The organism is Rhizobium sp. RAF56 (genome assembly GCF_052113965.1).
GTDB lineage: Bacteria > Pseudomonadota > Alphaproteobacteria > Rhizobiales > Rhizobiaceae > Rhizobium.
Genome location: NZ_JBFRDU010000002.1, coordinates 167,004 through 223,753, shown reverse-complemented (window position 1 = coordinate 223,753; position 56,750 = coordinate 167,004). Strand labels below are relative to the sequence as shown.

Genomic DNA, 56,750 nt, shown 5'->3' with positions numbered 1-56,750 from the left:
GGATGGAAATGGGCGAGAAGCACGATCAGCGCATCGCCGACGCGCCCAAGTTGCTTGCCGTAGCTTGCGACATCGGTGAGCACTTGCTCCTCGACCGCAGGTGCGCTCGACTGGCCGAGATTGATGTTGACGACACCGAACTGGCTGCCGATCGGGCTGAGGAACGCCGTCCACGGATTTATGGACTGAACGACGTCACCTGACAAAGGCATCTTGAATGTCGGCATTCCCACATCCTTCCGTTTTTGGCGGTGCAGCGAATTCCACGCGAGCGGGAGCCATCAAGGCCGGCGCCGATCCGTACTTGGCACGCACTGCGCGTGCGGCGATATCCTATGCTAGAAGTGGCGGCCGGAATAGGCAACCGGCGCTGGCATCTCCGCGAGCCCGAAGGAGGATCGCTTCACGCTTTTCCTTCGATCGCTTCAGATCTCGTGCTTGCGAATATTGTGCAGCACGCGGTGCAGCGTCGAGATGAAGACGCGATACTCGCTTTCCTCGACGCCATCGAACATCTGCAGGAAAAGGTCGTACATGGTCGGCCAGATTTGCTCGAAAGCGGCGCGGCCTTCCTCGGTGATGGACACGTCGCGGACGCGCATGTCCTCCGGCCGCGGCTGGCGGCGGATGTAGCCCTGCTCTTCGAGCGAATCCAGGGTGCGGCTCATCGTCGACTGCTCGGTGACGGCAAAGACGGAGAGCTCGTTGATGGTGACGGACGTGGATACGGCAAGGACCGCAAGCGCGCGCATCTTGGCGGTCGTGATGTCGTGCCCCTTGAGCTCCTCGGCCATATTCGCGTTCCAGCGAGCCGTGATCCTGTTCATGAGGTATGGGGCGAAATGATTGAGCCCGATTTCGCCCATGGCCGGCCGCGTCTCATAGCCGTCCTGCTTTCGCCTCAGCACCGTACCCGAAAAACGCTCCGCCATGGATTCTCCTGGTTTGTCCCTATGTCAGGGAGGATGCGAGTAGGAACCCCGATCCACCGCCGAGGCCCGGGCCGGGATGGGCCGAGGCGCCGATGTGGTACAGTCCCGAAATGTGGGTGCGGTGGTTAACAGAAGACTTGAAGGGGCGCCACAGGAAAAACTGGTCGATCCCGCAGAAGCCGCCGTAGGGGTCTCCGCCGACGAGGTTCATGTTCATGCTCTCGAGATCGGCGGGCGAATAGGCGCGGCGCTTGAGCTTGATCGCATCGAAATTCTCGATATGGCGTGACAGCAACGCCTCGATACGATCGGCGTAGCGCTCGCGCACCGTCTCGTTCCAGCGTCCATCGGCCGGTGTTTCGATCTCGCCGGCGGCGTCGCCCTTGAGAAAGCGGGGCGCTTCGGGAAGTTGCAGCCAGAGGATCGACTTGCCCTCGGGCGCCCGGCTCGGATCGAAAGAGGCAGGCTGGCCGACGCAGACGGATGGCTCGGCCGGCAGCAGGCCGCGCTCGCATTCGTTGCTGGCGCGCGACACGCCGTCGAGACCCGGCGTCAGATGCAGGAGTGCAACCTTTCCAAGTTCGGGGTTGGCTTTCCAGCGCGGCGGCTCGGAAAGCGCATAGTGGATTTGCATGTTGCCCTTGCCGTAGCGATAGCGGGCAACGCCGTCCTTCACCGCTTCCGGAAGGGGGGCGGGCCAATCCTGCGTGAGGCGGCCGTAGAGCTGGTTCGGCGTCGTCGAGCAAATGACGCCGCTCTTGGCGCGCAATGTCTCGCCGCTCGTAAGTCGCACGCCGTCGGCGCGATTGCCGGGGCCTGGAATGATGCGTTCGACGTCGGCACCGGTGCGTATCTTCCCGCCCTGATCGGCGATCAGCCGCTCGAAGGCGGCGGTAAGCGAAGCCGCGCCGCCCTTGGCGATAGGGCAGCCGGCAAGCTCGATGGCAAAGCCGATGACCTTCAGCATCTCGGCCGAGTAGGCGCTCTCCGGGCCGAGGCCGCAATGCAGCACCCAGGGCGCCCAGAGCGCCTGAATGTCTTCCGATTTATAGTTGTTTTCGAGATAGCCGCGAGCTGGCGCCAGAGCCTCGCCGAACCAGGCGGCAAGGCCGCGCAGTCCACGGCCCCAGCTCTGTTTCGCAACCGTTTTCAGCGTCGTGCCTGACCAGAGGGCGCCGCCGAGCAGCGCAAACAGGAATGGCGCATCCGCGCCGAGCCTGTCCATATCACGCGAGTAGGCCTGGCCATCGCCTGGGGACAGCGCCTCGAACGTCGCGACGTTGCGGCTGCGGTCCTTGGAGAAGATGACATTCGCGCCGTTCGGCCGCAGCACGCCGGTCGGCAGGTCGGCATGGGCGAATTCCAGCCCGCGCGCCTCCAGATCCTTGCCGAGCGCGCCATAGGCGGGCGACGTCAGGAACAGCACCATGGTCGTCGCCATGACGTCGTGGCGGAAGCCGGGTTCGGTGATCTCTTCAGTGCGCAGGCAGCCGCCGATGCGGTCGCTGCGTTCAAGCACGAGGACCTTGCGGCCCTTCTTGCCCAGCATGGCGGCGGCGACCAGCGCGTTGATGCCGCTGCCCACGATAATATAGTCATAGTCGCTCATACGCGGCGGCTCGTTCCCCTGCAGCGCTTGCTCCCGATTGAGAGGGTTATGCGCTGGCCCCAAGAAAAAAGGCCGGGCGCCTCGCGGCGACCGGCCCCGTAAAATCACTTCGCGATGAGCGCCAGCGCGCGGACCGGCGAGCCGGTGCCCTTGACGAACTTCAGCGGTGCCGCGATCAGCACGGCGCCCTTGGCGGGCAGCTGGTCGAGGTTGCTGAGGCTTGCAAGGCCGTAACGGTTGTTCTTGTGCATCAGGTTATGCGCCGGGAAGGGCGGGTTCATGCCGCCGGCCGAACCGGCGTCGGTGCCGATCGTCTCCTGGCCCCAGCCGATGATGCCCTTGTCGACGAGATACTGGATCGCCTCGGCGGTCGGGCCGGGCGAATGCGGACCGTTCTCGTCGGCATTGAGGAAGGTCTCGGTCGAACCGTTGCGCTTGTACCAATCGGTGCGCAAGAGAACCCAGGTTCCGGCTTCGATCTCGCCGTGCTCGGCTTCCCATTCCTTGATGCTGTCGACGGTCAGAAGGTAATCGGCGTCGGCAGCGGATTCCTTCGAACGGTCGATGACGTTTACCGGCGCCACGAAGTTCTGCGGCGGGATGGTGTCGGTCGTGTTGTTCGGGTTGTCCTTACCGGTGATCCAGTGACAGGGCGCATCGAAGTGCGTGCCGGTGTGCTCGCCCAGTTCCAGCCAGTTCCAGGCCCAGAACGGACCGTCGTTGTCGTATTGCGAGATCGTGTGGACCTTGACCGACGGCGTGTTCTTGCCGAACTGCGGCGGCAGGTAGAGCACCGGCGTATCAGGCCCGAGAGGGGCGGTCAGGTCGACGACCTTGATGGAGCCCGAGACGAGGGCGGTGGCGAGGCTCGCGAGAGTGTTCGAAGTCATTGTCATGTTCCCCTTGACGAAAGGCCAGGCCGCCGGATGTGGCATTCGCACTGCTCGGCGAGCACTCGGCGACGTCTGGATGGGAGGGAGCCTATGTCACGGAATATGAATTTGCAAGTATCTGCGCCGGCTCTAACGTCGAGGAAAATCACCCCCTTCTGATGGTCTCCCGAGCCCCGATTGATACGGGAGGCGCATCGGTTGCCGCCGTCTCGGCCGTTGCCGCAACCATTGTAACGCACAGGGATTTTTATCGCCCACCCTTGAAGGGGGCGTGTCAAAATGTATGCATATGCGCATAAAAATTGAAACGAGGGGAGCATGTGGGCATGAGCTATGACGCGGTGGTTGTAGGCGCCGGCCACAATGGTCTGGCAGCGGCCGTGCATCTGGCGGCAAAGGGCTGGAAGGTCGCCGTCGTCGAAGGCAAGGCGGAGCCGGGCGGGGCGGTCAAGACCCGCGAAGTGACGCTTCCCGGCTTCCGTCACGACCTGTGCGCCATGAACCTCTCGATGTTTGCAGGGTCGGCCTTCTTCCGCCACTACAAGGAAGACCTGATCGCCAACGGTCTCAGTTTCGTGCCGGCGCAGGATTGCTTTGCCAGCGTCTTCCGCGACGGCACCTATCTCGGCGTCAGCACCGATCTGGAAAAGACGACGGGCGCCATTGCGGCAATCTCGCCCGAGGACGCCGCCGCCTGGCGAGCGATGCTTTCCGAATTCGGTTCCGACGCGCCGCATATCTTCGGTCTTCTCGGTTCCCCGATGCCGTCCTGGCAGGCCGCCAAGGTGGTCTGGAAGGCGTGGCGCGAGAAGGGAACCGGCTGGCTCTACGACACGGCACGGCTTCTGCTTGCTTCGCCGCGCGACTTTCTCGATCAGCGCTTCCGCAGCGCCAAGCTGAAGGCGATGATGGCGGCCTGGGGGCTGCATCTCGACTTTTCGCCCGACGTTGCCGGCGGCGCTCTGTTTCCCTATCTCGAATCCATGGCGAACCAGGCCTTCGGCATGGTGATCGGCCAAGGTGGCGCCGATACGATCATCAGGGCGATGACGGGGACGCTTGCCGCCTATGAGGGTGAGTTGCTGTTGGGCGCACCGGTGGAGAAAATCCTCACCGCAGACGGCAAGGCGACGGGTGTCGTGCTTGCCGACGGACGGCGATTGGAGGCGAAGCGTGCGGTGATCGCCAACGTCAACCCGAAGAACCTTTTCGGCCACTTGCTCGATCATGATCCGAAACGGGAGGATTTTGACCGCAAGATCGAGAACTTTCGTGCCGGACCCGGTACGATGATGATCCATCTGGCGCTGAACGGCCTGCCCGATTGGGCCGCTGGAAGCGAGGTGAAGAAATTCGCCTATGTGCACATCGCGCCGGACTACGAGATGATGTCGCGGGTTTATGCGGAAGCGGCGGGCGGCCTGTTGCCGGTCGAGCCGGTGCTGGTGGTCGGTCAGCCGACGGCGCTCGATCCGTCGCGGGCGCCGAGCGGGCGGCATGTGCTCTGGGTTCAGGTGCGCGTTCTGCCCGCCGACATCAGCGGCGACGCGGCCGGAGAAATCGCAGCCTTCCACTGGGACGATGCGAAGGACGCCTATGCCGAACGCGTCCTCGATATCCTCGAGCGCTATGCGCCTGGCCTCAGAGGAAAGATCCTCGGGCGAGCGGTATTTTCCCCTCTCGACCTCGAACGCGAAAATCCCAACCTTATTGGCGGCGACAATCTGTCGGGCAGTCACCACCTCGACCAGAACTTTCTGTTCCGCCCGGTCGCCGGCTATTCGCGCTACAAGACGCCGGTCGGTTCACTCTATCTCTGCGGCGCCTCGACCTGGCCGGGGGCCGGAACGGGAGCCGGCTCCGGCTTCATGCTGGCAAAGATGCTTGCCGGATAGGGCGGTCCTGGATGGATGCGCGTGAAACCTTTGACATTTCAAATATTGCTCCGTAGACCTTTCTCATAGGGATTTGCGAAGAGTGATTTGCGCAATGGCAGATGCGGACGTCGGAACGGTTGATCTCGAAATCATCGTTCAGGGTACACAGGAAGGCAAGAAGCAGGAGCTCCGGCTCTGGCTCAGAATGCTGTCGACGACGAAGCTCCTCTCGCAGGAGGTGCGGCGGCGTCTGCGCAACGAATTCGGGGCGACCTTGCCGCAATTCGACCTGCTGGCGCAGCTCTACCGCGAGCGTGACGGGCTGCGGCTCGGCGAGCTTTCAAAGCGCACAATGGTGACCAACGGCAACGTTACGGGCCTTGTCGAGCGACTGGAAAGCGACGGCCTCGTCCTGCGCGTGACGCCGGACGGCGACCGCCGCGTGACGGTCGCAAAGCTGACTTCAAAGGGTGAGGAGCTGTTCAGCGCCATGGCTGCGGCCCACGAGGGCTGGGTGCGCGACATGATGGCGGACGTCGATCCGTCGATCATCTCGGAGCTGTGGGCTGACATCGGGAAAGTCAAGAATTCCGTCAGCAATCACCTGTCCGGCTCCGACTGAGCCTGCGGGCCCGAAGGCATCATTCGCCAGCGTGCCTGTCCCAGCCTTCCGCGCCAAATGTGTCAATGAGCAATCAATTAGGCTAGCAAAGGCGGTCACCGCCTTCGCCAAACATATAGCCATCATACAGTCGATCAATTTCTGGAATAGCCGCAAAAAACACGGATATTCGCGCAAAAGTCGAGTGGGTTCGACCTTACTTGGTCTTTTCTTTCTTGAACCGCACTTCCAGCATATTGACGAGGCGGACCATCGGCCAGAGCAGGATGATGTAGACCAGTGCCGCGCCGATCAGCGGCGAGGGGTTGGCATAGAGCGACTGTGCGTCCTGCGCCTCCTTGAGGAGTTCCGGCAGCGCCACCGTCGAGGCAAGCGACGTATCCTTGAACATCGACACGCAGTTGCTGGTCATCGGCGGGATGACGATGCGGATCGCCTGCGGCAGCACCACTTTGTAAAGCGTCACGATGAACGGAAGCCCAAGGGCTGCCGCGGCTTCGAACTGGCCGCGCGCCACGCTTTCGATGCCGGAACGGAAGACTTCGGCGGAATAGGCGGCCATCACGATCGAGAAGGCCATCACGGCCGACGTCCAGGACGTCAACCGAAGGCCGACGAAAGGCAGCGCATAATAGATCAGGATCAGAACGACCAGAACCGGCGTAGCGCGCAGGATATCGATATAAAAGATGGCAAGCAGGCGGAACGGCTTCGGCGCATAGAGCCGGACCAGGCTGATGAGAAGCCCGATGGCAATGCCGATGACGATACTCATCAAGCCAAGCAGCAGCGTATTGATGAGACCGCGCAGCAGGGCGGGGAGCGCCGACAGCAAGACGTCAGCATTAAAGAAGGTTTCGACGAGAGACATGGGCATTCCCACCGGTACGTGAGGAGAAGGGTAGGCGGTCAAGGACATGCCGGCCTGAACCCGGCCGGCATGTCGATGTCAACAAGATGATCGTTTGATCACGCCTTGGGGATGGCTTTTTCGACCGCAGTGGAGGAATCGGCGGGTGCTTCGGCGCCGAACCACTTGACGTGGATCTTCTGCAGCGTGCCGTCTTTCTTCATCGCGGTGATGGCGTCGTTGATCTTTGGCAGCATCGGGGAGTCCTTCGTCATCATCAGGCCGTACTGTTCGCCGGTCTTGATGCGTTCGCGCACTTCCAGGCCCTTCATCTTCTTGAAGGCGTACTGCATGCCCGGTACGTCGCTGATCACGGCGTCGACGCGGCCGGCGGTCAGGTCGAGCAGCACGTCCTGCTGGGTATTGTAACCCTTGATATCGCTGAAGCCCTTGGCGTCCTTCTGTTCCTTCGCCCACTTTTCGCCGGTGGAGCCGGAGAGAACGCCGACGATCTTGCCCTTCAGGTCGTCGAGGCCCTTGATCGAGCTGGCGGTCGTGGTCGCGACGCCCATGTCGGAATCGTAGTAGGGCTGCGTGAAGGACTGCGACTTCAGGCGCTCGGGCGTAATGGTGATCGAGGAGATCGCGGCATCGATGCGCTTGGAGCTGGTGGCGGCGAAGAGCGCCTGGAAGCCGTAGTCGGCGATCTCGGGCGTCAGGCCGGCGCGCTTGGCGGCCTCGGTGACGATATCGACCTCAAACCCTTCGAATACGCCGGTATCGGCCTTGTATTCGAACGGCGGGTTGCTCGGGTAGGAGCCGACATTCAACGTGTCGGCGGCATAGGCACCGGATGCGCCGCCGGCGATGCCGACGACGGCCGCCAAGGCCAATAGGTTACGACGGGTAAAATTCATTTCGTTGGTCTCCCTCTGGTTTTAACCCGCAGGCGTCACCGGCTGCGGGGGCATTGCCGGACTGCTTCTGGCAGCCCGTCATTTCATGGCGTCGACCATCCGGTCGAGCGCGGTTCGCACCTGTTCGATGTCGCGGAATACGCACATGCGCAGGAAGGCGCGCGAAGAATCGCCGAAGAGATATCCGGGCGCAAGACCGACGCGCGCCTTTTCGAGAATGCGTGCACATGCGGCCCTCGCATCCGCCTCTCCCTCGAGAGCGAAGAAGGCATACATGCCGCCGCGCGGCTTTTCCGGCAGGATCATGCCCGGGATCTGCGGCAGCTTGTCGTAGGCGAGGTCGAGGCCGGCCTTCACCTTGCCGCGGATCTCCTCGATCAGCGGCTCGCCGTCGCGGATCGCCGCCAGGGCCGCGGCCTGAACCATGCCCGGCGTCCCGCTGTTGATGTACTGGGTCATGGCGGCAAGCTGGTCGGCAACGCCCGACGGATGCGTCAGCCAGCCGATGCGCCAGCCCGTCATCGCCCAGGCCTTGGAGAAGCTGTTGATCGAGATGACGCGATCGTTGTCCTCGGCGATCTGCAGGATGGACGGGGCAACCGGGCCGTCGAAATAGAGACGACCGTAGACCTCGTCCGAAATGATCCAGATGCCGGTGCGGCGGCTGAAATCGAGCAGCGCCTGCATTTCCTCGCGCGTGGCGGTCCAGCCCGTCGGGTTCGACGGCGTGGACAGGAAGATGGCGCGGGTGCGCGCATCGCAGCGGGCAAACAACTTGTCGAGGTCAAGCCGGAAATCGGTGTCGAAATCGAGAAAGTGCGGGCGCGGCTCGCCGCCGATCAGATGGATGGCGTTGTGAATGTTCGGCCATTGCGGCGCGACGTAGACGACGTTGGTGCCGACGTCCACGAGCATTTCCAACGCCATGTACAGCGCCTGCATGCCGCTCGGCGCCACCGTCGTGCGCTCGATCGGGATCGGCCGGCCATGCAGCCGCGACTGATAATCCGAAAGCGCTTCGTTGAGGGGGCCGTAGCCGCGCATGTTCGGAATGTAGAAGGTCATTCCCTCGTCCAGCGCCTGCTTGGCTGCCTCGCGGATGAAGGCGGGGGTCACCATGTCGCCCTCGCCGTACCACAGCGGAATGACGCCGCCGAGTTCGCGGGCGCGCATGGCGAGCGCTGCGATATTTTCGGTGTGGAGATCGCGGATCTGGGCACGAATGCCGTCAAATGCGTGGCGTGCGCCGAGGACCGGCTTAGCGCTATCGGAGGATTGAGCGGTCAATGAATTTTTCCTTGGAAATCGGATTGGCTGGAGCTTCGCCCCAAAGGCGACTGCACTCGGTGAACAACCCTCACTTTTAGGGGATCGTTATACAAAATACCGCGCATTTCAAGGGGAAATTTTAAGCTTAAAGGTATTGCTCTCCAGGGCCAGGTAAGCTGGATTCTATTTGCGCTCAGTCCCGCCGGTTTGCGCCATCGACTTGCGTGCCTGCGCCATTTCGGCAGCGACGGCGGCGCCGAGGAACATCGTGTCGCTGGCGAGAATGAAGAAGCTGATGCCGGTCGCCGACCAGTCGGCGATATCGGCCGTCGAGGCACGGAAGAGACCGACGGTGCGCCCTGCTTCAAGCCCGGCGCGGGTAATGTCGCCGATTGCCTTGTCGAGTGTTGCCTTGCCATCCGGTCCGAAGGCTCCGATCGAGACGGAAAGGTCGCCGGGACCGATGAACAGCACGTCGATGCCGTCGACGGCGGCAATCTCGGCAACATTCGCAAGTCCCTCGGCCGTCTCGATCTGGATGGCGAGCAGGATCTCGTCGTTCGCCTTGGTGAGATAGTCGGGGATGCGATAGCCGTAAGCCGCCGCGCGGCCCGGCCCGACGCCCCTTTCGCCGACCGGCGGATAGCGCGTCGCCATGACGGCCGCGCGCGCCTGTGCGGCATTCGAAACCCGCGGCACGAGGACCCCTTTCGCGCCCGCATCGAGTACGGCGGCGATCGCCTCGGGCGTCTGGCCCGGCACGCGCACCATGGCCGGCACGCGATGAAGGTCGGCGGCGCGGATCAGGTCCTCGATGCGCTCGCGTCCGATCTGCGAATGCTCCCAGTCGATACAGAGGAAATCAGGCTGCGCCTGCGCCGCAACCTCGATCGCCACGGGGTGCGGAATGGCCGAAAACATCCCGACGACCCGCTGACGATCGATGCAGTTCTTGCGAAAATGGCTCAACGCGTCTCCTCCGGATGCTGCAATCGCAGTTCTCGTGCAGATCGAAACATATCGCCGCCGATGGCGCAACCTGTTTTAGGCTTGAAATAATTTACCGGCGTCGTAGCGTATCAACCGATGGCAAGGAGGAACCGCCCATGACGAAACCGCATCCGCTGAAAGGCCCCAACCGCTTGAAACTGGGCGTCTTTTCCGCCAATGCCGATGGCGGGCTTGCCATAACCGATGTACCGGAACGCTGGACTGCAGGGTGGCAGGACAATCTCACCGCCGCCCAGATCGCCGATCGCGCCGGTCTTGAATTTTTTCTGCCGATCGCCCGCTGGCGCGGTTTCGGCGGCAAGAACCGCGTGCGCGAATGGTCGTTCGAGACATTCACCTGGGCGGCCGGCCTGGCGGCAGCGACCGAGAAGATCGGCCTTTTCATGACGGTTCATGTGCCGTTGGTGCATCCGCTCTACGCGGCAAAGGCGTTGGCGACGGTCGATCACATCAGCCAGGGCCGGGCGGGGCTGAACATCGTCTGCGGTTGGAACCCCAAGGAATTCGGCATGTTCGGCGTACCGCTCGTCGAAAAGGGCTACGACCAGGCGGCGGAGTGGCTGGAGATCGTCGAGCGGGCCTATGGTCCCGAGCAGCCCTTCGACTATGCGGGAGCCTACTATACGCTGAAGGAGGCGGTGAGCCGGCCGGCAAGCCTGCAGGCGCCGCGGCCGGTGACGATGAACGCCGCCTTCGGCGGCCCCGGCCGGGACTTCGCCGCGGCAAGCTGTGACTACCTCTTCACCACCTTCACCGAGATCGCGGAAGCTGGAAAGCATGTCGTGGACATCCGCGAACGGGCGCAGAAGAACGGACGCGACGTCGGTGTCTACACGGTCTGCCACGTCATCTGCCGCGAGACGCAGGCCGAAGCGGAGGACTATTATACCCGCTATGCGGTGACAATGGCAGATCACGAGGCCGTCGACGCCCATATGGCCGGCAAGAAGGAATTCTCCCAGTCGCACGACCGCGAAGCCTATGAACGCTACCGTCAGCGCTTCGCCGGCGGGGCGGGCAGCTATCCCCTCGTCGGAACGCCGCAGAAGATCGCCGAGGAGATGATGGCGATCGCCGCTCAAGGCTACGCCGGCATCGCGCTTTCCTTCGTCAACTATACGCAGGAGCTTCCCTTCTTCTGCGACCGGGTTCTCCCGATCTTGAAGCGGGCGGGCTACCGCGTTTGAGGGTGCGGTGAATAGACCGTCTATTCTCCGCATCTTTTGCGGAGAATATTTTGACTTTGCGGATAATAGACCGCATATTCTCCGCATGGAGTGCGGAGAATGATCTTTATCCATCATCGGCCGGATTGGCCTTCATTCCGATGGGACAGCGACGTTCTATCGACGCACCTCAGCGCGACCCGATATCGCCAGGGCCGGTTGATCGGTCGCATGGGTTCGCTAGGGTTTCCCATGCGCACGGAGGCCGTCATGCAAGCACTGACGGACGATGTGCTCAAGAGCAGCGAGATCGAGGGGGAGTTGCTAGACCGCCAGCAGGTCCGCTCCTCCATCGCGCGCCGGTTGGGAGTGGAGATAGCGGGCCTGGTTCACTCCGACCGGCAGGTTGATGGATCCGTCGAAATGATGCTCGATGCGACGCAGCGGTTTGAAGCACCGCTCAATGCGGAACGTCTGTTTGCCTGGCATGCATCACTATTTCCAACTGGACGCAGCGGTATGACGCGCATTCTCGTCGGGTCGTGGCGTGACGACCGCACTGGGCCGATGCAGGTGATCTCCGGCCCCATTGGACGGGAAAAGGTCCATTTCGAGGCGCCGGAGGCAAGCCGTGTTGAAGCCGAGATGCGGGCCTTCATCGATTGGTTCAACGCGACCGATACGATTGACGGCATCATCAAGGCTGCGCTCGCGCATCTCTGGCTTGTGACGATCCATCCGTTCGAAGATGGCAACGGCCGCATTGCCCGGGCAATCGCCGACATGGCGCTGGCGCGCTCGGAGGCAACGCCGCAGCGTTTCTACAGCATGTCGTCGCAAATCCGAAACGAGAGAAAGGTCTATTACGACCTCTTGGAGAAGACCCAGAAAGGCGATCTCGACGTGACGGAATGGCTGGACTGGTTTCTCGCATGTCTCGATCGCGCTTTTGAGGGCGCGGAGGCTACTCTCTCATCGGTTTCGATGAAGGCTCGTTTCTGGGGGAAACACGCGTCAATGCCGTTCAATGCGAGACAGCGCAGCATGCTCAACAAGTTGCTAGACGGCTTCGAGGGAAAGCTCACCACCTCGAAATGGGCAAAGATCGAGAAATGCTCGCAGGATACCGCGTTGCGCGACATCGAAGCACTGGTCACCGAGGGCATTCTGGTCCGCGAAGCGGCGGGCGGGCGAAGCACGAGCTATGCTCTGGTGTGGCAGTCGGAAGATAGGTGAGGGTGCTTCCGTCGCGGAGGATACACCGGCGGCTGCGCCGCTTCCCAGCGCCGCAGCTATGCGGGTGCAGTGGCGGGAGATGTTCGGGCGCCCGCCACTGCTCATCGTGCGGCTTACCGATGCCGCGCGATGATGTCTCCAAGCACCTTGTCGAAGCGGGCCGCTTCTTCGAGTTTGTTGTAGTGGACCATGGAAATGCGCAGCGCGCCTTCTTCCATGGTGAGGCCCAGGCGCTTCATCAGCCGCGGTGCGAACATGTGGCCGTCGCGCAAGCCGATGCGGGCTTCTCCCATTTCCTGGGCGATGGTCTGCGGCTTGATGCCGGGAATGTTGAAGCAGATCGTCGGTACGCGCTTTTCCATCTGCGTTTCGTCTGAAACGCCGTAGATGACAGCGCCATGGCGCTTGAGAATGGCGATAAGCTCGCGCGACAGCGTCGTTTCATACTCGCGGATCGTGCTCATGGCAGCAACGAGCGCCTCGCGGCGGGAATGCTCGCCGGCCGGCAGGAAACGGCGGCCGAGCGCTTCGAGATATTTTACCGCGGCGTTCATGCCGGCGACGTTCTCATAGGTGAAGGTGCCGACTTCGATCTTGTAGGGCGGCACGTCGGGAATGAAGTCTTCCTTGAAGGTCGGCAGCTTGACGAGCGCGTCGTAGCGACCCCAGAGGAAGCCCATGTGCGGCGAGAAATTCTTGTAGCCGGAGCAGACCAGATAGTCGCAATCCCAGGCCCTAACGTCGATCAGGCCATGCGGGCCGTAGTGAACGCAGTCGAGGAAAACTTCGGCGCCGGCGGCATGCGCCAGCTTGCCGACCGCCTCGACGTCGACGATGGTGCCGATCGAGTGAGCGGTGACGGTGCAGGCGACGAGACGGGTGCGGTCGTTCAGGAGCGGCTTCAGGTCTTCGACATGCAGCGTGCCGTCTTCGCGCATGCGCCACCAGACGACCTTGGCGCCATCGGCCTCGAGCGCCAGCCAGGTGGCGATATTGGCGTCATGGTCCATGTCGGTGACGACGATCTCGTTACGCTCGGACAGCAGCTTGGCGATGCCGAGACTGACGAGGCGGATGAACGAGGTGGCATTCAGGCCGAAGGAGATTTCCTCGGGACGATAGGCGTTGACGAGAAGCGCCACGCTCTCGCGGGCTTCGTCAAGGTTGCGATCCACGCCCTGGCTGTGCTGGTATTTCGCCATGCGCTGGACGTTGTAGTCGATCAGGTGGTTGGCGACTGCGTCGACGACAGCCTGGGGCACCTGCGCGCCGCCGGCATTATCGAGGAAGATGAAGTCGCCGGCCTTCTGAAGCGCCGGGAACATTGCGCGGATTTCGTCGACGGGAAAGCTGTTCTGGCCGGTGAAATCCGACTTGGTCAGGGGAGCGCTCATGAGAAGTGCCTCTTACTAAGGGTCGAGAAAGGAAATCGCGCCCGGCTTTCAGGCCGCGACATCTGATGTGTTGATCATTTGATCACAAGATATTTTAGAGTTCAAGCAGTTTCTCGTCGCCCGCTTTTTCAATCGATCAGATGCTGCGTCCGGTCGGCAAGCGTGATGCGGGTCGGCAGCTTGAAGCGGTCGATGGCGCCCTGCAACGTCAGGCGCAGATCCTTAAGGAACGTGGCGTCGGTGAAATACCAGGAATGGGTCTGCGAGACATCATGTCCGGTCCCGTATTGCGCCAGATAGTGCTGAGAACAATCGACGTTGGTCCCCTTATCCGGAGCATCCGCAGGCAGGCCGACGCGACCGACGCGCGCGGCAAGGCCGAGGCGTTTGAGATTGGAGACCTGAAGTGCTGCATCGTAGCCGCTCCAATAGTTCGTCAGCCGGTAGCAATGGCGAAAGAGGCTTTCGGTTTCCGAATTCGACTTCGAAAATTTCGCAGCGCTGGCGTCGCCGGCAAGCAAGACCATCTGGTTGGCCGTCCAGGTCGCGGAAGCCGCGCGGCTGTTGGTGTCGGCGTGATCGAAGGCCTCGCGAATGAGGAAAGCGCCCATCGAATGGCCGATGACGTGAATGCGGATGTCGCAGTCGATCTGCAGCGCCTGCACGAAGGGCAATATCGCAGCGTTGACGAGCTGGATCGCAGTTTTCTTTACATGATCGAGATCGGCGAGATAGGCAATCGTCGTGCCCTCGCTCGGCCAGTCGAAGCTGACCACCTCGCAGGCGTATCCATCCTGATTGATCCCGGCCTGGAGCTGCGCCTGGCGCGCCGAGACGGAGGCGACGGTGTTGTTGAAGCCATGGACGAAGAAGGCGAGGTCGCCGGTCGGTATCTGCTTGCCGTCGTGATCGCGAAGGGGAAAGGATGCGATGACTTCCCTGACCCATTGCGTGCGCGCTATGGCGTCGCTGGGGTTCGGCAAGCGCCCGTCCGGCACCCGCAGGTATCGGACCGCGCCGAGATCGACTTCGTTGGTGAACTGCCCGCCGGAAACCTTGCGCAGCGTGATGTAGTAGTGAACCATCCCCGTATCCCCTCGGCGTTCAGGCTGCCTGCCTCATTCCATAGCATGAATGGGAAACAGTTGCGCCTGCCGATTGCCGGGAGGGGCGGGATTAGCGCCGCGAAGCCAAAGCCGAGCCCTTGCCGCGGGGTTCTTCTTCTCCGGCGGGGCAGTAGTCGCGCAGGATATCATGGGTCCGGCGGATGTCATTGATCACGCCGTCGCGGGCGCGGACAAAGTCGCCGGCCTTCAAGGCCTCGATGATGGGCAAATGCAGATCGGCGGGGTCGATCTCACCGCTGCGCATGCGTGGTTCGACCGAGGCCGAAAGCATGCGCATATAGGGGCCAAAGCGCAGCCACAGCGTCTCGATCAGCTGCAGCAGCACCTCGGAGCCGGATGCGCTGTAGATGGTGAAATGAAACTGCTGGTTCCGCGCCATCAGCTCATAGACATTGCTGTTGCGGCCGATCGAATGCTGCTCTTCGGCGATCCGATCCAACGTCGCGATATCGCTTGTCGTCAGACGCGGCGCGCCGAGCTCGGTTGCTAGGCCCTCGACCGCGATGCGGGCGCGGCAGAGATCGTCGAGGCGTGCGATCGTCACCGCGGGAATGCGCGCCGAGCCGTTCGGCGCCACTTCGAGCGCGTTTTCCGCCGCAAGCCGCCGCAGCGCCTCGCGCACCGGCATGTTGCTGGTGCCGAAGGTTTCGGCGAGCGAGGCGATTGTCAGCGTCTGGCCCGGATCGAAGTTTCCGGCCATCAGGGCATTGCGGAGCTGCTGATACACGCCCTCCTGGATCGTCGTTCGGGAGGATACCGGTTCCAGGGCGATGCGCACGTTGACGTCCTTCTTGCTTATGGGGATTGCTTCCCCGGCTCTATCTTAGAGCGAAGGGTATGCGGAGGGAACCGTTCCGACGCCATGATTCTTGGGGACGATATCTTGTGGCGCGCACAGAGATCAAAGCTCCCCCCCTCCCACGCGCCCTGGCTTGCGAGTTTGCCTGCTTTTGGCTGCTTCAGGCGCGGATGATTTCATTTCGGCAGTCATCAGTCATGCGTCTCCGACTTTGGAGGTTACCAGGAGCTTCGCCAGCCAGTCGACGAAGACGCGGACCTTGTTGCTGAGATGCCGGTTCGGCGGATAGACGATATGCAGCGGCATCGGTGGGCGGTTCCAGTCGGCAAGCACTTTCACAAGCTTTCCTTCCGCCAGCGCGTCGCGGACCATGAAGGTCGGCGCCTGAACGATGCCGAGGCCGCTGATGGTCGCCGAGACATAGCTTCGGCCGTCGTTGACGGAAAGCACGTAGCGCGGGTTGATCTCCAACGCTTCGTTGCCGCGGGTGAATTCGAACGGCATGGTCTTGCCGGTCTGGGCGCGGAAATAGCTGACCGCGTAGTGATCCGTCTCCAGGTCCTCGGGACGCTCGGGCATGCCGAATTTCTCGATGTAGAACGGAGCGGCACAGGTTACGAACGGCACCTCGGCGACGCGTCGCGCGATCAGCGACAGGTCGCTCGGCGTGCCGGCTCGCAGCGCGCAGTCGACGTTTTCGGCCAGATAGTCGACCAGTCGATCGCCGACGCCGAGATCGATGCGGATATCCGGATAACGCTTGTGGAAGTCGCCAAGCGCGGGGATAACGAGGTCGTCGGCGAAGGCGCCGCCCATTTCGACTCGCAAGCGCCCGCTCGGCAAGCTCTGCGAACTGCTGACGCTGCCGTCGAGCTCGTCGATCTCCGACAGGATCTGGACAGCGCGTTCGTAGTAAAGCGCGCCGTCGGTCGTCACCATCACGCGTCGCGTGGTGCGGTTGAGCAGCTTGGTGTGCAGATGCGCCTCAAGCGACTGGATGAGCGTCGTCACCGTCGCCTTGGGCATGGAGAGCGTGGTCGCCGCTCGGGTGAAATTGCCCGTTTCCACCACGCGGGCAAATGCCCGCATCGCTGAAAGCTGGTCCATCTTCTAGGAACCCCTGATCGATCAGAATAGTGCCATTGTTCGGCCGTCTGAATAGTCTGATCGAATATAGGCTACTTATTCTCAAAACGGAATAACCATATGTTGGCTTCAAGTGATGGGAGCACTCGCGGCCGAACTGCCGCTCGATGTGCTCGAAAAAGGAGTGCGCAATGACCGCGCAGTGGAAGGATGTCGTCCTGGACGGCATCGCCGAAGGCCCGGTGACGGTGAGGGTTTGTCACCGTGATGTCGACAAGAAAACCGCACCGTTGGTGCTCTATCTGCATGGTGGCGCCTTTCTCGACAAGGCGGAAGAGCTTGAAATGCCGGTTGCCCGCTGTCTTGCGGATGCCGGCGCGATCGTGGTGACGCCGGACGAGCGTGGGCCGGATCGCAGTGCTTTTCCGAAGGCGCTGGAATCGGCCTTTGCGATCCTCGCTTATCTGAGCCGCAAGCGCACGCTGCTCGGCGCGAAGAAATCGCTGCTTTTCGTCGCCGGCGAGGAAGCGGGCGGCAACCTGGCGGCAGGCGTTGCGCTCAAAGCGCGCGACCAGATGCCGGGCATGCTGGACGGTCAGATTCTGATCTCCCCGCTGCTTGATCCGTTCATGGGGACGAAGTCCTTTCGACGGGCGGAAGAGAGCGGCATGCGGGAACGCTGGGTCGACGGATGGAACCGCTATCTCGGCTTCCTCGGCGGAGTGTGTCACCCCTACGCCGCGCCGCGTTTCTGTTCGCGGCTTGGCGGCGTGGCGCCGGCGATGATCCTGACGGCCCAGGACGACCCGCTGCGCGATGAAAGTACGGGATACGGCGACCGCCTGAAAGAGGCGGGTGTCTCGGTCAATCAGCAAATCCTCCCCGCCGGGATGGGTTGGTCGACGATCTACGGCGGGCATTCCGGCGACAAGCCGCTCTGGCAGGAGAAGGTTGGCCAGATTTTTGAGGCTTTCGTCGAGGACATGCGGGCTCGGCCCGAATAATTTGACGCAATGATTTTCACGGCACCGGATCCCAAGACGGTGCCGGACATGGAGAGAAAAGATGAAGTCCAACGACAAGCGCTGGGCCCTGTGGGGTGCCGGCATCGGTGTAGCTGCGTCCTTAGCGGGCGCCGCGTTCTATCTTGAATTGCCGCGCCTGGCGGTCGCCGGTGAGCCTGCGGCCGCCGCGGCAGTCGTAGCCGTACCGGTGACGGTTGCAATCGTCGAGTCGCGCGATGTCAAGACCTGGCAGGAGTTTTCCGGCCGCCTCGAGGCAATCGACCGCGTCGAGGTTCGGCCGCGCGTGGCCGGCGCCATTCAATCGGTGCACTTCCGCGAAGGCGCGCTCGTCAAGCAAGGCGACCTCCTCGTAACCATCGACCCCGCTCCCTATGCGGCGGCAGTCGCGCAGGCGCAGGCGCAGGTCGGAGCGGCGGAAGCCAGACTAGATCTGGCCAAGGTCGAACTCGACCGCGGCCATAGGCTCTCGGACAACCGCACGATTTCCCAGAGCGATCTCGACCAGCGAGCCGGCGCCTTCAGCGAGGCGAACGCCAACCTGAAGGCCGCGCAGGCGGCATTGCAGACGGCGCAGCTGAACCTCGATTACACCGAGGTTCATGCCCCCATCGCCGGGCGTGTCGGCAAGCTGGAGGTGACGGTCGGCAATCTCGTCGCCGCCGGTTCGGCTTCGCCTGCGCTGACGACGCTGGTTTCGGTCAATCCGATCTACGCCGGCTTCAATGCCAGCGAGCAGGTGGTGACCAAGGCTCTCAGCGAAATTGCCTCTGACGATGGCGCCAACCCGCCGGTCGAACAGATCCCGGTGGAGATCGGGACAAGCAATGACGAGGGCACGCCGATCGTCGGGCGCCTCCAGCTCATCGGCAACCAGGTGGACGCTGCAAGCGGCACCATCGGCGTCCGCGCGGTGTTCGACAATCCCGGCGGTCGATTGATCCCAGGGCAATTCGTGCGGGTGCGCATGGGCGAACCGAAGGCGGAAAACCGGCTGACGATCAGCGAGCGCGCGATCGGCACCGACCAGGACAAGAAGTTCGTCTTGGTTGTCGGCGCGGATAACAAGGCCGCCTATCGTCAAATCGTGCTCGGCGGTGCTGCCGACGGCATGCGGATCGTGGAATCCGGCCTCAACGCCGGCGACCGCATCATCGTCAACGGCCTCCAGCGTGTGCGGCCGGGCGCCCTAGTCGATCCGCAGCCGGAACAGAAGGTCGCTGCCGCAAAGTAGCGGTTCATGGCCGGAGACCACGGTTTCCGGCCAACGCTTTTCCCGATCTGTGGAATGCCGCCGGTACTGCCGTGCGGCGCCAAGAACCTTATGTCGCCTGGAAAGGGCTCTGACATGAACTTTTCCCGTTTCTTCATCGACCGCCCGGTCTTCGCCGGGGTTTTGTCGATCCTCATTCTGGTGGCTGGTTTGATCGGTCTCAAGCTGCTGCCGATCTCCGAATATCCGGAGGTCGTGCCGCCGTCGATCGTCGTGCGCGCCATTTATCCCGGCGCCAACCCGAGCGTCATCGCCGAGACCGTGGCGACCCCGCTCGAAGAGCAGATCAACGGCGTCGAGGGCATGCTTTACATGTCCAGCCAGGCGACGTCCGATGGTGTGCTCACCGTGACCGTCACCTTCAAGCTCGGCACCGATCCGGACAAGGCACAGCAGCTGGTGCAGAACCGTGTCAGCCAGGCCGAGCCGCGCCTGCCGGTGGAAGTGCGCACGCTCGGCATCACGACGGTCAAGAGCTCGCCCAATTTCATCATGGTCGTCAACCTGATCTCTACCGACGGCAACTCCGACATCACCTATCTTCGCAACTATGCGACCTTGAACATCAAGGACAGGCTCGCCCGCATCGAGGGCGTCGGACAGGTGCAGGTCTTCGGCGCCGGCGACTATTCCATGCGCGTCTGGATCGATCCGCAGAAGGCGGCCGAGCATAATCTCGCCGCCAGCGATATCAGCAACGCGATCAGCTCGCAGAACGTCCAGGCCGCCGCCGGCATCATCGGCGCGTCGCCAAGCAAGCCCGGCGTCGATCTGCAGCTGAATGTGAACGCTCAAGGCCGTCTGCGCACGCCCGAGGAATTCGGCAACATCATCGTCAAGGCCGGCGCCAATGGCGAGATCACCCGCCTTCGCGACGTCGCCCGCATCGAGCTCGGCGCTGCCGACTATACCTTGCGCTCGCTGCTCGACGGCAAGCCCGCCGTTGCCGTCGCGGTGCTTCAGGCTCCAGGTTCGAACGCCATCGAAATCGCAGACCAGGTCCGCGCGACGATGGACGAGCTGCAGCTCGCCATGCCGGCGGGCGTCAAGTACGACATCGTCTACGACACCACGAAGTTCGTGCGCGCCTCGATCGAGAAGGTCATCGACACGCTGCTCGAAGCCGTGGCGCTCGTCGTCCTCGTCGTCATCCTGTTCCTGCAGACCTGGCGTGCCTCGATCATTCCGCTGATCGCGGTTCCGGTGTCGATCATCGGCACGTTCGCGGTCATGTATGCCTTCGGCTTTTCGATCAATGCGCTCAGTCTCTTCGGGCTGGTGCTGGCGATCGGTATCGTCGTCGACGATGCGATCGTGGTTGTCGAAAACGTCGAACGCAACATCGAGAACGGGCTCAGTCCGCGGGCCGCGACCTACAAGGCCATGAAGGAAGTCTCCGGCCCGATCATCGCGATCGCGTTGGTGCTGGTTGCGGTGTTCGTGCCGCTCGCCTTCATTTCTGGCCTTTCCGGCCAGTTCTATCGGCAGTTCGCGCTGACGATCGCGATCTCAACCGTCATTTCCGCCCTCAACTCGCTGACGCTTTCTCCAGCGCTGGCAGCCCTTCTCCTGAAGGAGCACAACGCGCCGAAGGATTGGCTGACGCGGTTCATGGACGCGATTTTCGGCTGGTTCTTCCGCGGCTTCAACCGCGCCTTCGGCGCCGGTTCGAACTACTACGGCAAGGGCGTCTCCGGGCTGGTATCGCGCAAGAGCGTCGTGATGGTGATCTATCTCGTGCTGGTCGGCGCCACCTACAGCCTGTTCAACGCTGTTCCCGGCGGCTTCGTGCCGTCGCAGGACAAGCAGTATCTGATCGGTTTTGCCCAGCTGCCGGATGCCGCAAGCCTCGACCGCACGGAGGACGTCATCAAGCGCATGACCGACATCGCGCTTGCTCAGCCGGGTGTTGCCCATGCGATCGCCTTCCCGGGTTTGTCGATCAACGGCTTCACCAACTCCTCGAACGCCGGCATCGTCTTCGTGACGCTGAAGGACTTCGACGAGCGCAAGACGCCCGATCTTTCGGGCGGCGCAATCGCGATGCAGCTGAACCAGAAGTTCGGCGCCATCCAGGATGCGTTCATCGCCATGTTCCCGCCGCCGCCGGTCAACGGTCTCGGCACGACGGGCGGCTTCAAGCTGCAGATCGAGGATCGCGCCGGCCTCGGTAACCGGGCGCTTGACGATGCGACCAAGGCGGTGATTGCCAAGGCCTATCAGACGCCCGAACTCGCCGGCATATTCTCGAGCTATCAGATCAACGTGCCGCAGCTCTTTACCGATCTCGACCGCTCCAAGGCCGAGCAGCTCGGAGTTTCCGTCACCGACGTCTTCCAGACGCTGCAGATCTATCTCGGTTCGCTCTACGTGAACGACTTCAACGCGTTCGGACGCACCTACAGCGTCCGTGTGCAGGCCGACGCCAAATTCCGCGCACAGCCGGAAGATATCGGCCAATTGAAGGTACGCTCGGCGTCCGGCCAGATGATCCCGCTTTCCGCGCTCCTGAAGGTGGAGCCGAGCACCGGTCCTGAGCGCACGAACCGCTACAACGGGTTCCTCGCGGCCGATATCAACGGTGGTCCGGCACCCGGCTTCTCGTCAGGCCAGGCGCAGGCGGCAATCGAGAAGATCCTGCACGAGACCCTGCCGCCCGGCATCGACTTCGAGTGGACGGATCTGACCTATCAGCAGATCCTTGCGGGTAATTCGAGCGTCATCGTCTTCCCGTTGGCCCTGCTGCTCGTCTTCCTGGTGCTTGCCGCCCAGTATGAAAGCCTGACGCTGCCGCTTGCGATCATCATGATCGTGCCGATGGGCGTGCTGGCTGCCTTGACCGGTGTCTGGCTGACCGGGGGAGACAACAACATCTTTACCCAGATCGGCCTGGTCGTCCTTGTCGGCCTCTCGGCGAAGAACGCGATCCTGATCGTGGAATTCGCCCGCGAGTTGGAATTCGAGGGTCGCACTCCGGTCCAGGCGGCGGTCGAGGCGAGCCGTCTGCGCCTGCGGCCGATCCTGATGACGTCGATGGCCTTCATCATGGGCGTCGTGCCGCTGGTGACGTCGACCGGCGCGGGTGCCGAAATGCGTGCCGCCATGGGCGTCGCCGTCTTCTCGGGCATGATTGGCGTCACCTTCTTCGGCATCTTCATGACGCCGGTCTTCTACGTGCTGATCCGCCGCCTCTCGGGCAACCGGCCACTGATCCAGCACAAGGAAGCGGAGCATGAAAGCGAGGCGCCGGTCATCCGCCTGGCGGCCGAATAGCCGATAACGAGCCGGGCATTTTGACCCCGTGCCCTGGCGCGGCGGGCGGGACCTTCAGGTTCCGCCCGTTTTTCGTTTGAGATCGGCTCGACAGCGGGATAGCCGGATGCGATGAAGAGCGGGGCGGTGCCAATGGGAGATGCAGATCATGAACGCGTTTCCGGAAGTCTATCTCGTACGGCATGGCGAAACGGCATGGAGTGCGACCGGCAGGCACACCGGCCGGAGCGACATTCCCCTGACGCCGGCGGGTGAAGAGGCGGCGCGCAAGCTCGTCGACAGGCTGGACGGCCTTGCACCGACAGCGGTTTGGTCGAGCCCTTCGTCGCGGGCGCAGAACACGTGCGAGCTTGCCGGCTTCGGCGACGCCCGTGTGGTCAAGCCTGACCTCGCCGAATGGGACTATGGCGCCTATGAGGGATTGACCAGCAAACAGATCCTCGCCGAGCGCCAAGGGTGGCAGCTTTTTCGGGATGGATGTCCCAAGGGAGAGACGGCCGCGGATGTCGCCACGCGGGCCGACCGCGTCATCGCCGAAGCCCGCGGCGCATCCGGAACGGTCCTGATCTTTTCCAGCTCGCATTTCCTTCGCGTGCTTGCCGCCCGTTGGCTCGGATTGCCGCCTCAGCAAGGGGCGCTCTTCGTGCTGGATACGACGAGCATCAGCGTCGTCGGCTATGAGCATGACCTGACGGAGCCCGTCATTAGGCGCTGGAACCAGCGATAGCTGGGAACCAAACGAGGTCCTGCCGCCTTTCTTATCAAAACAGGAGAAGGCGATGAAAGCAAACGACCAGAACGTCAAGCCGGAGCAGCGCCGGCCCAAGGGTGTGCATCCCATTCCCGAGAAGCCGGAGCCTGCGGACGAGGAATCCCGGGCGACGCCCGTCGTACAGCCGGCCGGCGCCAAGGACGAGAGCGAACCTCCTGTCGTCAATCCGGTGACAGGCGCACCCTTCTGATCGGCCGGCCGCGATTTTGATTTTGCAAGATCCCGCCCGCAGTCTATCACAGGCGGCAAGGTTCTGCCGCTCGACGCGGCAAGGCCCGTGCAGGCTGTGAGGAGGGCAGGATGCATATCGCAATCATCGGGGCGGCCGGGATGATCGGCCGAAAGCTGGCGGCACGCCTCGTGGCGGAGAGGGACGTTGCCGGTCAGGCGTTGTCGCGCCTGACCCTATTGGATGTTGTTCATCCCGAGGTTCCGGAGACCTTTGCGGGAACGGTCGACGCTTCCATCGCGGATCTTTCCTCGCCGGGGGTGGCGGCAAGGATCGTTGCCGGCCGGCCCGACATCATCTTTCATCTCGCCGCGATCGTTTCAGGTGAAGCCGAGCTCGATTTCGAGAAGGGCTACCGGATCAACCTCGACGCGGCGAGGGCGCTTTTCGAGGCGATACGCCTGGAAAACGCCAAGGACGGCTATAGGCCGCGCGTCATCTTCACCTCTTCCATCGCCGTCTTCGGCGCACCCTTGCCGCTGCCGATACCGGATGATTTTCACCTGACGCCATTGACCAGCTACGGCACGCAGAAGGCGATTACCGAATTGCTCCTCGCCGACTACAGCCGTCGTGGCTTTATCGACGGCATCGCTATCCGGCTGCCGACCATCTGCATCCGCCCCGGCAAGCCGAACCGCGCCGCGTCGGGCTTCTTCTCGAGCATTCTGCGCGAGCCGCTCGCAGGTATGGAAGCCGTCCTGCCGGTGCCGGATACCGTCCGGCATTGGCACGCTTCGCCGCGCGCAGCGGTCGGCTTCCTCATCCATGCCGCCTCTATCGATCTTGGTTCTCTCGGCGCGGGCCGCAGCCTGACGATGCCTGGCATCTCCGCCACCGTGGGCGAGCAGATCGAAGCGCTGCGCCGGGTTGCAGGGGAAAAGGCGGTAAGCCTGATCCGCCGCGAGCCGGACGAACTCATCATGCGCATCGTTGCGGGCTGGCCGCAGGGCTTCGAGGCTAAAATGGCGCTGGCGCTCGGCTTTACGGCGGAGGCCTCGTTCGACGACATTATTCGCGTCCACATCGAGGACGAAATGGGAGGAAGCTTGTAATGGTGGCGGCAAAGCCAAGGATCGCCTTTCTCGGAACAGGCCTGATGGGTGCGCCGATGGCGCGACGGCTGCTGGCAGCGGGCTTTCCGGTCGTCGTCTGGAATCGCGACCTGGCCAAGGCTTCTGTCCTCGCGTCAGACGGTGCCATCGTCGCCAACACGGCGGCGGAGGCGGCAGGCGGCGCGTCTGTGGTGATCACCATGCTGACGGACGGCAACGTCGTCGGCGAGGTGCTCTTCGGAAGCGGCGGCGTCGCGGATGTCCTCGACAAGGGAGCAACCGTGATCGACATGAGCTCGATTGCCCCGCCGATCGCACGCAGTCACGCAACAAGGCTCGCCGAGCGCGGCATCAGGCATGTCGATGCTCCGGTTTCCGGCGGCGTCGTTGGCGCCTCGGCCGGAACGCTCGCGATCATGGCTGGCGGCGAGGCGGCGACCATCGAAGCGCTGGCGGACGTATTCGCACCGCTTGGCCGCGTCACCCATGTCGGCCCGAGCGGCACCGGCCAGCTGGCCAAGCTCGGCAACCAGCAGATCGTTGCCATCACTATAGGCGCGATCGCCGAAGCCATGATGCTGATCGAGGCGGGCGGCGGATCGCGCGAGGCCTTCCGCAACGCCATTCGCGGCGGCTTCTGCGAAAGCCGCATTCTTGAACTGCATGGCCAGCGCATGGTTGCGCGGGAGTTTCAGCCGGGCGGCACGTCCCGCAACCAGTTGAAGGATCTCGACGCCGTCATGGCGGCGGCCGGGGCTCTCTCCCTCGCTTTGCCGCTCACCGAGGCGGTTCACGCCGAGTTTGCCGACTTCGTGGCCCAAGGCGGCGGCGAAAAGGATCACAGCGCCCTCATTCTCTACCTCGAGGACAAAAACAGGCGCGCGTAAACTCCTTGATTGCGGCCGGATGCCTGTTAGATTTGAGGGGAGTATGTTGTTGCTACGCGTGCGTTCATAAGGGGCGCTTAAACAAGCAGCCGCTATGATCGTCGTCAAAGCTCGCCATTCCCGCATCTGTGATTGGAGCTGTCCGCGGTGGCAAGAAGAACGTCGCGTCGGTCCGAACAGGAATTCCAGGATCTCCTGAGGAGGCTGGAATTGGCTTTGCACGCATCGCAAATCGGCGTGTGGGAGCACAACCTCGCCACCGAAGAGATCGTCTGGGATCTGCAGATGCACCGCATTTACGCCACAGGCGAGACGAGGCGGCGGATCTCTGCCGCCATGTGGCGCGATGCGATCCATCCCGACGACAGGGACCGGGCCGTCGACGAGTTTCGTGACGCGGCCGCGACAAAGGACCTCTATGACTCGGCATTTCGTATCGTGCTGGCGAACGGGGAGGTTCGCCACCTGCGGTCGCGCGGGCACTTCTACGAGGGGCGGGCCGGAGCGCCTTCCTATATCGGCGCTGAATGGGACGTCACGTCGGACGTTCTGCTCAATCGCGCCCTGGAGGATCAGAAGGCGATTGCCGAGGCCCGCGCCTTCATGCTGGAGCGCAGCAGGATCCACATCGAGCACGCCGCCGATCACGACTATCTGACGGGCTTGCCCAACCGCCGGTATTTCGACCGGCGCTTCATGGAGATGCTTGCCGACGAGACGATCGACAATATCGCGATCCTGCATTTCGATCTCGACGGCTTCAAGCAGATCAACGACAAGTCCGGCCACGCCGCCGGCGACACTTTTCTGAAGCGCGCCGCGGAGAGAATTTCGAGCGCGGTTACAGAACGCGACATCGTCGCGCGCATCGGCGGCGACGAGTTCGTGGCGGTTCTGACCAATGTTGCGGACGCGGACGCGCTGTTGAATTTTGCGGAGGAGATGAACGGGATCTTGCGGCGCGCGGTGCGGGTCGGACAGGAGACGATGCGCAGCGGGGCTTCCGTCGGCGTGGCATGGAGCAGCCGGGAGGCTGCGACAAACCTGCTCGCCGATTCCGATCTTGCGCTCTTTCAAGCAAAGAAGCTCGGGCGAAACCGCGTCGAGCTTTTCACCTCGGAGCTTCAGGCGGACCTGCATCAGGCACGGCAACTCGCCGAGGACCTGCAGATTGCACTCGAGCGCGGCCAGATCGAACCCTTCTACCAGGTTCAGGTGGATGCGCGCTCACGACGTGTCGTCGGTCTCGAAGCGCTGGCGCGCTGGCATCATCCGGCGCGCGGCATTCTCTCGCCCGGTGCCTTCCTCAAGATCAGCGACGAGAACGGCCGCACCGCGGAGATCGACGACGTCATCCTCAGACACGTCCTCGACGATCGCCTCGAATGGGAAAAGCAGGGCATAGCGCCACCCCGCGTTTCCGTGAACATTTCGGTCAATCGCCTGGCCGACCCGCAGCTCGTCGACAATCTGCTTGCGATGAACATACCGCCGGGAACGCTGGTGTTCGAACTGGTGGAGACCATTTTTCTCGATGATTTCGATGACGGAATGCTGGCGAACATCGAGACGATCAAGGCGATGGGGATCGAGATCGAGATCGACGATTTCGGCTCCGGGCATGCATCCCTGGTCGGCCTCGTCAAGCTGAAGCCGAAACGGCTGAAGATCGATCGTCAGCTCGTGGCCGCGATCACCGTCTCGGAGAAGCAGCGACGACTGCTTGCCTCCATCGTCGAGATTGCCAAGGTCGTCGGAGTAGAGGTCGTGGCAGAGGGCGTTGAATCCGAGGAGCACGCCCTTACGCTCGCCCGCATGGGTTGCGATATTTTGCAAGGCTATGCAATCGGCCGGCCGGTTTCACGGGCGGAAATAACCGAGCTTCTGGCCGCTCGACAAGAGGCCGACAGCGAGCTTGCTGTCGTCACATAATATTGAGCAGCCGTATCAGGCCGTAGCTGATTGCGCCAAGCATCGCGACCGAGAGCGTGGCGACCATGATTACCCTGCCGCCGGCATGCGCGATCGACCGGACATCGACGGATAGACCGAGCGCCGCCATCGCGATGACGGTGAGAATGGTCGAGACATGGGCGATCGGCAACAACGCGGCCTGGGGGATGAAATCAAGCGAACGAAGCGCCATCATGCCGAGGAATCCAAGGATGAACCACGGCACCATCGCAGGGCGACGGATCCCCGGCTGCAGCTTTTCGCCGTTCCTCATGAGAATGCCCAGCATGAACGTGATCGGGCCGAGCATCAGCACCCGCACCAGCTTGACCAACGTCCCCGTTTGGACACCGAGCAAACCCACCGGCGCCGTCGCCGCCAGCACCTGCGGCACGGCATAGACGGTCATGCCGGCCAATATGCCGTATTGCGACACCGATAGACCGCCATGGAAATAAAGCATCGGCAGCAGGAACACCGCCAGCACCCCGAGCACGGCCGTGAAGGCAAGCGACGCGGCAATATCCTCCGGGCCAGCGCGCAAAACAGGGGCGACGGCGACGATCGCGGAATTGCCGCAGATCGAGTTGCCGCAGGCGATCAAGGCGGCAAGCTTCGGAGCGAGCCCGAACAGCCGGCCGATCAGATAGCTCACGGCGACGGATATGAGCACGACGACGGCGATACCGCCGACAAGCGCCAAGCCCGCGCCCCGGATCGCCGAAAGGCTGATCGACGCGCCGAGCAGGACGATGGCGATTTCCAGCGGCCGCTTGGCGGCGAAGTCGATGCCGATACGCGTGCCGACGCCAAGCGGCCAAACCGTTCTGACGGCGATGCCGATCGCGATGGCGAGCAGCAAGCCCTCAATCCATCGCCCGCCGAGAAGTCCGATCTCGGCGTACTCGGCCACTGAGGCGAGCGTTGCAACGCCGACGCTCAGAGCGAGCCCGGGATAGACGGATCGAGGCGAAAGTGAAGGTGACATGGTGTGTGGTCTATTTCTGCAGGATGCGGCTTTTGCGCAAATATCCCACTGTCGATCGTGTACATCCATAGAATATCATTCTATGTTTTGTTCGATAAAATAGAATGATCGTCCATGACCTTCGAGCAGCTCGCCATATTCGTCGCAGTCGCCGAGCGTGAGCATTTGACCCGCGCGGCAGAAGCCATCAACCTGACGCCATCGGCAGTGAGCGCCGCCATCAAGAACCTTGAAGCCTTCTATGGCGTGGAGCTTTTCCATCGGGTGGGCCGGCATATCGAGCTTACGGAAGTCGGCCGCGGTTTCCTTGGCGAGGCGAAGGCGACGCTTGCCCGCGTTCGCTCGGCAGAGCTGATGTTGTCGGAGTTCGGCGGCTTGCAGCGCGGATCCCTGCGCGTTTCAGCGAGCCAAACGATCGCCAGCTACTGGCTGCCACCGATCCTTATGCGCTTCCATGCCGATCATCCCGGCATTGAGCTCGAACTGACGATCGGCAACACGCGAACCGTCTCCCAAGCCGTGCTCGAGGGCAGTGCCGAACTGGGCTTCGTCGAAGGAGCGATCGACGCGCCCGCGCTGTCGGCAAGGGCGATAGCGCGGGATGCGCTGGTGATCGTCGTCTCGCCGGCTCACCCCTGGGCCGATGGACGCAAGCTCGACGTCGACGACATCGTCAGCGGCGGCCCGTGGGTGATGCGGGAAGAAGGCTCCGGCACGCGCTCGGAATTCGAGGCGGCGATCAGCAGGCTTTCCCGGTCGCCGCGAGATCTCAACGTGGCGCTGGTGTTGCCATCGAACGAGGCGGTGCTTTCTGCCATCCGCGCCGGCTCGTGTGCGGCGGCCATATCGAGCGCTGCGGCCGGGCTATATCTGCAGGAGGGACTGCTCGTTCGCGCCGCTTTCGATCTGCCCGGACGCGATTTCCGGCTGCTGCGACACAAGGAGCGTCATGCCAGCAAGGCCGCAGCCGCCCTCGAGGCGCTTTGCAAGGATTTCAGCTCGCCGGCTTGAAGGGGGTCATTCCGTCCGCCGCTGTCCCGCTATCAGCAGCTCGACCTCGTGGCGATAGAGCATCGCCTCGATATCGCTCGGCGGCCGCTGGTCCGTTACCAGCATGTCGTAGGTGGAGGGGTCATCGATAACGATGGGCGCCGTGCGGCCAAACTTGTTGCTGTCGGCGACGATGATGCGGTTTTCCGCCCGCCGCGCCGCCTCGCGCGAATACTCTGCCTCATCCAGGTCATGTAGCATGAAACCGGCCGTCGCGTTGACGGCGCCGACGGAGAGTATCGCATGGCGCACGTTGAAGCGGCGCAGGAAGTTCAGCGCTTCCGCGCCGAAGGCGCCGCCGTCGTGGCTGCGCAACTCGCCCCCGGCGAAGAACACGCGGTTGCCATTGCGCGTCGCCAACGCGTGCGCCACCGAGACGGCGTTGGTAACGACGAAAAGGTTCTGGTGCTTCTGCAACGCCACGGCGATGAAGGCGGTCGTGGAGCCGATGTCGAGGAACAGAGTGTCGCCGTTCTCGATCAGGTTCGCGACCTGCGCGGCAATCAAACGTTTGGCTTCCGGATTTTCGTTCATGCGAAAGTGCAGCGGCTGCTCGATGATGGAGTCCTTGATGTGGACGCCGCCATGGACCTTCGTCACAAGTCCATTCGCCTCTAACGTGCGGATATTCCGCCGGATCGTTTCTTCGGAAACTGCCAGTCTTTCGGCAAGAAACTGAATGCGGCTTGCGCCGCCGGCAAGGCGAAGCTCTTCGAGAATCTCGCGCTCTCTGTGATTCGCGTGCATTGGCGTCTGCTCGGCACCTGACATTCCACCAACCTCTATCTTCCCGCGCCTATGTTAGATCTATGTCATAGTATAATCGCCGGAAAGTATCTTCTCGTGATTTTGACACGAAATCGCGTCATTCTCCCTGTCTTTTAGGCGTATAAATCAACAAAAAGCCAAAACGGTGTTTTAATCTGTGGCCGCTTCTTGACAGTGCGACTTTTGTGACAAACCTTCACGATCAAGCGGCGGACGAGCTCGGGAGGAGCGATGAGCGTAACACCCGAAGACCGGATAAAGGCTCTGGACATCTGGAATGGGCCAATCGAGATCGTTGCCCTGCCCGGCGGCATCACCAACCGCAACTATCTCGTTTCCCAGCAAAATCGCCGTTTTGTCGTCCGTCTCGGCGCAGACATCGCCATTCACCACATCAGCCGCGCCAACGAGCTTGCGGCGAGCCGCGCGGCTTTCGACGCCGGCATTTCGCCAGCCGTCGTTCACCATGCGCCGGGTGTCCTCGTCCTCGACTATGTCGACGGCAGGCCTCTTTCCGCCGAGGACATCCGCCATCCGGCAACGCTTTCCCGGATCGTGTCGTTGGTTCGCCGCTGCCATCAGGAAGTTCCAAGACATTTTCGCGGACCGGCTGCAATATTCTGGGTTTTTCATGTTGTACGCGACTATGCCGCACTGCTGAAAAACGCCGGCAGCCGCCATACGCCGTTGCTTTCCGCGCTGATGGAAAAGACAGACATCCTAGAGCGCGCCGCCGGTCCCTTCGAGATTTCCTTCGGCCATAACGATCTGCTCGCCAACAACTTCCTCGATGACGGCGAGCGCCTGTGGCTGATCGACTGGGACTATGCCGGCTTCAATACGCCGCTTTTCGATCTCGGCGGTCTTTCGTCGAACAACGAGCTGTCGCTCCCGCAGGAAGGAGCGATGCTTGAGGCCTATTTCGGCGAGGCTCCGAACGCAGACCTCTGGCGGCGCTACAAGGCCATGAAGTCGGCCTCGCTGTTGCGCGAGAGCTTGTGGAGCATGGTATCGGAAATCCATTCCACCATCGATTTTGATTACGCCGTCTACACGACGGAGAACCTGACGCGCTTCACGCGCGCCTATGATGATTTTCGCGATGCCGAGGTCTTGGAATGAAAGAACTACCGACAACCGCCAAGGCAATCGTGATCGGCGGCGGCATCATTGGCTGCTCCACCGCCTACCATCTGGCCAAGTTGGGCTGGACGGATACGGTGCTGCTTGAGCGCAAGAAACTCACCTCTGGCACCACCTTTCATGCGGCCGGCCTTGTGGGACAGCTGCGCAGCAACGCCAACATCACCCAGCTGCTCGGCTATTCGGTCGACCTCTACAAGCGGCTGGAGGCGGAGACCGGTCTTGCCACCGGCTGGAAGATGAATGGCGGCCTGAGGCTTGCTTGCAACGAGGAGCGCTGGACCGAGGTCAAGCGCCAGGCGACGACCGCGCAATCCTTCGGCCTCAACATGCAGCTGCTTACCCCCAGCGAGGCTCAGGATCTCTGGCCGCTGATGGAAGTGGACGACGTGATCGGGGCCGCTTATCTGCCGACCGATGGGCAGGCCAATCCCTCAGACATCACCCAGGCGCTCGCCAAGGGCGCGCGTATGGCGGGGGTCTCTATTTTCGAGGATACGGAGGTTCTCGACATCGAAATCGAGAAGGGAAAAATCCGTGCCGTCGTCACCGATCGCGGCAGGATCGAATGCGAGAGGGTCGTCGTCTGCGCGGGTCAGTGGACACGGAGCCTCGCCGCCCGCGTCGGCGTCAACGTGCCGCTCGTCTCGGTCGAGCATCAGTATCTCATTACCGAATCCTTCGGCGTGCCCTCGAACCTGCCGACGCTGCGCGATCCCGACCGGCTGACCTACTACAAGGAAGAGGTCGGCGGCCTCGTCATGGGCGGCTATGAGCCCGATCCGATCGCATGGGCGACCGGCGGAATTCCGGAAGACTTCCACTACACGCTGCTCAACAGCAATTTCGACCATTTCGCACAGATCATGGAGCAGGCGCTCGCGCGTGTGCCCGCCCTCGAAACCGCCGGCGTCAAGCAGTTGCTCAACGGGCCGGAGAGCTTCACGCCTGACGGCAACTTCATCCTGGGCGAGGCGCCGGAGCTGAAGAACTTCTTCGTCGGCGCCGGGTTCAACGCGTTCGGGATCGCATCGGCCGGCGGCGCCGGCATGGCGCTTGCCGAATGGGTAGCGAAGGGCGAGCCGCCCTACGATCTCTGGCCCGCCGATATCCGCCGCTTCGGACGCCCGCATTTCGACACCGACTGGGTGCGCACGCGAACACTCGAAGCCTATGGCAAGCATTACACCATGGCTTGGCCGCATGAGGAGCATTCGAGCGGTCGTCCCTGCCGCAAGTCGCCGCTCTATGACCGGCTGAAGGCGCAAGGGGCCTGCTTCGGCGAAAAACTCGGCTGGGAGCGGCCGAACTGGTTTGCCGATCTTTTCGCGGGCGAGGAACCGAAGGATATTTACAGCTACGGCCGGCAGAACTGGTTCGAGGCCGTGGGCCGAGAGCATAGGGCCGTGCGCGAGGCGGCCGTCATCTTCGATCAGACCTCCTTTGCCAAGTTCGTGGTCAAGGGGCGCGACGCGGAGGCGGCGCTGAGCTGGATTGCCGCCAACGACGTGACCAAGCCGGTCGGTTCGCTGACCTACACCCAGATGCTCAACGATCGCGGCGGCATCGAATGCGACGTGACGGTCGCGCGCATGGCCGAGAACGAGTTCTACATCGTGACCGGCACCGGCTTTGCGACCCACGACTTCGACTGGATCGCCAAGAACATTCCGGCCGGTATGCATGCGGAAGTGGTGGACGTCACGTCAGCCTATTCCGTCCTGTCGCTGATGGGGCCGAATGCGCGCGCCATCCTGGAGAAGGTGACGAGCGCTGAGGTATCGAATGCCGCTTTCCCGTTCGGCCGGGTCAGGACGATCGGAATAGCCGGTTGTCCTGTGAGAGCGTTGCGGATCACCTATGTCGGCGAACTCGGCTACGAGTTGCATGTGCCTGTCGAATATGCGGCGACCGTCTACGACGCGTTGATGGAGGCCGGTCGCCACCAGGGGCTCGTCAATGCCGGCTATCGGGCGATCGAAAGCTGCCGGCTGGAAAAGGGCTATCGTGCCTGGGGATCCGACATCGGCCCGGACCATACGCCGGTGGAGGCGGGGCTCGCCTGGGCGGTGAAGACCGGCAAGACTATCACCTTCCGCGGCCGCGAGGCCATCGAGCGCCAGCTCGCATCCGGCGTCAAGAAGATGCTCGCCTCATTTGTCCCCGACGATCCCGAAACCGTCCTGCTGGGCCGCGAAACCATTTACCGCAACGGCGAGCGGGTCGGCTGGCTGTCGAGCGGCGGCTTCGGCTATACGCTCGGCAAGCCGATCGGCTACGGCTATGTCCGCAACGCTTGCGGCGTGACCGAGGATTTTGTTCTTTCGGGAAGCTACGAACTCGATGTCGCAAGGCGCCGCGTGCCTTGCACGGTGTCGATGCGGCCGCTTTATGATCCGAAAATGCTTAGGGTGAAGGCGTAACGGCCGCGCTAGGATCGTAGCAGTTCGCTTTTGCCAGCATCTAGCGGCAAGAGAGCAGTATTCTCGACAGATAGGTCGATGCTGGCCGCGCTGTGTCGCCCGGCCCCCCATCCTGGGGTTCGCCAGGTGTCAGGGTTTGCGGTTTGGTCCTTGGCCAAAAGGACTGACGTAAGACCTTGTATTCGCGGACAGCCATTGCCGCAAAGATGGCCAAGATCGCGCAAAGGATTAGTCTGCCGGCGGTGTCTGCGACAATGAGACGCGGCGCAAATACCAGTAAGCTGATGACATATACAGGAAGCGGGAAAACGGCTCGTATGATCGTGGCGGCTGACGGCTGTCCCTTTGATGGCTGACAGTCGATAGGTGGTTTGTCGTTCGACGTGTGCCCCCATATTTGCGGATCTCGGCCATATCTCCACACGCCTAGCCAAATGAACACCAAGAGTGCTAGTGCGACAACGGCGACTAAAGGCGAGCCGACGGGAAGATTTGCAGATCCCGCCCGCAGCCTCTGCCCAAATTCAGCGGACAGCACGAGGGAGAGGGCGGTGCATAGCCAGGAAAACCCGCGCCAATATTTGGCATCTCCGACGGGGAATTTGAACGCATAGCACAGCAGCGCGATGCAAACGGGAAACGACAGGACCCAAATCAGCGGAGTTAGCGCTCCTGAGAATCCCGTCGTGTATACTTCCGCAACGATGCGCAGCTGAAAATAAAGCCAGAGAATAGCAAACAATTTCCAGCGCAAGTGACCGCTCCCGATGGATCTTCTATACCGTATGGTTGTTACCAATTTCTGAACATATCGCAAAAGCTGTACCGATGGGTGATAGGCGGGCGCAGGTTCCTTGACTTGGCTGATTGTCTGTCTTCAATCGCGAGACGAATTGGGTGGAAGGGGACGGAATGGTCGAGGCAGGTGTAAAGCTCGAAGAAAGCTGGAAGCTGGCCCTATCGGCCGAGTTCGCCGACCCCTATATGAGCCAGCTCAGGGCTTTTCTTGTCGAGGAAAAGCAGCGCGGCAAGACCATCTTTCCGCGCGGTCCCGAATATTTCCGCGCGCTGGATTTGACGCCGCTTTCCGAGGTCAAGGTGGTGATCCTCGGGCAGGATCCCTATCACGGGGCGGGGCAGGCGCATGGGCTGTGCTTCAGCGTCCGGCCGGGCGTGCGCATCCCGCCCTCGTTGGTCAATATCTACAAGGAGATGCAGAGCGATCTCGGCATTGCCCCGGCGCGCCACGGCTTTCTTGAAAGCTGGGCGAGCCAGGGCGTGCTGCTTTTAAACAGCGTCTTGACGGTGGAGGAGGCGCGCGCGGCCTCGCACCAGGGCAAGGGTTGGGAGCGCTTCACCGATGCCGTCATCCGCACCGTCAACGACGAGTGCGACGCGGTGGTCTTCATGCTGTGGGGCTCCTACGCACAGAAGAAAGCGGCCTTCGTCGACACCACCCGCCACCTTGTGCTGAAGGCTCCGCATCCTTCGCCGCTATCGGCCCACAACGGCTTTCTGGGTTGCGGGCACTTTTCCAAGGCCAACGCCTTCCTCCAGTCCCGCGGTCGGGCGCCGATCGACTGGGCGCTGCCGGATGCTCTTCAGCGGGAAGGTTGATCCCACGGATTGACGACCGGAACGCCCGTATCGTCGAAATCGCCGACATTGCGGGTGACGACGATAAGCTCGTGGACGATCGCGGTGGCGGCGATCAACCCATCCGCATCTCCGCGCGGCCGGATTGCAGCCACGCGTCCCCATTCGATCGCGACCCGGTCGGTGATCGGCAATATGCGGTCGCGATGATCCTGACGCAGCTCGCGGAGCCACTCCTCCAGATGCGATGCCGCACGGGGATCCGACTTCCGCTTGAGCGCGATCCCGCGCATGATCTCACCAAGAGTAACGACGCTCAGATATACGCTTTGGGGATCGACGGAGCGCAGCCAGGATAGTGCCTCCCTGCTTCCGCGCCGCGCCTCTGAAATGACGTTGGTGTCGAGGAGATACATCAGAACAGGACGTCACGGCTCGGCGCTTTGCTGCGCGCGGCAACGGCTTCGGCGAGCTCGTCATCCCAGGCCGGCCCTGACAACAGGGCGTCCACCAAGCTCGCCCTTCCGGCCAGCAAAGCGTCGTAGTCATTGGCCGACAATACCACCGCGGCGCGTTCGCCGCGCAGCGTCACGATCTGCGGACCTTCGTCACGTGCCTTTTGCACCACTTTCGAGAATCGGTTCTTGGCGTCTTGCAATTGCCATTCCATCGAGATCTCCTAGCTAGACTGTCTAGATATAGTTTAGCTCGCTTGGCATGCAACATCCTTTTTTCGGCTGCGCGCCGTGAACAATCATTATCGTTGTTCAAGAATTGAAGACAATGCGTTTGGACTATCGGCACTATCGCTTCGGCGCTCGCGAGGCCATTTTCACGCTCATGGAAACGCCCGGTTCGCCGGGCAGAAAAGGGGTTTGAAATGCTCGATCAGATCAAGGGCCTGCATCACGTCACCTCGATGGCGGAGAACGCTCGCACCAACAACCGTTTCTTCACCCACACGCTCGGCCTGCGCCGCGTGAAGAAGACCGTCAATTTCGACGCACCCGACGTCTACCACCTCTACTATGGCGACGAGATCGGCACGCCTGGTTCGGTCATGACCTATTTCCCGTTCCCGAAGATGGCCAAGGGGCGGCCAGGCACCGGCGAGGTCGGAACGACGGTGTTCTCCGTGCCGGAAGGCGCGCTCGGCTACTGGACGAGCCGGCTTGCGCTTCAGGGCGTCGACGGTCTGAAGGAGGATCAATCCTTCGGCCAGAAGCGTCTGCATTTCGCCGGCCCCGACGGCGATGGTTTCGCGCTGGTGGAGGTCAAGAACGACGTCCGCGAGCCCTGGACCCACGGCGGCGTCGATGCCGAAAACGCCATCCGCGGCTTCCACTCCGTCGGCCTGCGGCTGCGCGACGAGGGCGCGACGGATGAGCTTCTGAAATATATGGGCTACGAAGTCGTCGACACCCACGACGGTGTCAAGCGGCTCGCCGTGCCCGGCGGCAATGGTGCTGACTTCGTCGATCTGGAAACCATGCCGAGCATCGGTCGTGCGCTTCCTGGCGCCGGCTCCGTGCATCACGTGGCCTTTGCAGTCGAAAACCGCGAAAAGCAGCTCGAGGTCCGCAAGGCCCTGATGGACACCGGCTACCAGGTGACGCCCGTCATCGACCGCGACTACTTCTGGGCGATCTATTTCCGCACGCCTGGCGGCGTGCTCTTTGAGATCGCCACGAACGAACCGGGCTTCAACCGCGATGAGGATACCGCCCATCTCGGCGAAGCGTTGCAGCTGCCACAGCAGCATCAGCACCTGCGGGCGCTGCTGGAACAGCACCTCGAGCCGCTGGAAGGCTAAGGAGAACGTTATGACCGACAATACGTATGTGCACCGGCTGCGCGCCGGTGCACCGGGAAAGCCGATCTTCTTCGTCTTCCACGGTACCGGCGGCGACGAGAACCAGTTCTTCGATTTCGCGACCCGTCTCCTGCCGGAGGCGACCGTCGTCTCACCGCGCGGCGATGTATCGGAATATGGCGCAGCCCGCTTCTTTCGCCGCACGGGCGAGGGGGTCTACGACATGGCCGATCTCGCCCGCGCGACGGAAAAGATGGCAAGCTACGTCAAGACGCTCGCCGCCGAACACGGCGCGGACCGGATCATCGGCCTCGGCTTCTCGAACGGCGCGAATATTCTCGCCAACGTCTTGATCGAGAAGGGGATATTCGACGCCGCTGTGTTGATGCACCCCCTCATTCCGTTCAAACCGCGCGACAATGCGGCGCTGGCGGGACGCAAGGTGTTGATCACAGCCGGCGAGCGCGATCCGATAGCGCCGGTGGCGCTGACGCGGGGGCTTGCGGACTATTTCGTTGGTCAGAACGCTGAAGTGACGCAGGAATGGCACCCGGGCGGTCACGATATCCGCCCGAACGAGATCGACGCCGTTCGCAACCTCCTTGCCGCATATGCCTGAGTGATCAGCAGACGGCGCGCCGCTTGGTGCGCCGTCTGCTCGCCATTGTGGGTCTTCACGTAGCTTGCTAATGGTCTACCCTTCAAACGATGGAGGGGATTCGCCGTGACGCTCGCCGAGCAGAAACAATATCGCGTGGGTGTCATTTACGTGACGTTGTCGGCGCTTGCGTGGTCGCTTTCCGGCGTTTTCGTGCGGCTGATCCACGCGGATCTGATGACGATCCTCTTCTATCGCGGCATCGTATCGGGCTGCGGTGTTATGCTGCTCTTTCTCTATATCGAACGCGGGCGTGCCTTTGCGATCATTCGCGCCATGCGGGGGCCATCGCTGGCGGCAACGATCTTGTCCTCCGCGTCGATGATCAGCGGTATCGGGTCGATCTATTATGCCTCCGTCGCCGACGCGATGGTGATTTACGCCACGGTTCCCTTCGTCACCGCCGGCGTTGCTTACCTCTTCATCGGAGAGCGCCCGAGCCTGACGACGCTCGGCGCAAGCGTGCTGTCGCTCGGCGGTGTGATCGTCATGCTCGGCGGCGAAAGCGGTGGCGGCGGCGATTGGCTCGGCAAGGCGCTTGCGGGCTTCATGGTGCTGACCGTGGCCGGGCTTGTCGTGGTGATGCGCAAGCATCGCGATGTCCCCATGCTACCGGCCATGGCGGCCTCCGCGTGGCTCTGCTCGCTCGTCACGGTCTGGTTCGCGTCGGCAGCGACGATTTCGGGCGCGGACATCGGGCTGATCATCGCCTTCGGCCTTGTTCAGAATGCGCTTGGGCTCAGCCTCTATACCTTCGGCTCGCGCCTGATCCCGGCTGCCGATGCGAGCCTCCTGACCGCGCTCGAAGTACCTTTGACCGCCTTGTGGGTATGGGTGTTCCTCGGCGAGGCACCTGCGCAAGCCACCCTCATCGGCGGGATCATCGTGTTGATCGCGCTGTTCGGCCATATCATTCTCGAAGTTCGCAGGAACCGCGTCACGGTGGCTATCGTCTGAGCGCTTGCTTTGGAGGACTGGTTGACAACAAAATTATATTGTCTGTAGAAATAATAGAAAATATTGTCGGAACCCGGATTTCATTGGAAAATGCCGACGCTTGAGGGTTTCGGCATAATAGTTTAAGCTTCGACTAAATTAACGGTCGAATGGAAACTCTAGCGATGACCATCAAGACGTCGGCGGCGATCGAAAATTCCATCCCCTTGGGAGATGCGGAGACCGTGCGGTTTGAGTTTCGCGACGCGATGTCCCGCATGGCCGCCGCCGTCAATATCGTCACCACCGATGGTCCCGCCGGCCGCGCGGGCTTTGCCGCGACGGCTGTCTGCAGCGTCAGCGACAGTCCTCCGACCTTGCTCGTCTGCCTCAATCGCGGCGCTTCCGTGCACCGGGCCGTGACGGCGAACGGCGTGCTTTGTGTCAACGTCCTGGCGGAGCGCCATCAGAATCTGTCACGCCTCTTCGGCGGTAAGACGCCTGCCGACGAGCGGTTCGCCGCGGCCAAATGGCTGGCGCTCTCCACGGGCTCGCCGGTTCTCGAAGATGCCCTCGTCTCGTTCGACTGCCGCATCGTCCACCGCGCCGACGGCGGCACGCACGACGTGCTGATGTGCGAGGTGGATGCGATCCGCCGCCGCGACGGCGGGCAGGGCCTTGTCTATTTCGACCGCAGCTACCATCCCGCCGGCTGACAGCGGGGCGAGGGCCGAAGTCGGCCCCGAGATCACCGCGAGTTCAATAGTGCTCCTGGTACCACTCGACGAAGCGGCGAACGCCTTCTTCAACCTCCATATCAGGCTTGAAGCCTGTCAAGGCGACCAGAAGGCTCGGATCGGCGAATGTGCGATGGACGTCGCCGGGCTGCATCGGAAGCATCTTGCGGATCGCGGGCTTTCCGACCAAGGCCTCGATGGTTTCGACGAAGTGCATCAGTTCGACCGGCTGGCCGCCGCCGATGTTGACGACGCGGAAAGGCGCGTTGCGCGAAAGCGTGTCGATCGTCGCCTCCGACTGCACGCGGTTTTCCTCCGACGGTACGACGCCGATCAGCCGCACGATGCCTTCCACGAGATCGTCGATATAGGTGAAGTCGCGGCTCATCCGGCCTTCGCCGTAGATCTCGATCGGCCGGTCGTTGCGGATCGCGTCGACGAACTTGAAGAGCGCCATGTCGGGGCGGCCCCAGGGGCCGTAGACGGTGAAGAAGCGGAACGCCGTGGTCGGCACATGGAAGAGGTGGGCATAGCTGTGCGCCATCAGTTCCATGGACTTCTTGGTCGCCGCGTAGATCGTCATCTGCTCGTCGGCCTTGTCGCTTTCGGCAAACGGCATCTTCTCGTTCGCGCCGTATACCGAGGAGGTGGAGGCGAGCAGCAGGTGCCTGGGCTGGAGCTCTCGGGCAAGCTCCAGAATATTGAACGAGCCGATGAGGTTGGAATCCACGTATGAGCGTGGGTTTTCCAGGCTGTAACGCACGCCGGCCTGTGCGGCGAGGTGCACGATGACGTCAGGTTCGGCAAGTTCTGCAGCCCGGTCGAGCGCAGACTTGTCCTCCAGCATCGCCGTCACGGCCTTGAAGCCGTTCGAGCGCTGAAGGATCGCATGGCGCTTCTCCTTCAGTGCAACGTCGTAATAAGGGGTCATGCCGTCGAAGCCGACGACGAAATGCCCGTCGTCGAGAAGGCGCTTGGCGAGATGAAAGCCGATGAAGCCGGCGGTCCCGGTGATCAGGTAGCGCATGCTCAGGTTTTCTCCGCCAAATCGGGGCGGCCTATCGACGTGTAGTGGAAGCCGTGGCGGACGATTTCGTCGTGGCGGTAGATGTTGCGGAGATCGACGAGGATAGGATTGGCCATGATCTTCTTCAATCGTGCCATGTCGAGCGCGCGGAACTGGTTCCACTCCGTTACGATGACCAGCGCGTCGGCGCCGTCGGCTGCGGCATAGGCATCCTTGGCATAGACGATGTCGTCGATGACGGTGGTCGCGTTCTCCATGCCTTCGGGATCGTAGCCTACCACGTTTGCCCCGCCGTCCTGCAAGGTGCGGATGATGGAGATTGCGGGACTGTCGCGCATATCGTCGGTGTTCGGCTTGAAGGTCAGGCCAAGCACGGCGATCTTCTTGCCGCGCACTTCACCGCCAACCGCCGCGATCACCTTGCGGCCCATCGCGCGCTTGCGGTTGTCGTTGATGGAAATCGTGGTTTCGATCAGCCTGAGCGGGCTGTCATGGTCCTGGGCGGTCTTGGCGAGCGCGAGCGTGTCCTTGGGGAAGCAGGAGCCGCCGTAACCGGGGCCTGCATGCAGGAACTTCGCCCCGATGCGACCGTCGAGGCCGATGCCGCGTGAAACCTCCTGCACGTTTGCGCCCACCTTTTCGCAGAGGTCGGCGACCTCGTTGATGAAGGTAATCTTCATCGCCAGAAACGCGTTGGCTGCATATTTGATGAGTTCGGACGTGCGACGCTCGGTGAAGAGCAGCGGCGCCTGGTTAAGATAGAGCGGCCGATAGACCTCGGTCATCACCTCGCGCGCACGGTCGTCGCTGATGCCGATGACGATGCGGTCGGGACGCTTGAAATCTTCGATGGCCGCACCCTCGCGCAGAAACTCGGGGTTGGAAACGACGGCCACATCGGCCTCAGGGTTCGTGTCGCGGATGATGCGTTCTACCTCGTCACCAGTGCCGACCGGCACCGTCGACTTCGTCACGATGAGCGTGAAGCCTTTGACATGCGCCGCGATTTCGCGCGCCGCCGCATAGACATAGGAGAGGTCCGCATGACCGTCGCCGCGTCGCGACGGGGTGCCGACCGCAATGAAGACGACATCGCTGTCGGCCACGCTCGTTTCGACATCCGTCGAAAACGACAGCCGACCGGCCTTGACGTTTGTCGCGACCAACTGCTCCAACCCCGGCTCGTAGATGGGCATCACGCCTTTGCGCAGCGCTTCGATCTTGCCGGCGTCCTTGTCGACGCAAACGACATCGTGGCCGAAGTCGGCAAAGCAGACTCCCGACACAAGTCCAACGTAACCGGAGCCGATCATCGTAACTTTCATAGAAACTGTCCTTCGCTTGGGGATTGGGACGGGGTGCCGCTTCTGCTGGCGGACCGAACGGGCTTATATACGTTGTCGGCTGCAGCGCAAATATGACGTCTACCATCACACGTCGCGCTTTCCCTCGACCGCAGTGCTTTGGAAAGCGACGAATGGCCATGCAAAAAGCTGAATCTGTTGGGATAACAGGGTCGCTTTCCGGAAAACAAAGTTTTATAGATGCGCGGGTTTGTGCAAGGCGCAGCGGATGCGCAAGAGGCAGGATTGAGATAAATGACGAACGTAGTCGTGATCGGTTCCCAATGGGGCGACGAAGGCAAAGGCAAGATTGTCGATTGGCTTTCGGAGCGTGCGGACGTCATCGTCCGTTTCCAGGGAGGTCACAACGCCGGTCATACGCTAGTCGTTGACGGTGTCAGTTACAAGCTGGCGCTTCTGCCCTCCGGTCTCGTGCGCGGCAAGCTGAGCCTCATCGGCAACGGCGTCGTCGTCGATCCGCATCATTTCGTCGCCGAAGTTGAGAAGCTGCGAGCCCAGGGCGTCGCCGTTACGCCAGACGTTCTGCGCATAGCCGACAACGCGCCGCTCATTCTCTCGCTTCACCGCGACCTTGACGGGCTGCGCGAAGACGCCGCCTCCAACAACGGCACGAAGATCGGCACCACGCGGCGCGGCATTGGCCCGGCCTACGAGGACAAGGTCGGCCGCCGCGCCATCCGCGTCGTCGATCTGGCGGAACCCGATACGCTGCCTGCCAAGATCGACCGGCTTCTTACCCACCATAATGCGCTTCGCCGCGGCATGGGGCTTGAGGAAATCTCTTTCGATGCCCTGCATCAGGAATTGACCTCGGTGGCGCAGTACATCCTTCCCTATGTCGACAGGGTCTGGAAAGTGCTCGACGACCACCGCAAAGCCGGTTCGCGCATCCTCTTCGAGGGCGCGCAGGGCTCGCTTCTGGACAACGACCACGGCACCTATCCCTTCGTCACCTCGTCGAACACGGTGGCGGGGCAGGCGGCGGCCGGTTCCGGCCTCGGCCCGACGGCGATCGGATATGTGCTCGGCATCACCAAGGCTTATACGACCCGCGTCGGCGAAGGGCCGTTCCCCTGCGAGCTGCACGACGAGATCGGCAAGCACCTTTCGACCGTCGGCCGCGAAGTCGGCGTCAACACCGGGCGTCCTCGGCGCTGCGGCTGGTTCGACGCCGCACTCGTGCGCCAGTCGGTAGCGACCAACGGCATTACCGGTATCGCGCTCACCAAGCTCGATGTGCTCGACGGCCTCGACGAGTTGAAGATCTGCGTCGGCTACAAGCTCGACGGCGTCGAGATCGATTATCTCCCGGCAAGCCAGGCGGCCCAGGCGAGGGTCGAGCCGATCTACATCACGCTGGAAGGCTGGAAGGAATCGACCGTCGGTGCCCGCAAGTGGGCGGATCTTCCGGCGCAGGCAATCAAATATGTGCGCCAGGTCGAGGAACTGATCGGTGCGCCCGTGGCGCTGCTTTCCACCAGCCCCGAGCGCGAGGACACTATACTTGTGACTGATCCGTTTGAGGATTAATGTCGCGAACCAACGATAAATCCTTGTCCGGCGCCGCGTTGGACAGCATGAGAAAGTACTGATGGCGGATTTTGTAGCAGTCATTCGGCGGGCCGTTGACGGCCTGTCCGAGAACACGCCCGAAATGCGGGTCAAGGTCTATGAACGGGCCCGAGGTGCGGTGCAGCGCCAGCTTGAGAATATGAAGCCGCGCCCGCCGGAAGACATGCTGCGCCGTCAACTCGACAAGCTGGACGCAGCGATCCGGGAAGTGGAGCGCGAGCATTCGGAGGCTTTGGCGCCCGAGGACGCAGTGGTCGCGGGCGCCGCGGTCGTCGCACATCAAGAGCTTGCGCCTGAACCCGAGGCTGTCCCGGCCGAACCCGAGGCCACGCCGACCGAACCAGAGGTGGTGCGGGCCGAGACCTATGCCGAGCCTGTGGAGCATCCCGCGGCTCAGGCGCCTGCCTATGAGCCCGAATCGGAACCGGAGCTCGAGCGCGAGCCGGAGGTTGCCCAGGTCGATCCCGGCCATCCATATGAAGCCGAAGCGCCGTTCGTCGAGCACGAGGTTCATCCGGCAGAGCAGCAGCCCGATGAGGAGCCCGCCGCACCGGTGGTGGCGCCGGACTGGCATCAGCCCGTCGATGAGGACGTTGCCGAGCCTTGGCAGGCCGCCGAAACCGAGCGGAAGCTGGAAGAAGATCACGAAGCCTGGGCGGATCAGGCGGCCGAACCGGTCGCCGCCCACCGGGACGACCTTGACGAGCCGGCCCAGGAAGAGTGGCCTCAGCAGACGCCCGCGACGTTTAAATACGCCGTGGACGAAGACAAGGCACGTCTGAGCGAACTTCTGCCCGACGCTGCAGCCACCGTCGAAGGCGAGCGCTTCGTCGAGGAGGTTCGCGCCGAGCCGATCAGCGCCGATGGCGCCGGACAGTTCGGCGACGTCTGGCCGGAGACGATTCGGACCGGCGAGGCCGCGGCCAAGATGCCGTCGGCGGTCGAGGCCCTCTCCTGGGACGCCAACGCCTTCGATGACTTGCCGCCCGTTCCGCCGCGCAAGGCCACGAAGCCAGTGCCGCTCGACAATTACGACGATGTCGATCTCTTCGCCGACGTCCATGGCGCGCCCGCAACACTCGCGCCGAAGGACGATACGCCGGGCGAGGGGTGGCGCGAACTCAAGGAGCTCGCCGGCTACGATACGGCCGCCAACGAAAATGGTGGTGACCGCCCGTCCATCCCGCCGGATCTCGACCAGGCGATGGTTCAAAAGCTGCAGGGCAAGAACTTCCGCGTAGAGCCGAAGCGGAAACGCTTCAGCCTCGGCAAGGCGCTGATCGCTGTCGCCGCGCTCGCTCTTGTCGCCGGCGGGGGCTATCTTGCCTGGCTCAATCGCGGAGCGCTCAACGAAATGGTGACTGGGCTCGTCACCTCCGCGCCGAAGACTGCGACCGTCGCCGACAAGCCGAAGCTGACAGAGCAGCAACAGTCAGAGGCCGCCCTGACGCCGACGCCGTCGAGCGCCGGCCCGGCCGTTGTCCAGAAACCAGCCGAGAACGTCACCGATGTCGCCTCGGCCGGTGGCGCCGAAAGCGTCGTGAACGACAAGTTCACGCAGCGGCTGCTCGCAAACGGCAGCGAAGTCGATGACGGTCCGGCTGCGGTTCCGGGCCAGGCTGTCACAGAAGGCAAGTCCGTCGCCGAACAAAACGTCGCCGCGGCTGCCGGCCCCGCGCCCGCTGCCGCCGCCGCTCCAGTCGTCTCCGATGCACCGGCGGCAACCACTGCTACACCGAACGGCCCGAGCAGCGTCCCTCCGGCACCGCAGCCGGCGGCGACCCAGCAGGCAGCCGTGATCGGTGCGCCGGAAAAGATGTTCCTCTACGAGGAACGGCTGGGCCAGACCTCGCCGACCGCGATCGAAGGGACCGTCACCTGGTCCGTGCAAGAGGAGAAGGGTGAGAACGGCCTTCCGCAGCCGACCGTGCAGGGCAATATCTCCGTGCCCGAGCGTGGCCTGACCGCGATCATCACCTTCAAGCGCAACACCGACGCCTCGCTGCCTGCGAGCCATCTGGTGGAGCTGGTCTTCTCCGTTCCGCCGAATTTTGAAGGCGGCGCCATCGACAGCGTTCAGCGCATCGCCATGAAGGCTACCGAGCAGGATCGCGGCGATGCCCTGATCGCGGTACCGGCGAAGATCACCGACGATTTCCATATGGTGGCGCTCAACGATTTCCCGGATGCGCGCAAGACCAATCTCGATCTCCTGAAGACGCGGGGCTGGATCGACATTCCGATCACCTACCGCAACGGCCGTCGCGCCCTCTTGACCCTGAGCAAGGGTACGACCGGGACCGACGCGTTCAACAAGGTGATCGGCCAGTGGGCCGCCCTGGGCGACGTGTCGAGCAGCCAGTAAGCCTCGACGTCACTGATGCAAAAAAAGCGGGCCGCAACTTAGTTGCGGCCCGCTTCTTTATGTTTGAACGGCAAAATGCAGCAGTGTTACGCCGTGCCTTCCACCACCCGCAGCGCCTTGGCGCGTTCGAGCGCATCCTTGCGTACGGCCTCCTGGACCTTTTCGAAGGCGCGGACTTCGATCTGGCGGACGCGCTCGCGGCTGATGTCGAACTCGGCCGACAGGTCCTCGAGCGTGACGGGCTCTTCCGCAAGCCGGCGGGCTTCGAAGATGCGGCGTTCGCGGTCGTTGAGGACGGCCATGGCGCGCCCCAGCATGCGCCGGCGCGTCTCCAGTTCGTCCTGCTCGATCAGCACGGCTTCCTGGCTTTCATGGTCGTCCACCAGCCAATCCTGCCACTGGCCGGAATCGCCTTCGGATGCCTTGATCGGCGCATTCAGCGACGCATCGCCGGAAAGCCGGCGGTTCATCGAAATCACTTCCTCTTCCGAGACCTTCAGTTTGGTGGCGATTTCGGCCACCTGGTCCGGCTTCAGATCGCCTTCTTCAATCGCCTGGATCCGGCCCTTCAGCCGGCGCAGGTTGAAGAACAGCCGCTTCTGATTGGCGGTCGTGCCCATCTTCACCAGCGACCATGAGCGCAGGATGTATTCCTGGATCGAGGCCTTGATCCACCACATGGCATAGGTCGCCAGGCGGAAGCCGCGTTCCGGGTCGAATTTCTTGACGGCCTGCATCAGGCCGACGTTACCTTCCGACACAACTTCGCCGATCGGCAGGCCATAGCCGCGGTAACCCATGGCGATCTTGGCCACGAGACGCAGATGGCTGGTGACGAGCTTGTGCGCCGCCGGACGATCGCCATGCTCGGCATAGCGTTTGGCGAGCATGTATTCTTCCTGCGGTTCCAGCATGGGGAACTTGCGAATTTCGTCGAGATAACGGTTGAGACCGGCTTCGCCGGCGGCAATGCTGGGTAACTGGGCCATAAGAGCACCATCCTCGTAAAAGATCTGGCCCCTTCAACCGGGTAATTCCCGGCGTCCCGAAGCGGGCCAACCCATGCGGGTCGTCAGACCCCGCAATAAGTCCATATACAAATAAGTACGGCAAAATAGGGATTCAAGGACGCCGCAATCTTTCTGGCGGCGAATTTCTTTCGTCGTCGACCGTGGAGCTTCAGCTCCGGTGTTTCCCCACCCTCGCATTGCCGGCATTGCCCGCAACGGGATACGCTTCATGGAAACGCCTATGTATATTCATCATAGGCCTCAATCGGCTGCGCGTCCACCATGTAGACGCTCCGTCGGTTGGGTTGACGTCGCGTCAGGCGCGGAGCGCCGCGGCGAGTTCCTTCATGTCGTCCGGCAGCGGTGACTCGAAGTGCATCACTTCGCCGCTGCGCGGATGCTCGAACTGCAGGAGATAGGCATGAAGCGCCTGGCGAGGGAATCGGTTCACGACCTTCTTCGCCGCTTCCGGCAGAAGATTGGCCTTCGTCTTGAAGCCTGCGCCATAGACGACGTCGCCGAGCAGCGGATGGCCGATATGGGCCATATGGACGCGAATCTGGTGGGTGCGGCCGGTTTCGAGACGGCAGTCGATGAGGGAGGCGAGCGCGGTCGCGTCCGGGTTTTCATGGAAACGTTCCAGCACCTGGTAGTGCGTGACCGCTTCGTCGGCATCGTGGCTGTCGGAGCGCTTGACGGCGCGCCGGGTGCGGTCGCCGGTGGAGCGGCCGAGTGCTGCATCGATCGTGCCAACGAGCTGGCTCGGGCGGCCCCAGACGATGGCCTGGTAGGCGCGCTCCAGCGGCATGGTGCGGCCGTGATCGGCAAACTGCTGCGACAGGTGGCGATGCGCCACGTCGTTCTTGGCGACGACCATGACGCCCGTCGTATCCTTGTCGAGCCGATGGACGATGCCGGGGCGGCGCACGCCGCCGATGCCGGAGAGGCTGGCGCCGCAATGGTAAATGAGCGCGTTGACGAGCGTGCCGGTCCAATTGCCGGCAGCCGGATGTACGACGAGGCCCGCCGGCTTGGAAATCACGATGAGATCGTCGTCCTCAAAAAGCACGTCGAGGGGGATATTCTCGCCCTTCGGCGTCGGATCCTCCGGCTCGGGCAGCGTAATCTGATAGGAGTCGCCTGGGCGCACTTTGCGTTGCGGGTCGGTGATGGGCACACCGTTCAAGAGCACGGCGCCTTCCTTGACCAGCGCCTTGATCCTGCTGCGGGAGAAATCCTCTCCGACCTTCGCCGTCAACCACGCGTCGAGCCGCCCCTCGGCAGTTTCGTCGGCGGTTAGGACTTTTCTAATGCCCGCGGCTTCTTTAAAGGGGTCGCTCAAACTTTTCTCCGGCGCTCACAGCATTAAGGACGCATCGATGACGAATTTCGAGCCTGCCGATCAGGAGGACAAGCCCCTCGATCCGGCCCTGGAAAGTGTTCGGCGCAAGATGATCCGTCTGCAGATCGTTTCGGTCGCCATCATGGTGGTGAGCCTTATGGCGGTCTTCGGCGCGGTTGTCTACAAGACGATGCGCCCCGCAGCCAAGCCGGCGTCGGCTGCAATTGCCGCCGGCATTCCCTCGGATCAGCCGGTCGCTGCGACCGCCGCCCTGCCGCAAGGCTTCACCGTGCAGTCGGTCGCTCTTTCCGGCAGCCAGGTGCTGTTCTACGGGACGACGAGCGCCGGACAGCGGCAGGCGATCGTCTTCGACTATGGCCTGAGCCGCATCGTCGCGACGATCTCGCTTCCGGCGAACTGACTTCGCCATGACAGGCTCCCGGCTGACCGCGATCGACAATCCAGACGATCCCCGGATCGCGGAATTCCGCAATATCCGCGAACGCGATCTGGTCGGCCGCGAAAACCGCTTCGTCGCCGAAGGTACAGTGGTGTTGCGTCTGCTCGCCGAGGCGCATGCGGCAAAGGGCCGCTTCCTTGCGGAAAAGGTGCTTCTGCTCAAGAACCGCGCGGCCGGTCTTGAGAGCATCATCGCAAGGTTTCCGAACGATGTGCCGATCTATGTCGCCGAGGCGCCGGTGATCGATGCAATAGTCGGATTTCATCTCCATCGCGGCGTGTTGGCAATCGGCAGGAGAGCGCCGCCGCCGTCGCTTGGCGACTTTCTCGATGCATTGCCCGAACAGGCGCTGGTGGCCGTCGGCGCCGGCATTTCGAACCACGACAACGTCGGCTCGATGTTCCGCAATGCCGGTGCCTTCGGTGCGGACGCCGTGCTCCTGGACGAAACCTGCTGCGACCCGCTCTATCGGAAATCCCTGCGCGTCTCCGTGGGCTCCGTGTTGACCACGCCCTACTGCCGCGAAGGGTCGGCGATCGATTTGCTTACAGCACTTGCTGCGCGCGGCTTTGCTGTCTGGAGCCTTTCGCCGCGCGGCGAGACCGACATACGCCAAATTCCGCCGTCAGCGCGCATGGCGCTTGTGGTGGGTACGGAAGGCGAGGGGCTTGCGCCATCCATCCTCTCCGCCTTCAAAAGCGCGCGCATTCCCCAGGCTCCCGGCCTCGATAGCCTGAATGCCGCAACGGCAACGGGGATCGCGCTTTTCGAAATGGCGGCGGCGACCGGCAGGATCTAGAGCAATTCAGGAAAAGTGTGACGCGGTTTTCCGTCCGGAATTGCGTAAAAACAAACAGATAGACCGTTTACGTGTTTCGAAGAGTTTCGAAGAAAACGGAAACGGTCTAGGCTAGCGTCAGCCTGCCGTCTTGTCGGAAATCAATTCCCTGGCGCGCTCGGCGAGGCTGAGGCGGCCCGCGTTGGCGGCCTTGCCTTCCTCGGCAAGGATGGCCGCAATCGGCGATGCTTCGCCTTCCCGCAGCGCCGTCAGCGCGACCATGGCAGCGGCGACGGTTGCGATTTCGTCTCGGACCGCCTGGTCATGGGCGGGCGATCGGACATTGAGAACGCGGTCCGACAGCGCTGTGGCGCGATTGCGGACATCATCGGCAAGTGCCACGATCTCGGTCTCTGTGTCGGGCGCTTGTTTCGCCGTCATGGTGGCGTTCTCCTCCTGATCGGCGTTCGGTAGAGCCGCCTCGGCGGCTGGCATCTTGCCATCATTGACCGGATTTGCCGGCGTGAGCCCCGCAGCGCGCAGCGTGCGGCCCACGTCCCTCGCTTCCGCGTTGGCGGATTTCAGCTTCTCCTTGAGGCGGGTCACGTCGCGCGTACGGCGCTCGATGATGGTTTCCTTGTCGGCGTTGCCGGCGATTTCGCGTCCGAGCTGGTCCTCCAGGCGCAGCGCACGGCTGAGTTCCTGTTCGAGCCGCATCTCGGCGTCCTTGGCGCGCTTGATGAGCAGGTTGACTTCCTGGCGCAGCGCGTCCCGCTCGTCCCTGAGCGCATTGGCGCGGGCCCGCGTGCTCTCGACTTCCGTATCGCGCGTCGCCAGATCGATTTTCATGTTGTCGACGTCGGACATGAACTTGGTCAGGCGCTTGCGCATTGTGTCGATATCGCCGTCTTTCTCTCCGGCGGTATGTTCGACGGTCTTGAGGCTCGATTTCAATTGGCTGATATAGGTCTCCTCACGGCGCAGCCGCGAGCGCAGATCTCCCGCCTCGACATTCATTTCGTCGATCTGGGCCTGCAGCGTGGCGTTCTCAATGGCGAGTTCGCCGGCCTTGCGCGTGAGCTCATTCTGGCGAAGCGTCAGTGCGATGGTTTTTTCCCGCTCCTGCGCCAGCACCTGTTCGGTCTTGGCATTCTCGGCCGCGTAGCGGGCGCGCGCCATATCTTTCTGCGCCCGCACTTCCTGCGGGCTCAGCGGCATCGTGGCTTTCAGGCGCTTTTCGGTAAACCATACGATGCGGCGATGCACAGCCGGAGCAATCAGGAAGACGAGAAAGGCGGCGGTCATGAAGCCCAAAGCGAACAGGAGAGCAAATTCAATCACAGCGTCGCCATCGTCTTGAAGTTGAGGTCAACCTTATATCAGTCTTAAAACATGTACGAAAAATACGGGCAAGTCTTTAAATGGGAGTAGTTGGCGGTCGGGCACGCCTGGCGCAGATTGCGGCGTGCCCGAGTTGGTTCAATCTCAGAATGGATTCCAGGTCGGCGAAGGCGTCATTTTCAGATAGCCGACATTGACGCCGAGCCGCGCGCCGAGACCGGTGCGGATCGGGACGATCACCACATTGTTGTTCTTCAGGACGGTCATGCCGACGCCGGCGACGACGAAGGCCTGGCCGCTGACACCGCCGTAGCGGGCATAGACGCTCTGGACAGTCGGCAGGTCGTAGACGAGCATCATGACGCGCGTTCCCTGGCCGCCATAGTCGATACCGAGGGATGGTCCCTGCCAGAACATCGAGTGCTCGCCGGCGTTTTTGGTATTGAGCTGGCCCTCGCCGTAGGTCAGGCCGGCGATGAAGGCGCCCGAACCCTCCTGGCCGAGGATATAGCCGTTCGGCAAGCCGTAACGTTCAAAGGCCGTTTCCACGACCTTGGCGAGGCCGCCGCTGGTCGAGCCGAAGAACGAATGACCGGCGTCGACGATTTCCTCTATCGTGTATTGGCCGCTATTGTTCGTCGCCGCTTGCGCATGGGCCGCGGGCAGCGCAAATCCGACAAGCGCAACGACAGCGGCGATAAGTCCGACGCCTGAAATTTTCCGCAGGATGTGATAGCGCATGGTGTCACCCGTTGATCATAGCCGGGCGATGGAGTTCGCCCCCGAGAATGTCCTATTTTGCCGTCATCGTCTTAACAATCGGTTTACCAAATATGGTGTCATTATGGCGCGCGGTACACCAGCCCGTGGCAACCCTCGCGCAAACTTGCTGTGGCATGCCTTCGCTTTCGCCTCGCTTCGCATCCAGGAGACAATGAATGTCGCAGAACGCCAATCTCACTCTGACCGGACCTGACCTAGCCGCGCTGCTGTGCAGCCGCGTCTGTCACGATGTCATCTCGCCGGTCGGCGCCATCAACAACGGGCTGGAACTGCTCGATGAGGGTGGGGCGGATGCCGATGCAATGGATCTTATCCGCACGAGCGCGCTCAATGCGTCCGTTCGCCTGAAATTCGCGCGCCTGGCCTTTGGCGCATCCGGCTCCGTCGGTGCTTCGATCGATACGGGAGAGGCGGAGCGGGCCGCCAAGGACTTCGCTCTCGCCGAAAAGAAGACGGAAGTCAGTTGGAACGGCCCGCGCGCCATCGTTCCCAAGAACCGCGTCAAGCTGCTTCTTAACCTCTTCCTCGTCGCTTACGGTTCCATTCCGCGCGGCGGCACCATCGACATCACACTGGAAAACCCGGAATTCGACGCGAAATTCAAGATCGTCGCCAAGGGGCGGCTGATGCGGGTGCCACCGAAGTTCGCGGAAATATGCGCGGGCACGATCGAAGAGGCGATCGATGCACACTCCATCCAGCCCTATTACACGGTGCTCCTGGCCCACGAGAGCGGCATGGAGCTGCAGCACACGGCAACCGGCGAAGAGATCGTCTATACGGCCGAGCTGAAGGCCTGAATGGCAGCGCTGCTGCCCTGGTCGGTATCGGGCGTGGTAACGGTTCGTTAAGGCGGGATCCCTATCCTTGCAACGCAAGGTCGCGTGCATCTGTCATTCGGTCGGGTGCCAAGGAGTGATTGATGCAGCGGTTAATGATTGCGGATGCATCTGATGTGGTTCGCAAGGTCGCCAGACGTATCCTCTCCGAACTGGGTTTTACCGTGACGGATTTCGCCGACGCGCAGGACGCGTTGGTCGGCTGCCTGACCGAACTTCCTGACTTTCTGATTGTCGACGCCGGCATGGCAGGAGCGCTCGAGCTCATCGCCGGCATTCGCGCGATGCCGGGCGGCAAGGCCGTCAGGATCTATTACTGCGTGATAGAGTCCGACCTGAAGAAATTGATGGCCGGCAAGCGCGCCGGCGCAACCGATTTCCTGCTGAAGCCCTTCAATCGCAAGATCTTGACCACCGTCTTTGGCAATTTCGCCGCGGCCGCCTGACGCGGCATAGTCCCCCAATCGCTACCTCAACCTGTTCGAGCCGTGCGGACGCGTTTCCGCAACGAAAAAATCCCGCCCCGGGAGAGGCGAGATTTTTTGATCAATCGGCTAAGGGGCGGGCGCTAGGCTTTAAGCGATTTCCGCGAGATCGTTGGTGTCGGGTTCGCGCAGCACGTAGCCACGGCCCCAGACCGTCTCGATGTAGTTGGCGCCGCCGGCAGCGTTTGCGAGCTTCTTGCGCAGCTTGCAGATGAAGACGTCGATGATCTTCAGTTCCGGTTCGTCCATGCCGCCATAGAGGTGGTTGAGGAACATTTCCTTGGTGAGCGTCGTACCCTTGCGGAGCGAAAGCAGCTCCAGCATCTGGTATTCCTTGCCGGTGAGGTGAACGCGCTGGCCGCCGACTTCGACCGTCTTGGCGTCGAGGTTGACGATCAGCTCGCCGGTCATGATGACCGACTGGGCGTGACCCTTGGAGCGGCGGACGATTGCGTGGATGCGGGCGACCAACTCGTCCTTATGGAAGGGCTTGGTCATGTAGTCGTCGGCGCCGAAGCCGAGCCCGCGGACCTTGTCTTCGATACCGGCCATGCCGGAGAGGATCAAAATCGGCGTCTTCACCTTCGAAAGCCTCAGCGTGCGAAGCACCTCGTAGCCGGACATGTCGGGCAGGTTGAGGTCGAGGAGAATGATGTCGTAGTCGTAGAGCTTTCCGAGATCCACGCCTTCCTCACCGAGATCGGTGGTGTAGACGTTGAAACTTTCGGATTTGAGCATCAGCTCGATGCTCTGCGCCGTTGCGCTGTCGTCTTCAATAAGTAGCACCCGCATATTAGTCCCCTTTACCGCCGCCGAAAGGTCGTCAGCCCCCTAACGCGACACCCCGAATCCACTGCCTGATTTGGAAGCTGCCACGGAATGGTTAACAAATTCTGATTCCCTCTGGCAAGCTGTATCGAAAATATTAAATAATTTTCGCATTTGCCTGTTTTCCAAAGTGAATAAGCAAGTCTGAACCCTCAGCTTTCACATTAGGAAATGCGGCTAACCGATTCATGTGACTCACCAAAGCACTAGTTGAGAATTCCGTTCGCGTCATTTACGGACCTTTAAAAGATCAGGACTATCATTAACGATGCCCGTAAACGAAAGGTTACCAACGGTAGGTTTTTGTTAAGCCGAGGTAAATTTTTGATCCAATCCGCTGCGAATGCGGTGCGGGCGGGGAAATGCATCGAGAGCCGGGGTCTCGCATCACGGGAGTATTGCGTATGAAGTCGCGTGAGAGCCTAGTGCGCCTGAAGGAATTTCAGGTGAACGAAAAACGTCGTCAGCTGCAGCAGTTACAGATGATGATGGCTGAATTTGACCGGATGACAAAGGATCTGGAAAGCCAGATCGTCATCGAGGAAAAGAGGTCGGGGATTTCCGACCCGACACACTTCGCCTATCCGACCTTCGCCAAGGCGGCGCGCCAGCGCGCCGACAATCTCCAGGTCTCGATAAGAGAGTTGCAGGCGCAGGAAGAGGCGCTTGAAGGGGCGCTTGAGGAAATGCAGGAGGAGTACGCCAAGGCGGCGGCGATCGAGGAACGTGACGGAGGCCTTCGGGCCCGCGCGTAACGGCGCCCTCGCCGGCAGGCGGGGTCGTGAATAAAAAACCGTGCATGACCGACCAAAGCGGCCGGCCATGCACGGTTTTTTGCGTGACCGTGAAACAGTCCAGGCGGCCGGATAGACCGTTGTTTCGAAGAAAAACGGAAACGGTCTATCTGTTTGTTTCTACGCAATTCCGGACGGAAAACCGCGTCACACTTTTCCTGAATTGCTCTAGTGGCTGATGACGTCTTCCCACTCTGGGTGGCGCTGGGTCTGTGCCTTGAAGAACGGGCAAAGCGGGAAGATCTTCCAGCCATGCGCGCGAGCTTCGCTCACGGCGTATTCGGCGAGTGCTTGCCCGACGCCCTTTCCGCGCAGCGCGTCCGGGACCGCGGTGTGATCGATGATGATGAGGTGCGGCGAGGCGCGGGAATAGGTCATTTCCGCCAGGTGCCCGTCAACGATTGCAACGTAGCGTCCACCGGAGGTCGTTGCTTCGTGTCTGATGTCCATGCCGTCTGCCTCCGCGCGCCGCTTCCCAGGAGATCGTTTCGCAGCGAAAATCGCATGGTCTTGGGCGACTGCCAAGCCGGCTGTCGGCAGCGACCCCGGGTGTGGTCCGTGATGAGGTGCTGCACGACTGGAATGGGGCTGAGTAAGCTCGGGCCGGACGTTCCTATCTGGAAGACGTCCGGCCCGGAAAGCCTCGAAAAAGGAGGGTTCTAGTGTCGGTATTGCTGAATTCGCGTCGTCCGCAGACCGGCGAGGCCGTGGCTGCTGATGGAGGACTGCCAGGATAGGAACTCTTCCACGGTCAGCGTATAGCGCTCGCAGGCTTCTTCCAAGCTCAGCAGGCCGCCGCGCACCGCAGCGACAACCTCAGCCTTCCGGCGGATCACCCAGCGCCGCGTGTTCGGCGGCGGCAGATCGGCAATCGTCAGTGGGCTGCCATCGGGGCCGATGACATACTTCACTCGGGGACGTATCATTTCGGTCATTGGGACTCTCTACACAACTCAAGACCACAAGTGGCACTTTAGCTCGTCACATTTAAAAATTGCCTAAGCGCGTAGTAACACTTTGATAACAATTCTACCTATGTTCGAAAGCATCAGAATTGGTGCCCGATGGCGGAAATAAAGCCATGGGCTGAAGAGGTTATCTCTTGAAAAAATGGTTGCGCGCGACGCCGTTCTGGTCGCCGCGCGCAAATTCTCACTCTCTTCTCGGCTTCAAAATTCAGAAACCGGAGCCGCCCCGCAACTCGGAAACGACGGTGCCGACGATGATTCTCAGGTCGAGCAGCATCGAAAAATGTTCGACGTAATAGAGATCGCTGATCACGCGTGCCCTTGCCATCGTCGTGCGATCGGTCGGGCCGCGCAGCCCCCGCATCTGGGCGAGACCCGTCATACCGGGACGCATGGTGTGGCGGCGATGGTATTGCGGCACCAGATCTTCGTAGAGCTTGCCGGCCGCCAGCATGTCGATCGCATGGCAACGCGGACCGACGACAGACATATCGCCCTTGAGAACGTTGAGAAGCTGCGGCAGCTCGTCGAGGTTGGTGCGGCGCAGGATCGCGCCGAGCCGCGTGATGCGCGGGTCGCCGCGCACCGTCTGCGCAATGCCGCTGCGGTCGCCGAGATCGGCCCGCATGGAGCGGAACTTGTAGACACGGATTCGCTTGCAGTTCCTGCCCCAGCGTGTCTGCGTGAACAATGCCGGCCCCGGACTGTCGAGGCGAATAAGGAGCGCGATGGCGATCAGCAGCGGCGACAGCACCATCAGGGCGCCAAGCGAAGCGGCAATGTCGAAGCCGCGTTTCAGAGACAGATTGAGCGTCCGCCATAGGGATGCCGGGCTCTCTATCGGAGCCGACCGCGGCGGCCAGCTGCGTATGCCGGCACCGATCGTTGTGTCCGTAACGCTGTTGTTAAAAACCAGGATACTCAAGTTCGCACCTCACATTTTCGGGGGGTGTGAAAGACTTTGACGATGTTTTGCCTAGGCCATCTTTCAGGGTTTCCATCCCAATTGGTCAGCCGGGATGACCCAATCCAAACAGTGAATTGCGACATTTCTATCAGACTCTCGATAAAAAGCTCATTTGGTCGATAGAAAACGGTGCTCCAGCCGCAGTTAAACATCTGATCTAAAACGGATTTATTCTCCATGAGAGGTGAAGTTTAAAAATCTGTCCATAGGCGACGCATGCACGCAATGAGTGCTCATTGCGCTCACTGCGTGTATGAAAAAAGACATATCCCCGTAGCTCAAAGCAGGGTCGCCATAATCTCGGTCTTGCCGGAGCCGAACTCGAATTGGGCAGTCCCGCCGTGCAGGAGGCTCAGGCGATCGCCTGCGTTGAGGGTCGCAATACCGGCGGCACTTTGACGAAGCGCCCCGTTTGTCGTCGGCGCCCCGCAGACCGTGAGGACGGTGCTGCCGTTTGCGACCA

The 56,750-nt window shown here is 62.0% G+C and carries 54 protein-coding genes (2 of these 54 cut by a window edge); 27 read left to right on the top strand and 27 right to left on the bottom strand.

Features of this window, described 5'->3' with window-relative positions; genetic code table 11:
* The 4 genes from AB4048_RS02990 to AB4048_RS02975 form a co-directional block, all read right to left on the bottom strand.
* Positions 1–227, bottom strand: the 5' portion of a protein-coding gene (locus AB4048_RS02990; protein ID WP_442200423.1) for a hypothetical protein. 112 nt of this gene lie to the left of the window's left edge; only the first 227 of its 339 coding nucleotides appear in the window; its start codon is at positions 225–227; the stop codon falls past the left edge of the window.
* A 198-nt stretch (positions 228–425) separates the two neighbouring features.
* Positions 426–932, bottom strand: coding sequence for a MarR family winged helix-turn-helix transcriptional regulator (locus AB4048_RS02985; protein WP_442200422.1), 507 nt, complete (start codon positions 930–932; stop codon positions 426–428).
* Positions 933–951: 19 nt separating this feature from the next.
* Positions 952–2,541, bottom strand: coding sequence for a phytoene desaturase family protein (locus AB4048_RS02980; protein ID WP_442200421.1), 1,590 nt, complete (start codon positions 2,539–2,541; stop codon positions 952–954).
* A gap of 104 nt (positions 2,542–2,645) precedes the next feature.
* On the bottom strand, positions 2,646–3,431 hold the full coding sequence (locus AB4048_RS02975; RefSeq protein ID WP_442200420.1) for a cyclase family protein: 786 nt from the start codon (positions 3,429–3,431) through the stop codon (positions 2,646–2,648).
* A 329-nt stretch (positions 3,432–3,760) separates the two neighbouring features.
* Here AB4048_RS02975 and AB4048_RS02970 point away from each other — a divergent pair, with 329 nt between their 5' ends.
* Together AB4048_RS02970 and AB4048_RS02965 are read left to right on the top strand one after the other, a co-directional pair.
* Positions 3,761–5,329, top strand: coding sequence for a phytoene desaturase family protein (locus AB4048_RS02970; protein ID WP_442200419.1), 1,569 nt, complete (start codon positions 3,761–3,763; stop codon positions 5,327–5,329).
* Positions 5,330–5,423: 94 nt separating this feature from the next.
* Entirely contained in the window at positions 5,424–5,933 is a 510-nt protein-coding gene (locus tag AB4048_RS02965) for a MarR family winged helix-turn-helix transcriptional regulator (RefSeq protein WP_442200418.1), read from the top strand.
* Between the two features lie 196 nt (positions 5,934–6,129).
* On the opposite strand, the gene AB4048_RS02960 is transcribed toward AB4048_RS02965, so the two are convergent.
* The 4 genes from AB4048_RS02960 to AB4048_RS02945 form a co-directional block, all read right to left on the bottom strand.
* On the bottom strand, positions 6,130–6,804 hold the full coding sequence (locus AB4048_RS02960; RefSeq protein WP_442200417.1) for an amino acid ABC transporter permease: 675 nt from the start codon (positions 6,802–6,804) through the stop codon (positions 6,130–6,132).
* Between the two features lie 98 nt (positions 6,805–6,902).
* Positions 6,903–7,700 carry an ABC transporter substrate-binding protein gene (locus tag AB4048_RS02955; RefSeq protein WP_442200416.1) on the bottom strand — a complete coding sequence of 266 codons (798 nt, stop codon included), beginning with the start codon at positions 7,698–7,700 and terminating at the stop codon, positions 6,903–6,905.
* A gap of 78 nt (positions 7,701–7,778) precedes the next feature.
* Positions 7,779–8,987: a pyridoxal phosphate-dependent aminotransferase gene (locus AB4048_RS02950; protein ID WP_442200415.1), complete on the bottom strand. Its 1,209-nt coding sequence runs from the start codon at positions 8,985–8,987 to the stop codon at positions 7,779–7,781.
* A gap of 165 nt (positions 8,988–9,152) precedes the next feature.
* Entirely contained in the window at positions 9,153–9,938 is a 786-nt protein-coding gene (locus AB4048_RS02945; protein WP_442200414.1) for an HpcH/HpaI aldolase family protein, read from the bottom strand.
* A gap of 137 nt (positions 9,939–10,075) precedes the next feature.
* On the opposite strand from AB4048_RS02945, the gene AB4048_RS02940 reads away from it, so the two are divergent.
* Both AB4048_RS02940 and AB4048_RS02935 read left to right on the top strand, forming a co-directional pair.
* Positions 10,076–11,167, top strand: a complete 1,092-nt coding sequence (locus AB4048_RS02940; RefSeq protein ID WP_442200413.1) for an LLM class flavin-dependent oxidoreductase — start codon at positions 10,076–10,078, stop codon at positions 11,165–11,167.
* A 99-nt stretch (positions 11,168–11,266) separates the two neighbouring features.
* The gene (locus AB4048_RS02935) at positions 11,267–12,382 is read left to right on the top strand and encodes a Fic family protein (RefSeq protein ID WP_442200412.1); all 1,116 of its coding nucleotides are present in this window, start codon (positions 11,267–11,269) and stop codon (positions 12,380–12,382) included.
* A gap of 113 nt (positions 12,383–12,495) precedes the next feature.
* Here the strand turns inward: AB4048_RS02935 and AB4048_RS02930 are convergent, their stop codons facing one another.
* The 4 genes from AB4048_RS02930 to AB4048_RS02915 all read right to left on the bottom strand — a co-directional run bounded on the left by AB4048_RS02930 (position 12,496) and on the right by AB4048_RS02915 (position 16,809).
* Complete coding sequence (locus AB4048_RS02930) at positions 12,496–13,776, bottom strand: cysteine desulfurase-like protein (protein ID WP_442200411.1); 1,281 nt, start codon at positions 13,774–13,776, stop codon at positions 12,496–12,498.
* A gap of 128 nt (positions 13,777–13,904) precedes the next feature.
* The gene (locus AB4048_RS02925) at positions 13,905–14,861 is read right to left on the bottom strand and encodes an alpha/beta fold hydrolase (RefSeq protein WP_442200410.1); all 957 of its coding nucleotides are present in this window, start codon (positions 14,859–14,861) and stop codon (positions 13,905–13,907) included.
* 91 nt (positions 14,862–14,952) lie between these two features.
* The gene (locus tag AB4048_RS02920) at positions 14,953–15,681 is read right to left on the bottom strand and encodes a GntR family transcriptional regulator (protein WP_442200409.1); all 729 of its coding nucleotides are present in this window, start codon (positions 15,679–15,681) and stop codon (positions 14,953–14,955) included.
* Between the two features lie 216 nt (positions 15,682–15,897).
* On the bottom strand, positions 15,898–16,809 hold the full coding sequence (locus tag AB4048_RS02915) for a LysR family transcriptional regulator (RefSeq protein WP_442200408.1): 912 nt from the start codon (positions 16,807–16,809) through the stop codon (positions 15,898–15,900).
* Between the two features lie 170 nt (positions 16,810–16,979).
* Between AB4048_RS02915 and AB4048_RS02910 the strand changes: the two genes are divergently transcribed.
* The 8 genes from AB4048_RS02910 to AB4048_RS02875 all read left to right on the top strand — a co-directional run bounded on the left by AB4048_RS02910 (position 16,980) and on the right by AB4048_RS02875 (position 27,231).
* Positions 16,980–17,792, top strand: a complete 813-nt coding sequence (locus tag AB4048_RS02910; RefSeq protein WP_442200407.1) for an alpha/beta hydrolase fold domain-containing protein — start codon at positions 16,980–16,982, stop codon at positions 17,790–17,792.
* Between the two features lie 61 nt (positions 17,793–17,853).
* Entirely contained in the window at positions 17,854–19,044 is a 1,191-nt protein-coding gene (locus AB4048_RS02905; RefSeq protein ID WP_442200406.1) for an efflux RND transporter periplasmic adaptor subunit, read from the top strand.
* A gap of 114 nt (positions 19,045–19,158) precedes the next feature.
* A complete protein-coding gene (locus tag AB4048_RS02900) occupies positions 19,159–22,356 on the top strand; it encodes an efflux RND transporter permease subunit (RefSeq protein WP_442200405.1) in 3,198 nt (1,065 codons plus the stop codon).
* Between the two features lie 145 nt (positions 22,357–22,501).
* Positions 22,502–23,083, top strand: a complete 582-nt coding sequence (locus AB4048_RS02895; RefSeq protein WP_442200481.1) for a histidine phosphatase family protein — start codon at positions 22,502–22,504, stop codon at positions 23,081–23,083.
* A 52-nt stretch (positions 23,084–23,135) separates the two neighbouring features.
* Positions 23,136–23,318: a hypothetical protein gene (locus AB4048_RS02890; RefSeq protein WP_442200404.1), complete on the top strand. Its 183-nt coding sequence runs from the start codon at positions 23,136–23,138 to the stop codon at positions 23,316–23,318.
* Positions 23,319–23,428: 110 nt separating this feature from the next.
* Entirely contained in the window at positions 23,429–24,412 is a 984-nt protein-coding gene (gene denD, locus AB4048_RS02885; protein WP_442200403.1) for a D-erythronate dehydrogenase, read from the top strand.
* Positions 24,412–25,299 (top strand): NAD(P)-dependent oxidoreductase, encoded by an 888-nt coding sequence (locus AB4048_RS02880; RefSeq protein ID WP_442200402.1) that lies wholly within the window; start codon positions 24,412–24,414, stop codon positions 25,297–25,299. Before denD ends, AB4048_RS02880 begins: the two co-directional genes overlap by 1 nt.
* A 147-nt stretch (positions 25,300–25,446) precedes the next feature.
* Positions 25,447–27,231 carry a putative bifunctional diguanylate cyclase/phosphodiesterase gene (locus tag AB4048_RS02875; protein WP_442200401.1) on the top strand — a complete coding sequence of 595 codons (1,785 nt, stop codon included), beginning with the start codon at positions 25,447–25,449 and terminating at the stop codon, positions 27,229–27,231.
* Here AB4048_RS02875 and AB4048_RS02870 read toward each other — a convergent pair.
* Positions 27,224–28,240, bottom strand: coding sequence for a YeiH family protein (locus tag AB4048_RS02870; RefSeq protein ID WP_442200400.1), 1,017 nt, complete (start codon positions 28,238–28,240; stop codon positions 27,224–27,226). The two genes, AB4048_RS02875 and AB4048_RS02870, sit on opposite strands and share 8 nt — an antisense overlap.
* A gap of 114 nt (positions 28,241–28,354) precedes the next feature.
* Between AB4048_RS02870 and AB4048_RS02865 the strand changes: the two genes are divergently transcribed.
* Positions 28,355–29,251 carry a LysR substrate-binding domain-containing protein gene (locus AB4048_RS02865; RefSeq protein WP_442200399.1) on the top strand — a complete coding sequence of 299 codons (897 nt, stop codon included), beginning with the start codon at positions 28,355–28,357 and terminating at the stop codon, positions 29,249–29,251.
* 6 nt (positions 29,252–29,257) lie between these two features.
* On the opposite strand, the gene AB4048_RS02860 is transcribed toward AB4048_RS02865, so the two are convergent.
* Positions 29,258–30,037 carry a DeoR/GlpR family DNA-binding transcription regulator gene (locus tag AB4048_RS02860; RefSeq protein ID WP_442200398.1) on the bottom strand — a complete coding sequence of 260 codons (780 nt, stop codon included), beginning with the start codon at positions 30,035–30,037 and terminating at the stop codon, positions 29,258–29,260.
* Positions 30,038–30,289: 252 nt separating this feature from the next.
* Between AB4048_RS02860 and AB4048_RS02855 the strand changes: the two genes are divergently transcribed.
* The 3 genes from AB4048_RS02855 to ung all read left to right on the top strand — a co-directional run bounded on the left by AB4048_RS02855 (position 30,290) and on the right by ung (position 35,241).
* Positions 30,290–31,180, top strand: a complete 891-nt coding sequence (locus tag AB4048_RS02855) for a phosphotransferase (RefSeq protein WP_442200397.1) — start codon at positions 30,290–30,292, stop codon at positions 31,178–31,180.
* Positions 31,177–33,624, top strand: coding sequence for a GcvT family protein (locus tag AB4048_RS02850; protein ID WP_442200396.1), 2,448 nt, complete (start codon positions 31,177–31,179; stop codon positions 33,622–33,624). The genes AB4048_RS02855 and AB4048_RS02850 overlap by 4 nt, the downstream gene beginning before the upstream one ends.
* 912 nt (positions 33,625–34,536) lie before the next feature.
* Positions 34,537–35,241 (top strand): uracil-DNA glycosylase, encoded by a 705-nt coding sequence (ung, locus tag AB4048_RS02845; protein ID WP_442200395.1) that lies wholly within the window; start codon positions 34,537–34,539, stop codon positions 35,239–35,241.
* Here the strand turns inward: ung and AB4048_RS02840 are convergent.
* On the bottom strand, positions 35,226–35,636 hold the full coding sequence (locus AB4048_RS02840) for a type II toxin-antitoxin system VapC family toxin (RefSeq protein ID WP_442200394.1): 411 nt from the start codon (positions 35,634–35,636) through the stop codon (positions 35,226–35,228). The two genes, ung and AB4048_RS02840, sit on opposite strands and share 16 nt — an antisense overlap.
* Positions 35,636–35,890, bottom strand: a complete 255-nt coding sequence (locus AB4048_RS02835) for a type II toxin-antitoxin system Phd/YefM family antitoxin (RefSeq protein ID WP_442200393.1) — start codon at positions 35,888–35,890, stop codon at positions 35,636–35,638. Before AB4048_RS02835 ends, AB4048_RS02840 begins: the two co-directional genes overlap by 1 nt.
* Before the next feature lie 210 nt (positions 35,891–36,100).
* On the opposite strand from AB4048_RS02835, the gene AB4048_RS02830 reads away from it, so the two are divergent.
* From AB4048_RS02830 to rutF, 4 genes are all read left to right on the top strand, one after another.
* The gene (locus AB4048_RS02830) at positions 36,101–37,033 is read left to right on the top strand and encodes a VOC family protein (RefSeq protein ID WP_442200392.1); all 933 of its coding nucleotides are present in this window, start codon (positions 36,101–36,103) and stop codon (positions 37,031–37,033) included.
* 10 nt (positions 37,034–37,043) lie between these two features.
* Positions 37,044–37,652: an alpha/beta hydrolase gene (locus AB4048_RS02825; RefSeq protein WP_442200391.1), complete on the top strand. Its 609-nt coding sequence runs from the start codon at positions 37,044–37,046 to the stop codon at positions 37,650–37,652.
* 105 nt (positions 37,653–37,757) lie between these two features.
* Positions 37,758–38,648 (top strand): DMT family transporter, encoded by an 891-nt coding sequence (locus AB4048_RS02820; protein ID WP_442200390.1) that lies wholly within the window; start codon positions 37,758–37,760, stop codon positions 38,646–38,648.
* Positions 38,649–38,812: 164 nt separating this feature from the next.
* Positions 38,813–39,343, top strand: a complete 531-nt coding sequence (gene rutF / locus AB4048_RS02815; protein ID WP_442200389.1) for an NADH-dependent FMN reductase RutF — start codon at positions 38,813–38,815, stop codon at positions 39,341–39,343.
* A gap of 43 nt (positions 39,344–39,386) precedes the next feature.
* Here the strand turns inward: rutF and AB4048_RS02810 are convergent, their stop codons facing one another.
* A complete protein-coding gene (locus AB4048_RS02810; protein WP_442200388.1) occupies positions 39,387–40,391 on the bottom strand; it encodes an NAD-dependent epimerase in 1,005 nt (334 codons plus the stop codon).
* A gap of 2 nt (positions 40,392–40,393) precedes the next feature.
* On the bottom strand, positions 40,394–41,716 hold the full coding sequence (locus tag AB4048_RS02805) for a UDP-glucose dehydrogenase family protein (protein WP_442200387.1): 1,323 nt from the start codon (positions 41,714–41,716) through the stop codon (positions 40,394–40,396).
* A 273-nt stretch (positions 41,717–41,989) separates the two neighbouring features.
* Here AB4048_RS02805 and AB4048_RS02800 point away from each other — a divergent pair, with 273 nt between their 5' ends.
* Positions 41,990–43,285, top strand: coding sequence for an adenylosuccinate synthase (locus tag AB4048_RS02800; protein WP_442200386.1), 1,296 nt, complete (start codon positions 41,990–41,992; stop codon positions 43,283–43,285).
* A gap of 61 nt (positions 43,286–43,346) precedes the next feature.
* A complete protein-coding gene (locus AB4048_RS02795) occupies positions 43,347–45,692 on the top strand; it encodes a hypothetical protein (protein WP_442200385.1) in 2,346 nt (781 codons plus the stop codon).
* Positions 45,693–45,778: 86 nt separating this feature from the next.
* Here the strand turns inward: AB4048_RS02795 and rpoH are convergent, their stop codons facing one another.
* On the bottom strand, positions 45,779–46,681 hold the full coding sequence (rpoH, locus tag AB4048_RS02790; RefSeq protein WP_442200384.1) for an RNA polymerase sigma factor RpoH: 903 nt from the start codon (positions 46,679–46,681) through the stop codon (positions 45,779–45,781).
* A 337-nt stretch (positions 46,682–47,018) separates the two neighbouring features.
* Entirely contained in the window at positions 47,019–48,044 is a 1,026-nt protein-coding gene (locus AB4048_RS02785) for an RluA family pseudouridine synthase (protein WP_442200383.1), read from the bottom strand.
* Positions 48,045–48,081: 37 nt separating this feature from the next.
* Between AB4048_RS02785 and AB4048_RS02780 the strand changes: the two genes are divergently transcribed.
* Both AB4048_RS02780 and AB4048_RS02775 read left to right on the top strand, forming a co-directional pair.
* Positions 48,082–48,465, top strand: coding sequence for a hypothetical protein (locus AB4048_RS02780; RefSeq protein WP_442200382.1), 384 nt, complete (start codon positions 48,082–48,084; stop codon positions 48,463–48,465).
* A 7-nt stretch (positions 48,466–48,472) separates the two neighbouring features.
* Complete coding sequence (locus tag AB4048_RS02775; protein ID WP_442200381.1) at positions 48,473–49,303, top strand: TrmH family RNA methyltransferase; 831 nt, start codon at positions 48,473–48,475, stop codon at positions 49,301–49,303.
* 117 nt (positions 49,304–49,420) lie between these two features.
* Here the strand turns inward: AB4048_RS02775 and AB4048_RS02770 are convergent, their stop codons facing one another.
* Both AB4048_RS02770 and AB4048_RS02765 read right to left on the bottom strand, forming a co-directional pair.
* Complete coding sequence (locus AB4048_RS02770; RefSeq protein ID WP_442200380.1) at positions 49,421–50,623, bottom strand: hypothetical protein; 1,203 nt, start codon at positions 50,621–50,623, stop codon at positions 49,421–49,423.
* A gap of 144 nt (positions 50,624–50,767) precedes the next feature.
* A complete protein-coding gene (locus tag AB4048_RS02765; RefSeq protein WP_442200379.1) occupies positions 50,768–51,364 on the bottom strand; it encodes a DUF1134 domain-containing protein in 597 nt (198 codons plus the stop codon).
* A gap of 197 nt (positions 51,365–51,561) precedes the next feature.
* Between AB4048_RS02765 and chpT the strand changes: the two genes are divergently transcribed.
* Together chpT and AB4048_RS02755 are read left to right on the top strand one after the other, a co-directional pair.
* Positions 51,562–52,206 (top strand): histidine phosphotransferase ChpT, encoded by a 645-nt coding sequence (gene chpT / locus AB4048_RS02760; RefSeq protein WP_442200378.1) that lies wholly within the window; start codon positions 51,562–51,564, stop codon positions 52,204–52,206.
* Between the two features lie 122 nt (positions 52,207–52,328).
* On the top strand, positions 52,329–52,691 hold the full coding sequence (locus AB4048_RS02755; protein ID WP_442200377.1) for a response regulator: 363 nt from the start codon (positions 52,329–52,331) through the stop codon (positions 52,689–52,691).
* 129 nt (positions 52,692–52,820) lie between these two features.
* On the opposite strand, the gene ctrA is transcribed toward AB4048_RS02755, so the two are convergent.
* A complete protein-coding gene (gene ctrA / locus AB4048_RS02750) occupies positions 52,821–53,522 on the bottom strand; it encodes a response regulator transcription factor CtrA (RefSeq protein WP_442200376.1) in 702 nt (233 codons plus the stop codon).
* Positions 53,523–53,962: 440 nt separating this feature from the next.
* On the opposite strand from ctrA, the gene AB4048_RS02745 reads away from it, so the two are divergent.
* Positions 53,963–54,313: a flagellar export protein FliJ gene (locus AB4048_RS02745; protein ID WP_442200375.1), complete on the top strand. Its 351-nt coding sequence runs from the start codon at positions 53,963–53,965 to the stop codon at positions 54,311–54,313.
* A gap of 207 nt (positions 54,314–54,520) precedes the next feature.
* On the opposite strand, the gene AB4048_RS02740 is transcribed toward AB4048_RS02745, so the two are convergent.
* The 4 genes from AB4048_RS02740 to AB4048_RS02725 all read right to left on the bottom strand — a co-directional run.
* Entirely contained in the window at positions 54,521–54,802 is a 282-nt protein-coding gene (locus AB4048_RS02740) for a GNAT family N-acetyltransferase (RefSeq protein WP_442200374.1), read from the bottom strand.
* Positions 54,803–55,011: 209 nt separating this feature from the next.
* Positions 55,012–55,287, bottom strand: a complete 276-nt coding sequence (sciP, locus tag AB4048_RS02735) for a CtrA inhibitor SciP (RefSeq protein ID WP_034476390.1) — start codon at positions 55,285–55,287, stop codon at positions 55,012–55,014.
* Between the two features lie 241 nt (positions 55,288–55,528).
* Complete coding sequence (locus tag AB4048_RS02730; protein WP_442200373.1) at positions 55,529–56,245, bottom strand: sugar transferase; 717 nt, start codon at positions 56,243–56,245, stop codon at positions 55,529–55,531.
* Between the two features lie 320 nt (positions 56,246–56,565).
* Positions 56,566–56,750, bottom strand: the 3' portion of a protein-coding gene (locus AB4048_RS02725) for a DUF2793 domain-containing protein (RefSeq protein WP_442200372.1). Its footprint extends 853 nt past the window's final position; only the last 185 of its 1,038 coding nucleotides appear in the window; its start codon lies off the right edge, out of view — the gene reads right to left on this strand; its stop codon occupies positions 56,566–56,568.

Excerpts from the sequence above, each read along its gene's own strand:
- AB4048_RS02985 (WP_442200422.1), bottom strand. The coding sequence starts at position 932 with ATGGCGGAGCGTTTTTCGGGTACGGTGCTGAGGCGAAAGCAGGACGGC.
- AB4048_RS02980 (WP_442200421.1), bottom strand. The coding sequence starts at position 2,541 with ATGAGCGACTATGACTATATTATCGTGGGCAGCGGCATCAACGCGCTG.
- AB4048_RS02975 (WP_442200420.1), bottom strand. The coding sequence starts at position 3,431 with ATGACTTCGAACACTCTCGCGAGCCTCGCCACCGCCCTCGTCTCGGGC.
- AB4048_RS02970 (WP_442200419.1), top strand. The coding sequence starts at position 3,761 with ATGAGCTATGACGCGGTGGTTGTAGGCGCCGGCCACAATGGTCTGGCA.
- AB4048_RS02965 (WP_442200418.1), top strand. The coding sequence starts at position 5,424 with ATGGCAGATGCGGACGTCGGAACGGTTGATCTCGAAATCATCGTTCAG.
- AB4048_RS02960 (WP_442200417.1), bottom strand. The coding sequence starts at position 6,804 with ATGTCTCTCGTCGAAACCTTCTTTAATGCTGACGTCTTGCTGTCGGCG.
- AB4048_RS02955 (WP_442200416.1), bottom strand. The coding sequence starts at position 7,700 with ATGAATTTTACCCGTCGTAACCTATTGGCCTTGGCGGCCGTCGTCGGC.
- AB4048_RS02940 (WP_442200413.1), top strand. The coding sequence starts at position 10,076 with ATGACGAAACCGCATCCGCTGAAAGGCCCCAACCGCTTGAAACTGGGC.
- AB4048_RS02935 (WP_442200412.1), top strand. The coding sequence starts at position 11,267 with ATGATCTTTATCCATCATCGGCCGGATTGGCCTTCATTCCGATGGGAC.
- AB4048_RS02930 (WP_442200411.1), bottom strand. The coding sequence starts at position 13,776 with ATGAGCGCTCCCCTGACCAAGTCGGATTTCACCGGCCAGAACAGCTTT.
- AB4048_RS02925 (WP_442200410.1), bottom strand. The coding sequence starts at position 14,861 with ATGGTTCACTACTACATCACGCTGCGCAAGGTTTCCGGCGGGCAGTTC.
- AB4048_RS02915 (WP_442200408.1), bottom strand. The coding sequence starts at position 16,809 with ATGGACCAGCTTTCAGCGATGCGGGCATTTGCCCGCGTGGTGGAAACG.
- AB4048_RS02910 (WP_442200407.1), top strand. The coding sequence starts at position 16,980 with ATGACCGCGCAGTGGAAGGATGTCGTCCTGGACGGCATCGCCGAAGGC.
- AB4048_RS02905 (WP_442200406.1), top strand. The coding sequence starts at position 17,854 with ATGAAGTCCAACGACAAGCGCTGGGCCCTGTGGGGTGCCGGCATCGGT.
- AB4048_RS02900 (WP_442200405.1), top strand. The coding sequence starts at position 19,159 with ATGAACTTTTCCCGTTTCTTCATCGACCGCCCGGTCTTCGCCGGGGTT.
- AB4048_RS02890 (WP_442200404.1), top strand. The coding sequence starts at position 23,136 with ATGAAAGCAAACGACCAGAACGTCAAGCCGGAGCAGCGCCGGCCCAAG.
- denD (WP_442200403.1), top strand. The coding sequence starts at position 23,429 with ATGCATATCGCAATCATCGGGGCGGCCGGGATGATCGGCCGAAAGCTG.
- AB4048_RS02880 (WP_442200402.1), top strand. The coding sequence starts at position 24,412 with ATGGTGGCGGCAAAGCCAAGGATCGCCTTTCTCGGAACAGGCCTGATG.
- AB4048_RS02870 (WP_442200400.1), bottom strand. The coding sequence starts at position 28,240 with ATGTCACCTTCACTTTCGCCTCGATCCGTCTATCCCGGGCTCGCTCTG.
- AB4048_RS02865 (WP_442200399.1), top strand. The coding sequence starts at position 28,355 with ATGACCTTCGAGCAGCTCGCCATATTCGTCGCAGTCGCCGAGCGTGAG.
- AB4048_RS02860 (WP_442200398.1), bottom strand. The coding sequence starts at position 30,037 with ATGCACGCGAATCACAGAGAGCGCGAGATTCTCGAAGAGCTTCGCCTT.
- AB4048_RS02855 (WP_442200397.1), top strand. The coding sequence starts at position 30,290 with ATGAGCGTAACACCCGAAGACCGGATAAAGGCTCTGGACATCTGGAAT.
- AB4048_RS02850 (WP_442200396.1), top strand. The coding sequence starts at position 31,177 with ATGAAAGAACTACCGACAACCGCCAAGGCAATCGTGATCGGCGGCGGC.
- ung (WP_442200395.1), top strand. The coding sequence starts at position 34,537 with ATGGTCGAGGCAGGTGTAAAGCTCGAAGAAAGCTGGAAGCTGGCCCTA.
- AB4048_RS02840 (WP_442200394.1), bottom strand. The coding sequence starts at position 35,636 with ATGTATCTCCTCGACACCAACGTCATTTCAGAGGCGCGGCGCGGAAGC.
- AB4048_RS02835 (WP_442200393.1), bottom strand. The coding sequence starts at position 35,890 with ATGGAATGGCAATTGCAAGACGCCAAGAACCGATTCTCGAAAGTGGTG.
- AB4048_RS02830 (WP_442200392.1), top strand. The coding sequence starts at position 36,101 with ATGCTCGATCAGATCAAGGGCCTGCATCACGTCACCTCGATGGCGGAG.
- AB4048_RS02825 (WP_442200391.1), top strand. The coding sequence starts at position 37,044 with ATGACCGACAATACGTATGTGCACCGGCTGCGCGCCGGTGCACCGGGA.
- rutF (WP_442200389.1), top strand. The coding sequence starts at position 38,813 with ATGACCATCAAGACGTCGGCGGCGATCGAAAATTCCATCCCCTTGGGA.
- AB4048_RS02810 (WP_442200388.1), bottom strand. The coding sequence starts at position 40,391 with ATGCGCTACCTGATCACCGGGACCGCCGGCTTCATCGGCTTTCATCTC.
- AB4048_RS02805 (WP_442200387.1), bottom strand. The coding sequence starts at position 41,716 with ATGAAAGTTACGATGATCGGCTCCGGTTACGTTGGACTTGTGTCGGGA.
- AB4048_RS02800 (WP_442200386.1), top strand. The coding sequence starts at position 41,990 with ATGACGAACGTAGTCGTGATCGGTTCCCAATGGGGCGACGAAGGCAAA.
- AB4048_RS02795 (WP_442200385.1), top strand. The coding sequence starts at position 43,347 with ATGGCGGATTTTGTAGCAGTCATTCGGCGGGCCGTTGACGGCCTGTCC.
- rpoH (WP_442200384.1), bottom strand. The coding sequence starts at position 46,681 with ATGGCCCAGTTACCCAGCATTGCCGCCGGCGAAGCCGGTCTCAACCGT.
- AB4048_RS02780 (WP_442200382.1), top strand. The coding sequence starts at position 48,082 with ATGACGAATTTCGAGCCTGCCGATCAGGAGGACAAGCCCCTCGATCCG.
- AB4048_RS02775 (WP_442200381.1), top strand. The coding sequence starts at position 48,473 with ATGACAGGCTCCCGGCTGACCGCGATCGACAATCCAGACGATCCCCGG.
- AB4048_RS02765 (WP_442200379.1), bottom strand. The coding sequence starts at position 51,364 with ATGCGCTATCACATCCTGCGGAAAATTTCAGGCGTCGGACTTATCGCC.
- chpT (WP_442200378.1), top strand. The coding sequence starts at position 51,562 with ATGTCGCAGAACGCCAATCTCACTCTGACCGGACCTGACCTAGCCGCG.
- AB4048_RS02755 (WP_442200377.1), top strand. The coding sequence starts at position 52,329 with ATGCAGCGGTTAATGATTGCGGATGCATCTGATGTGGTTCGCAAGGTC.
- ctrA (WP_442200376.1), bottom strand. The coding sequence starts at position 53,522 with ATGCGGGTGCTACTTATTGAAGACGACAGCGCAACGGCGCAGAGCATC.
- AB4048_RS02745 (WP_442200375.1), top strand. The coding sequence starts at position 53,963 with ATGAAGTCGCGTGAGAGCCTAGTGCGCCTGAAGGAATTTCAGGTGAAC.
- AB4048_RS02740 (WP_442200374.1), bottom strand. The coding sequence starts at position 54,802 with ATGGACATCAGACACGAAGCAACGACCTCCGGTGGACGCTACGTTGCA.
- sciP (WP_034476390.1), bottom strand. The coding sequence starts at position 55,287 with ATGACCGAAATGATACGTCCCCGAGTGAAGTATGTCATCGGCCCCGAT.